53 protein-coding genes and 1 tRNA gene (2 of these 54 cut by a window edge) are annotated in these 57,671 nt (G+C 45.4%); 40 read left to right on the forward strand and 14 right to left on the reverse strand.

Features of this window, described 5'->3' with window-relative positions; translation table 11 throughout:
* The 10 genes from proB to pgpA form a co-directional block, all read left to right on the forward strand.
* A protein-coding gene (gene proB / locus DD616_RS08165; protein ID WP_038148735.1) for a glutamate 5-kinase crosses the window boundary here: on the forward strand, positions 1 to 734 show its 3' portion. 406 nt of this gene lie to the left of the window's left edge; the window shows 734 of its 1,140 coding nt (coding positions 407-1,140); the start codon falls outside the window, past its left edge; the stop codon is at positions 732 to 734.
* Positions 735 to 747: 13 nt separating this feature from the next.
* Positions 748 to 1,998 (forward strand): glutamate-5-semialdehyde dehydrogenase, encoded by a 1,251-nt coding sequence (locus DD616_RS08170; protein WP_094147261.1) that lies wholly within the window; start codon positions 748 to 750, stop codon positions 1,996 to 1,998.
* A gap of 131 nt (positions 1,999 to 2,129) precedes the next feature.
* The gene (nrdR, locus tag DD616_RS08175) at positions 2,130 to 2,579 is read left to right on the forward strand and encodes a transcriptional regulator NrdR (RefSeq protein ID WP_010320136.1); all 450 of its coding nucleotides are present in this window, start codon (positions 2,130 to 2,132) and stop codon (positions 2,577 to 2,579) included.
* A 6-nt stretch (positions 2,580 to 2,585) separates the two neighbouring features.
* On the forward strand, positions 2,586 to 3,683 hold the full coding sequence (ribD, locus tag DD616_RS08180) for a bifunctional diaminohydroxyphosphoribosylaminopyrimidine deaminase/5-amino-6-(5-phosphoribosylamino)uracil reductase RibD (RefSeq protein ID WP_094124762.1): 1,098 nt from the start codon (positions 2,586 to 2,588) through the stop codon (positions 3,681 to 3,683).
* 1 nt (position 3,684) lies between these two features.
* Positions 3,685 to 4,341: a riboflavin synthase gene (locus DD616_RS08185; RefSeq protein WP_208872164.1), complete on the forward strand. Its 657-nt coding sequence runs from the start codon at positions 3,685 to 3,687 to the stop codon at positions 4,339 to 4,341.
* A gap of 88 nt (positions 4,342 to 4,429) precedes the next feature.
* Positions 4,430 to 5,539: a bifunctional 3,4-dihydroxy-2-butanone-4-phosphate synthase/GTP cyclohydrolase II gene (gene ribBA / locus DD616_RS08190; protein WP_013856195.1), complete on the forward strand. Its 1,110-nt coding sequence runs from the start codon at positions 4,430 to 4,432 to the stop codon at positions 5,537 to 5,539.
* A gap of 208 nt (positions 5,540 to 5,747) precedes the next feature.
* Positions 5,748 to 6,218, forward strand: a complete 471-nt coding sequence (gene ribH / locus DD616_RS08195) for a 6,7-dimethyl-8-ribityllumazine synthase (protein WP_026027639.1) — start codon at positions 5,748 to 5,750, stop codon at positions 6,216 to 6,218.
* On the forward strand, positions 6,218 to 6,685 hold the full coding sequence (gene nusB / locus DD616_RS08200; protein ID WP_013856197.1) for a transcription antitermination factor NusB: 468 nt from the start codon (positions 6,218 to 6,220) through the stop codon (positions 6,683 to 6,685). Before ribH ends, nusB begins: the two co-directional genes overlap by 1 nt.
* 123 nt (positions 6,686 to 6,808) lie before the next feature.
* Entirely contained in the window at positions 6,809 to 7,783 is a 975-nt protein-coding gene (thiL, locus tag DD616_RS08205) for a thiamine-phosphate kinase (protein ID WP_208872165.1), read from the forward strand.
* Positions 7,780 to 8,283: a phosphatidylglycerophosphatase A gene (gene pgpA, locus DD616_RS08210; protein WP_047689286.1), complete on the forward strand. Its 504-nt coding sequence runs from the start codon at positions 7,780 to 7,782 to the stop codon at positions 8,281 to 8,283. Before thiL ends, pgpA begins: the two co-directional genes overlap by 4 nt.
* Positions 8,284 to 8,427: 144 nt before the next feature.
* On the opposite strand, the gene DD616_RS08215 is transcribed toward pgpA, so the two are convergent.
* The 3 genes from DD616_RS08215 to map all read right to left on the reverse strand — a co-directional run bounded on the left by DD616_RS08215 (position 8,428) and on the right by map (position 12,524).
* A complete protein-coding gene (locus DD616_RS08215; protein ID WP_026027637.1) occupies positions 8,428 to 8,811 on the reverse strand; it encodes a DUF3461 family protein in 384 nt (127 codons plus the stop codon).
* A 128-nt stretch (positions 8,812 to 8,939) separates the two neighbouring features.
* Complete coding sequence (gene glnD / locus DD616_RS08220; RefSeq protein ID WP_013856202.1) at positions 8,940 to 11,564, reverse strand: bifunctional uridylyltransferase/uridylyl-removing protein GlnD; 2,625 nt, start codon at positions 11,562 to 11,564, stop codon at positions 8,940 to 8,942.
* Positions 11,565 to 11,681: 117 nt separating this feature from the next.
* A complete protein-coding gene (gene map / locus DD616_RS08225; protein ID WP_017044011.1) occupies positions 11,682 to 12,524 on the reverse strand; it encodes a type I methionyl aminopeptidase in 843 nt (280 codons plus the stop codon).
* A gap of 384 nt (positions 12,525 to 12,908) precedes the next feature.
* Between map and rpsB the strand changes: the two genes are divergently transcribed.
* The 21 genes from rpsB to DD616_RS08330 all read left to right on the forward strand — a co-directional run bounded on the left by rpsB (position 12,909) and on the right by DD616_RS08330 (position 35,473).
* Entirely contained in the window at positions 12,909 to 13,640 is a 732-nt protein-coding gene (gene rpsB, locus DD616_RS08230; RefSeq protein ID WP_013856204.1) for a 30S ribosomal protein S2, read from the forward strand.
* 128 nt (positions 13,641 to 13,768) lie between these two features.
* A complete protein-coding gene (tsf, locus tag DD616_RS08235; RefSeq protein WP_013856205.1) occupies positions 13,769 to 14,614 on the forward strand; it encodes a translation elongation factor Ts in 846 nt (281 codons plus the stop codon).
* A gap of 153 nt (positions 14,615 to 14,767) precedes the next feature.
* Complete coding sequence (gene pyrH, locus DD616_RS08240; protein WP_010320123.1) at positions 14,768 to 15,499, forward strand: UMP kinase; 732 nt, start codon at positions 14,768 to 14,770, stop codon at positions 15,497 to 15,499.
* A gap of 35 nt (positions 15,500 to 15,534) precedes the next feature.
* Positions 15,535 to 16,092: a ribosome recycling factor gene (frr, locus tag DD616_RS08245; RefSeq protein ID WP_010320122.1), complete on the forward strand. Its 558-nt coding sequence runs from the start codon at positions 15,535 to 15,537 to the stop codon at positions 16,090 to 16,092.
* A gap of 95 nt (positions 16,093 to 16,187) precedes the next feature.
* Positions 16,188 to 16,943 carry an undecaprenyl pyrophosphate synthase gene (uppS, locus tag DD616_RS08250; protein ID WP_013856207.1) on the forward strand — a complete coding sequence of 252 codons (756 nt, stop codon included), beginning with the start codon at positions 16,188 to 16,190 and terminating at the stop codon, positions 16,941 to 16,943.
* 13 nt (positions 16,944 to 16,956) lie between these two features.
* On the forward strand, positions 16,957 to 17,799 hold the full coding sequence (locus DD616_RS08255; protein WP_013856208.1) for a phosphatidate cytidylyltransferase: 843 nt from the start codon (positions 16,957 to 16,959) through the stop codon (positions 17,797 to 17,799).
* Between the two features lie 48 nt (positions 17,800 to 17,847).
* On the forward strand, positions 17,848 to 19,056 hold the full coding sequence (gene ispC / locus DD616_RS08260; RefSeq protein WP_019282312.1) for a 1-deoxy-D-xylulose-5-phosphate reductoisomerase: 1,209 nt from the start codon (positions 17,848 to 17,850) through the stop codon (positions 19,054 to 19,056).
* The gene (gene rseP / locus DD616_RS08265; RefSeq protein WP_094163815.1) at positions 19,053 to 20,411 is read left to right on the forward strand and encodes a sigma E protease regulator RseP; all 1,359 of its coding nucleotides are present in this window, start codon (positions 19,053 to 19,055) and stop codon (positions 20,409 to 20,411) included. Before ispC ends, rseP begins: the two co-directional genes overlap by 4 nt.
* 48 nt (positions 20,412 to 20,459) lie before the next feature.
* Positions 20,460 to 22,892, forward strand: a complete 2,433-nt coding sequence (gene bamA, locus DD616_RS08270; protein WP_017046601.1) for an outer membrane protein assembly factor BamA — start codon at positions 20,460 to 20,462, stop codon at positions 22,890 to 22,892.
* 15 nt (positions 22,893 to 22,907) lie between these two features.
* On the forward strand, positions 22,908 to 23,417 hold the full coding sequence (locus tag DD616_RS08275; RefSeq protein WP_013856212.1) for an OmpH family outer membrane protein: 510 nt from the start codon (positions 22,908 to 22,910) through the stop codon (positions 23,415 to 23,417).
* Positions 23,418 to 23,424: 7 nt separating this feature from the next.
* A complete protein-coding gene (lpxD, locus tag DD616_RS08280; protein ID WP_208872166.1) occupies positions 23,425 to 24,456 on the forward strand; it encodes a UDP-3-O-(3-hydroxymyristoyl)glucosamine N-acyltransferase in 1,032 nt (343 codons plus the stop codon).
* 116 nt (positions 24,457 to 24,572) lie between these two features.
* Positions 24,573 to 25,004, forward strand: a complete 432-nt coding sequence (fabZ, locus tag DD616_RS08285; RefSeq protein ID WP_026027636.1) for a 3-hydroxyacyl-ACP dehydratase FabZ — start codon at positions 24,573 to 24,575, stop codon at positions 25,002 to 25,004.
* Position 25,005: 1 nt separating this feature from the next.
* Positions 25,006 to 25,794 carry an acyl-ACP--UDP-N-acetylglucosamine O-acyltransferase gene (gene lpxA, locus DD616_RS08290; protein ID WP_010320113.1) on the forward strand — a complete coding sequence of 263 codons (789 nt, stop codon included), beginning with the start codon at positions 25,006 to 25,008 and terminating at the stop codon, positions 25,792 to 25,794.
* Between the two features lie 105 nt (positions 25,795 to 25,899).
* Positions 25,900 to 27,048, forward strand: a complete 1,149-nt coding sequence (gene lpxB, locus DD616_RS08295) for a lipid-A-disaccharide synthase (RefSeq protein WP_088732787.1) — start codon at positions 25,900 to 25,902, stop codon at positions 27,046 to 27,048.
* A 58-nt stretch (positions 27,049 to 27,106) separates the two neighbouring features.
* Positions 27,107 to 27,718 (forward strand): ribonuclease HII, encoded by a 612-nt coding sequence (gene rnhB / locus DD616_RS08300; RefSeq protein ID WP_026027914.1) that lies wholly within the window; start codon positions 27,107 to 27,109, stop codon positions 27,716 to 27,718.
* Between the two features lie 81 nt (positions 27,719 to 27,799).
* Positions 27,800 to 31,279: a DNA polymerase III subunit alpha gene (gene dnaE / locus DD616_RS08305; RefSeq protein ID WP_208872167.1), complete on the forward strand. Its 3,480-nt coding sequence runs from the start codon at positions 27,800 to 27,802 to the stop codon at positions 31,277 to 31,279.
* A 47-nt stretch (positions 31,280 to 31,326) separates the two neighbouring features.
* Entirely contained in the window at positions 31,327 to 32,286 is a 960-nt protein-coding gene (gene accA, locus DD616_RS08310; RefSeq protein ID WP_013856219.1) for an acetyl-CoA carboxylase carboxyl transferase subunit alpha, read from the forward strand.
* A gap of 132 nt (positions 32,287 to 32,418) precedes the next feature.
* Positions 32,419 to 33,729, forward strand: a complete 1,311-nt coding sequence (tilS, locus tag DD616_RS08315; RefSeq protein WP_208872168.1) for a tRNA lysidine(34) synthetase TilS — start codon at positions 32,419 to 32,421, stop codon at positions 33,727 to 33,729.
* Between the two features lie 60 nt (positions 33,730 to 33,789).
* Entirely contained in the window at positions 33,790 to 34,101 is a 312-nt protein-coding gene (locus tag DD616_RS08320) for a c-type cytochrome (RefSeq protein WP_026027913.1), read from the forward strand.
* Positions 34,102 to 34,211: 110 nt separating this feature from the next.
* Positions 34,212 to 34,550 (forward strand): nitrogen regulatory protein P-II, encoded by a 339-nt coding sequence (glnB, locus tag DD616_RS08325; protein WP_026027912.1) that lies wholly within the window; start codon positions 34,212 to 34,214, stop codon positions 34,548 to 34,550.
* A gap of 80 nt (positions 34,551 to 34,630) precedes the next feature.
* Positions 34,631 to 35,473, forward strand: coding sequence for an endonuclease/exonuclease/phosphatase family protein (locus DD616_RS08330; protein WP_199867249.1), 843 nt, complete (start codon positions 34,631 to 34,633; stop codon positions 35,471 to 35,473).
* Between the two features lie 7 nt (positions 35,474 to 35,480).
* On the opposite strand, the gene DD616_RS08335 is transcribed toward DD616_RS08330, so the two are convergent.
* The 3 genes from DD616_RS08335 to gloB all read right to left on the reverse strand — a co-directional run bounded on the left by DD616_RS08335 (position 35,481) and on the right by gloB (position 38,566).
* Positions 35,481 to 36,167: a YIP1 family protein gene (locus DD616_RS08335; protein ID WP_013856224.1), complete on the reverse strand. Its 687-nt coding sequence runs from the start codon at positions 36,165 to 36,167 to the stop codon at positions 35,481 to 35,483.
* The gene (locus tag DD616_RS08340) at positions 36,164 to 37,735 is read right to left on the reverse strand and encodes a lytic transglycosylase (protein ID WP_208872169.1); all 1,572 of its coding nucleotides are present in this window, start codon (positions 37,733 to 37,735) and stop codon (positions 36,164 to 36,166) included. Before DD616_RS08340 ends, DD616_RS08335 begins: the two co-directional genes overlap by 4 nt.
* 72 nt (positions 37,736 to 37,807) lie before the next feature.
* On the reverse strand, positions 37,808 to 38,566 hold the full coding sequence (gene gloB, locus DD616_RS08345) for a hydroxyacylglutathione hydrolase (RefSeq protein ID WP_026028526.1): 759 nt from the start codon (positions 38,564 to 38,566) through the stop codon (positions 37,808 to 37,810).
* Between the two features lie 36 nt (positions 38,567 to 38,602).
* Here gloB and DD616_RS08350 point away from each other — a divergent pair, with 36 nt between their 5' ends.
* The gene (locus tag DD616_RS08350) at positions 38,603 to 39,367 is read left to right on the forward strand and encodes a methyltransferase domain-containing protein (protein ID WP_208872170.1); all 765 of its coding nucleotides are present in this window, start codon (positions 38,603 to 38,605) and stop codon (positions 39,365 to 39,367) included.
* On the opposite strand, the gene rnhA is transcribed toward DD616_RS08350, so the two are convergent.
* Complete coding sequence (gene rnhA, locus DD616_RS08355; RefSeq protein WP_013856228.1) at positions 39,352 to 39,819, reverse strand: ribonuclease HI; 468 nt, start codon at positions 39,817 to 39,819, stop codon at positions 39,352 to 39,354. The genes DD616_RS08350 and rnhA overlap by 16 nt on opposite strands.
* Before the next feature lie 56 nt (positions 39,820 to 39,875).
* Between rnhA and dnaQ the strand changes: the two genes are divergently transcribed.
* Positions 39,876 to 40,619 carry a DNA polymerase III subunit epsilon gene (dnaQ, locus tag DD616_RS08360; protein ID WP_013856229.1) on the forward strand — a complete coding sequence of 248 codons (744 nt, stop codon included), beginning with the start codon at positions 39,876 to 39,878 and terminating at the stop codon, positions 40,617 to 40,619.
* A gap of 8 nt (positions 40,620 to 40,627) precedes the next feature.
* The gene (locus tag DD616_RS08365; protein WP_026029156.1) at positions 40,628 to 41,878 is read left to right on the forward strand and encodes a TIGR03503 family protein; all 1,251 of its coding nucleotides are present in this window, start codon (positions 40,628 to 40,630) and stop codon (positions 41,876 to 41,878) included.
* Between the two features lie 93 nt (positions 41,879 to 41,971).
* Here DD616_RS08365 and fadE read toward each other — a convergent pair whose 3' ends face one another.
* Entirely contained in the window at positions 41,972 to 44,416 is a 2,445-nt protein-coding gene (fadE, locus tag DD616_RS08370) for an acyl-CoA dehydrogenase FadE (RefSeq protein WP_017046613.1), read from the reverse strand.
* 347 nt (positions 44,417 to 44,763) lie between these two features.
* On the opposite strand from fadE, the gene lpcA reads away from it, so the two are divergent.
* Positions 44,764 to 45,339 carry a D-sedoheptulose 7-phosphate isomerase gene (lpcA, locus tag DD616_RS08375; RefSeq protein ID WP_010320095.1) on the forward strand — a complete coding sequence of 192 codons (576 nt, stop codon included), beginning with the start codon at positions 44,764 to 44,766 and terminating at the stop codon, positions 45,337 to 45,339.
* Positions 45,340 to 45,403: 64 nt separating this feature from the next.
* Positions 45,404 to 46,237 (forward strand): class II glutamine amidotransferase, encoded by an 834-nt coding sequence (locus DD616_RS08380; protein WP_047689243.1) that lies wholly within the window; start codon positions 45,404 to 45,406, stop codon positions 46,235 to 46,237.
* A 110-nt stretch (positions 46,238 to 46,347) separates the two neighbouring features.
* On the opposite strand, the gene purN is transcribed toward DD616_RS08380, so the two are convergent.
* Together purN and purM are read right to left on the reverse strand one after the other, a co-directional pair.
* On the reverse strand, positions 46,348 to 46,989 hold the full coding sequence (gene purN, locus DD616_RS08385; protein ID WP_013856233.1) for a phosphoribosylglycinamide formyltransferase: 642 nt from the start codon (positions 46,987 to 46,989) through the stop codon (positions 46,348 to 46,350).
* A 3-nt stretch (positions 46,990 to 46,992) separates the two neighbouring features.
* On the reverse strand, positions 46,993 to 48,033 hold the full coding sequence (gene purM / locus DD616_RS08390) for a phosphoribosylformylglycinamidine cyclo-ligase (RefSeq protein ID WP_010320092.1): 1,041 nt from the start codon (positions 48,031 to 48,033) through the stop codon (positions 46,993 to 46,995).
* 168 nt (positions 48,034 to 48,201) lie between these two features.
* Between purM and upp the strand changes: the two genes are divergently transcribed.
* Positions 48,202 to 48,828 (forward strand): uracil phosphoribosyltransferase, encoded by a 627-nt coding sequence (gene upp / locus DD616_RS08395; protein WP_026027908.1) that lies wholly within the window; start codon positions 48,202 to 48,204, stop codon positions 48,826 to 48,828.
* 138 nt (positions 48,829 to 48,966) lie between these two features.
* On the opposite strand, the gene rluF is transcribed toward upp, so the two are convergent.
* Both rluF and DD616_RS08405 read right to left on the reverse strand, forming a co-directional pair.
* Positions 48,967 to 49,944 carry a 23S rRNA pseudouridine(2604) synthase RluF gene (gene rluF, locus DD616_RS08400; protein WP_094129733.1) on the reverse strand — a complete coding sequence of 326 codons (978 nt, stop codon included), beginning with the start codon at positions 49,942 to 49,944 and terminating at the stop codon, positions 48,967 to 48,969.
* Positions 49,945 to 50,334: 390 nt separating this feature from the next.
* Positions 50,335 to 50,475, reverse strand: a complete 141-nt coding sequence (locus DD616_RS08405; RefSeq protein ID WP_010319399.1) for a DUF3149 domain-containing protein — start codon at positions 50,473 to 50,475, stop codon at positions 50,335 to 50,337.
* A gap of 275 nt (positions 50,476 to 50,750) precedes the next feature.
* On the opposite strand from DD616_RS08405, the gene DD616_RS08410 reads away from it, so the two are divergent.
* Together DD616_RS08410 and DD616_RS08415 are read left to right on the forward strand one after the other, a co-directional pair.
* Positions 50,751 to 50,827: transfer RNA gene (locus DD616_RS08410), tRNA-Pro, on the forward strand.
* A gap of 578 nt (positions 50,828 to 51,405) precedes the next feature.
* Positions 51,406 to 54,057: a beta-N-acetylhexosaminidase gene (locus DD616_RS08415; RefSeq protein WP_208872171.1), complete on the forward strand. Its 2,652-nt coding sequence runs from the start codon at positions 51,406 to 51,408 to the stop codon at positions 54,055 to 54,057.
* A 65-nt stretch (positions 54,058 to 54,122) separates the two neighbouring features.
* Here DD616_RS08415 and DD616_RS08420 read toward each other — a convergent pair whose 3' ends face one another.
* Positions 54,123 to 54,572, reverse strand: coding sequence for a DUF411 domain-containing protein (locus tag DD616_RS08420; RefSeq protein WP_017049700.1), 450 nt, complete (start codon positions 54,570 to 54,572; stop codon positions 54,123 to 54,125).
* 13 nt (positions 54,573 to 54,585) lie between these two features.
* On the reverse strand, positions 54,586 to 57,111 hold the full coding sequence (locus DD616_RS08425; RefSeq protein WP_208872172.1) for a heavy metal translocating P-type ATPase: 2,526 nt from the start codon (positions 57,109 to 57,111) through the stop codon (positions 54,586 to 54,588).
* 238 nt (positions 57,112 to 57,349) lie between these two features.
* Between DD616_RS08425 and gltX the strand changes: the two genes are divergently transcribed.
* Positions 57,350 to 57,671: the 5' portion of a glutamate--tRNA ligase gene (gltX, locus tag DD616_RS08430; RefSeq protein WP_208872173.1), read on the forward strand. 1,106 nt of this gene lie beyond the right edge of the window; 322 of the gene's 1,428 nt are visible here — the first part of the coding sequence; it begins with the start codon at positions 57,350 to 57,352; its stop codon lies beyond the right edge, outside the window.

A 57,671-nucleotide genomic window follows, 5' to 3' on the forward strand; every position in this document is an offset into this window, starting at 1 on the left:
ACGATATTATTCCTGTGGTCAACGAAAATGATGCAGTGGCAACCAGTGAAATCAAAGTGGGTGACAACGACAATTTGTCAGCCTTGGTCGGTATCTTATGTGGTGCCGATAAACTATTGCTGCTGACTGACCAAAAAGGGCTATTCACCGCAGACCCGCGTAAAGATCCTAACGCTGAACTGATTAAAGAAGTCAAAACCATTGATGATACCTTGCGTAAAATCGCTGGGGGTAGTGGTACTACGCTTGGCACCGGAGGTATGGCAACTAAGCTTCAGGCCGCTGATATTGCTCGTCGTGCAGGGATTGAAGTCATTATCGCCGCAGGGCGTGCCAGCAACGTTATTTTTGATTCTTTAAGTGATGCGCCGCAAGGCACCCGTTTCTTGCCATGTACCGAAGCGTTAGAAAACCGCAAACGCTGGATTTTAGCGGGTCCTGCCGCTTCTGGTGACATTGTCATTGATGGCGGAGCCGTCAACGCTGTAGTCGCGAATGGCAGTAGCTTATTAGCGAAAGGGGTAGTGAATGTCAGTGGTACTTTTGCACGTGGTGAAGTGGCGCGAGTAACCGATAAACAAGGCGTATTAATTGCCCGTGGCATCGCCGCTTATTCCAGCCAAGACTTAGCCAAAATCGCGGGCAAACACAGCAAAGATATCGGAGGCATTTTAGGTTACGATTATGGCTCAGAAGTCATTCATCGCGATGATCTTGTTGTGATCCAAGAATAGTAAGGAAAAGAAAGTGGATTTAACCATAATGGGTAAAGCCGCCAAACAGGCCGCTTTCCAGCTCGCTACCGTTTCAACGACACAAAAAAACAATGCATTAGCGATCATTGCCGATGAACTGGAGGCGCAGAGCGTCGCGATTTTAAAAGCGAATGCTCAAGATATCGAACTGGCCCGCCAAGCCGGGTTGAACGATGCCATGCTTGATCGCCTATTGCTCAATGAATCACGCCTGCAAGCCATTGCTAATGACGTGCGTAATGTGATTAATCTCAATGACCCTGTCGGTAGTGAAATCGATAGCCGAGTGCTTGAAAACGGATTGTCATTGTCTCGCCGCCGAGTACCGTTAGGTGTGGTGGGCGTTATTTATGAAGCGCGTCCGAATGTAACCATTGATATTGCTGCATTGTGTTTAAAAACGGGTAACGCCAGTATTTTACGGGGAGGGAAAGAGACCTTTTTCTCCAATATGGCGCTAGTCAACGTTATTCAATCGGCGCTAGAAAAAGCGCAACTTCCAGCCGCTGCGGTGCAGTATATTGAGAAACCGGATCGCGAACTGGTTTCACAGCTGCTCAAGCTTGATGAATATGTTGATATGATCATTCCGCGCGGCGGCGCTAGCCTACATAAAATGTGCAAAGAAAACAGCACCATTCCGGTGATTATTGGTGGTTTTGGCATTAGCCATATTTTTGTTGATCAGTCTGCGGATCTAGATAAATCAGTCGAGGTGATTGAAAACGCAAAAATTCAGCGCCCTTCAGCGTGCAACGCACTGGATACTTTGCTGGTTCATCAAGCGATTTCGAGTGAATTTTTGGCAAAACTGGTGCTACGACTTAATGATCAAGTGACCTTCGTTGTAGAGCCAAAAGCCCAAGCCTGCATGAGTCATGCAAAACAGTTGAGAGAGGCCGTTGAGGGCGATTTTGACACCGAATGGCTAAGTTACACTTTGGGCGTCAAAGTGGTCGATGACGTGCAGCAAGCGATTGAACATATGCGTGAACACAATGCAAGCCATTCGGATGCGATCATGACAAATGACCTATTTAATGCAGAGCTGTTTATTAATTCAGCGGGCTCTGCTGCAGTGTATGTCAATGCTTCGACGCGTTTTACTGATGGAGCTCAATTTGGTTTAGGCGCTGAAGTGGCCGTTTCGACCCAAAAATTGCACGCTCGCGGGCCGATGGGCTTAGAAGAGTTGACCAGTTACAAGTGGGTTGGCAAAGCCAATTACTTATCACGTCGTTGAGTTCTTTTCGTTATGGATAACGCAAAGTGTGGTTGTTAACAAAATAGAGATTGAAAAGGGGCTGATGCCCCTTTTGCGTTCAACTTGCGTACTAATTCCGGTACACTGATGCTCATTGCTATGGAGGTGATATGCATTGTCCTTTTTGTTCAGAGAACGACACCAAAGTGATTGATTCTCGTCTTGTCGCTGATGGCCATCAAGTGCGCCGTCGCCGTCAATGTTTGGCATGTAATGAACGTTTTACCACGTTTGAATCGGCCGAGCTCTTGATGCCAAGAGTCATCAAATCAAATGGAAATCGTGAACCGTTTAACGAAGATAAAATGGTCGGTGGTATACAGCGAGCATTAGAAAAACGCCCCGTCAGCGCCGATGCGATTGAGCTTGCAATCAGTATGATTAAATCTCAGTTGCGAGCTACTGGTGAGCGAGAAGTCCCAAGTAAAATGATTGGTAACTTGGTGATGGAGCAGCTCAAAGTACTCGATAAAGTCGCTTACATCCGCTTTGCCTCCGTGTATCGCAGTTTTGAAGATATTCGTGAGTTTGGTGAAGAAATCGCGAAGCTGGAAGATTAATCGCTTATGTTTACTCCTTTTGATTATCAAATGATGTCGCGAGCCATTGAGCTTGCCAAAGGTGGCGTTTTTACCACTCAACCTAACCCCAATGTCGGCTGCGTGATCACTCAAGGAGAGCAGATTGTTGGTGAAGGTTTTCATGCGCGTGCTGGTGAGCCGCATGCCGAAGTGCACGCCTTACGCATGGCAAAAGAGCAAGCGCAAGGCGCTACCGCTTATGTCACTTTAGAGCCTTGCTCGCATCATGGCCGTACACCGCCTTGCGCTGAAGGCTTGATTAACGCCAAAGTGGCGAAAGTGATTTGCGCAATGCAAGATCCGAATCCTCAAGTCGCTGGGCGTGGTATTCAAATGCTGCATGACGCTGGGATTGAAGTCGAAGTCGGTTTGTTAGAAGCGGATGCCATCGCGCTCAATCCGGGTTTTATTAAACGCATGACAAGTGGGATGCCCTTTGTCCAATTGAAAATGGCCGCAAGTCTTGATGGACAAACGGCACTCAATAATGGTCAGAGTCAATGGATCACTTCAGCGGCCGCGCGGCGAGATGTGCAAAAATTTCGCGCCAAAGCGGGTGGGATTTTATCGACCAGCAAAACAGTGATTGAAGATGATGCTTCATTGACTGTGCGTTGGGATGAACTGCCTCCATCAGTGCAAGTGAACTACCCACAACATCAGTTACGCCAACCAGTGCGAGTCATTCTTGACAGGCAAAACCAACTCCATGATGGTCTAAAGCTGTATCAACATTCCGGTGAAGTATTGGTGCTTGGCACTGAACATACGTCATTGCTCAATAGCAACCAGACACAATTTGAGTTAGCGGATACCTTAGCTTATTTAGCTGAGCAGTCACAAATGAATCATCTCTGGGTAGAAGCTGGTGCCACACTGGCTCGTTCACTGATCCAAGCCCAATTGGTCGATGAGATCATTTTGTACTTAGCGCCTAAAATCATGGGTAGTGATGGTCGGGGGCTATTTGGTGCTTTGGGGCTATCTTCCATGGCGGATACGCTAGAGTTAATCATCAAAGATGTACGACAAGTTGGGCCGGATATTCGGATCATTGCCGTACCTAAAATAAAAGATAAATAGCATGTTTACAGGAATTATCGAGGCGGTAGGTACACTTGCCGCGATTACGCCCAAAGGTGAAGACATCAGCGTGACCGTGAAAGTCGGTCATCTTGATATGAGCGATGTCAAACTTGGTGACAGTATTGCCACAAATGGTGTCTGTTTGACCGTGGTAGATTATAACAGCACTCAATATACAGCGGATCTCTCACTAGAAACGCTCAACAAAACCGGGTTTGCTCACTATCAAGTTGGTGACAAGGTCAACCTAGAAAAAGCCATGTTGCCGACCACTCGTTTTGGTGGACACATTGTTTCTGGGCACGTTGACGGTGTTGGTGAAATCATTGAACGAAATCCTGTTGGTCGTTCGATAGAGTTTTGGGTAGCGATCCCACCGGCATTGAATAAATACGTGGCTGAAAAAGGCTCAATTACAGTAGATGGTATCAGCCTCACTGTGAATGATTTAAGAAAGAATGCCTTTAAGCTGACCATAGTGCCTCACACTTCTGCCGAAACGACCATTGATGCATTTCATGTTGGGCGTAAAGTGAATTTGGAAGTGGATGTGCTCGCGCGTTATATGGAGCGTTTGCTGCAAAACCAGAAAGATGAAGAGACACCAGAGTCAAAAATTAGCTTAGCATTTTTACAACAAAATGGTTTTGCGTAAACCGCGCATTGTCCCATGCCACCACGGTCGTGGATAAATCTAAGTCAGGGACTGTACGGAAAATAGTTCAGCGATAGGAAAATAGAGTATGCCAATAAGTACCCCGCAAGAGATCATTGAAGATATTCGCCTTGGGAAAATGGTCATCTTAATGGATGACGAAGATCGTGAGAACGAAGGTGACTTGATCATGGCCGCCGAGCACGTTACTCCTGAAGCGATTAATTTTATGGCTAAATTTGGTCGTGGCCTGATCTGCTTAACCATGACTAAAGCTCGTTGTCAGCGTTTAGGCTTGGCTCCTATGGTGCAGGATAATAATGCTCAATACACCACCAATTTTACCGTCTCGATTGAAGCGGCCGAAGGCGTAACCACCGGCATTTCAGCGGCCGATCGCGCCGTGACGGTACAAGCTGCGGTGGCGAAAGAGGCGAAAGCTTCAGACTTAGTGCAACCTGGGCACATTTTCCCACTGGCTGCGCAAGAGGGGGGCGTTTTAACTCGCGCTGGACACACGGAAGCCGGTTGTGATTTAGCGCGCCTTGCGGGATTAGAGCCCGCCTCTGTGATCGTCGAAATTTTAAATGATGATGGCACCATGGCGCGTCGCCCTGATCTTGAAGTGTTTGCCGAGCAACATGGTTTAAAACTCGGTACGATTGCTGATCTGATTGAATACCGTAACAATACTGAGACGACCATTGAGCGTGTTGCACAGTGCAAGTTGCCGACAGAATACGGTGAATTTGAACTGATCACTTACCGCGACGTGATTGATAATCAGATCCACTACGCATTGCAAAAAGGCACATTGGATGGTCAAGCGCCATTGGTGCGAGTTCATCTGCACGATACCTTTACCGATTTGCTGCGCAGTGATCGCAATGCTGAACGCAGTTGGACTTTAGATAAAGCGATGCAGCGTATCGGCCAAGAGGGCGGCGTATTGGTCATTTTAGGTAATGAAGAGTCGAGCGACTTATTGATCCATCGCGTTAAAATGTTTGAGCAACAAGACAAAGGCCAAGCGCCTACTTTAGCGAAAAAACAAGGTACTTCACGCCGTGTGGGGATTGGTTCACAAATTCTGGCGGATTTAGGTGTTCGTGATATGCGTTTACTCTCTTCAGCCAATAAAAAGTATCACGCTTTAGGCGGTTTCGGCTTGAATGTGACTGAGTATGTCTGCCAATAATGTCATCTCGTTTTAGCGCTTAAAACCTAAGGTCACATTTAAAAATACACCGTAATAAAACCAATAAAGGAAGCCCAACGCTTCCTTTATTATTTCGCTGATTAGCCGCTTGGTTTGCCGTCTAAGCCGAATTTCCATTAGATATTGCTCACAAAATTGTGCTAGAATCCGGCGATTCTCACTTGTGTATATAGTTAAAGGAAGGCTTATGAAAGTGATCGAGGGTGGTTTCCCCGCACCAAATGCAAAAATTGCTATCGTTATTTCTCGTTTCAACAGTTTTATTAACGAAAGCCTGCTTTCTGGTGCAATCGATACTTTAAAGCGTCACGGACAAGTTAGCGATGACAATATTACTGTTGTTCGCTGCCCTGGTGCTGTCGAATTACCTCTTACTGCTCAACGCGTAGCAAAAACGGGTAAATACGACGCTATCGTGTCTCTTGGCACTGTGATTCGTGGTGGTACGCCACACTTTGATTATGTGTGCAGTGAATGCAATAAAGGTTTGGCGCAAGTGTCTCTGGAATACAGCCTTCCAGTGGCATTTGGTGTTCTAACTGTTGATACCATCGATCAAGCCATTGAACGCGCGGGAACCAAGGCTGGTAACAAAGGTGCAGAAGCTGCACTAAGCGCGCTTGAGATGATTAACGTTCTTTCAGAAATCGATTCCTAATGGGGGCCAGTGTGAAACCAGCCGCACGTCGTAATGCACGTCAATTTGCGCTACAAGCAATTTATTCTTGGCAAATTACAAAAGAAAATGTTGCCACTATCGAAGAGCAATTCCTCTCGGGTGGTAAGTATGATGAAGAAGAGCATCATGCTGCTGAGCCAGCGTTAGCGGCTCCAGAAACCGACGTTGCATATTTCCGTGATCTACTCACGGGTGTAGTGCTAAGCCACACAGAGCTAGATAGCAAATTGCGTCCTTTCGTGTCTCGTCCAATGCAAGACTTAGACATGATGGAATTGGCGTTACTTCGTTTAGCCATGTACGAAATGACTCGTCGCGATGATGTGCCATATAAAGTGGTCATCAATGAGGCGATTGAGTTAGCAAAGGTATTTGCTGCTGAAGATAGCCATAAATTTGTGAATGGCGTGCTTGATAAAGCCGCCCCACATGTACGCAAAAAATAATAAGTCGTTTTAAAATAAAAGGTCAGCATTCGCTGACCTTTTTTATGACGGATCTTTCTCCGCGAAAGCCCTAAGCGATGAGAAATGATGTACATAATAAAAACTCAGGGCAGGGAATTTTTTATGTTCGGTGAATTCAATTTAATCGATACCTATTTCTCTAACCGTCAGTCACAACGTAAAGATGTCTCTCTTGCTCTAGGAGATGATTGTGCATTGGTCAAAGCACCAGAAAATGTTCGGATCGCCATCAGTACCGACACCTTAGTCGCAGGCACTCATTTTTTAACCGATGCGAATCCGGCTTGGGTGGCTCATAAAGCATTGTCATCTAACATCAGTGATTTGGCTGCGATGGGGGCAACGCCTGCTTGGGTATCGCTCGCACTCACTCTACCTAGTGTCGATGAAGCATGGCTAAAACCCTTTTGTGATGCTTTTTTCGAACTTGCGAATTACTACAATATTCAGCTAATTGGTGGGGATACAACCAAAGGACCACTGAGCATTACCTTGACAGTACAAGGTTTTGTGCCACAAGAATTGGCGCTGCTGCGCAGTGGAGCCAAAGTGGGAGATTGGGTTTATGTCACTGGCGAGCTTGGTGATAGCCAAGCAGGGCTCGATGTGATTCTTGACCCAAGCTTACGCAATAAACCTTTTGCCCAAGAGCTTGAAAAGCGTCACTATCTCTCAACGCCAAGAATTCTTGCTGGCCAAGCATTGCTTCATTTGGCTTCTTCTGCAATTGATATTTCCGATGGTTTAGTGTCTGATCTCAAACATATTTTGCATCGTTCAAATGTTGGGGTGAGTTTAGATGTCGGTGCGTTGCCTATCTCGCAAGAGCTGTTGCAGTTTGTGGGCGAGAGACAAATAGCACAGCAATATGCACTAACCAGCGGTGAAGAGTATGAGTTGTGTTTCACTGTTCCAGAGCATAACCGAGGTTCCATCGAAAGTGCGCTTGCTCATTGTGGTTGTAAGGTGAGTTGCATTGGCCAAATTCGCCCGCAGGGTATTTTCGAGCTCCAGCATCAAGGCAAAAAACTCAATTGGCAGTTAAGCGGCTATGATCATTTTAAGGTGAACGGATGACAAACCCTATCGCATTAATCTCATTAAAGAACCCTTGGCATCTTTTGGCCACGGGTTTTGGCAGTGGCCTATCGCCTATCGTGCCCGGCACAATGGGAACGCTTGCCTCAGTGCCTTTTTATTTGCTGTTAGTACAGCTACCTATCACTGTGTATTGTGCCGTGGTTGTGCTGGCTTGCTTGGTGGGCGTGAAAATTTGCCAAGTGACTTCTGACGACATGAAAGTGCATGACCACGGTTCGATTGTGTGGGATGAATTTGCCGGTTTTTGGATAACAATGCTAGTCGTGCCACTGTTTGAATTGCCCAGTTTAGATTGGAAATGGCTGGTGGCTGGATTCGTGCTGTTTCGCTTTTTCGATATGCTCAAACCGTGGCCGATCAGTTGGTTAGATAAACGAGTGCATGGTGGTTTGGGGATTATGCTCGATGATATCGTGGCAGGTGTTGTATCCGCGATTGCGCTGTATTGGGTCGGCTTTTGGGCGGGTTGGTTATAACATTGTCAGCGTTCAATATTGATTGACGGCTTAGACTTAGCAACAAAAAAGGTTCCTTTGGGAACCTTTTTTGTCAGTGAAGAGTTATCTGAAACAGGGTTATTCGATGCTCTGGGTATCTAAAGTTACTTTACTGTCTTGAGACTATTTTAGCTTCTCTAAGTCAGCTTCAATTTCAGCGATTTTGCTCGTGACCACTTTTTCCAAATGGCGCAAGTCAGTCAATATTTTTTGCTTCAGATCGAGATCACTCATAGGAACCGGCTTAGTGATTTTATTTAGTTCATCAATCACCAAGGTTAAATTACGGTTGATCTCCGTCACCTCTTTGTATTGATGGCTGCCGCTATCGACCAATACATTTTTTACTTGTCGAGGGTATTTAAATTTCACGCTTTTAGCGAACAGCTCGCCTTTCTGCTTATGAAAGTAAATCTTCAACACATCTTTATGGGCTTCTTGACGAAGTGAATAGCGCTCAATCTGTTTAGGATCTTGAATGCCTAAACCGGTGAGGTAGGGATACATAGGCAACCTCTATTGTATTTTGTGACACATCAATGAACCATTTCAATGTAGCAGTCCATGCTCGCCCGAGATAGTTCATCGTGATATCAATGGTTCAAGTTGTGGACCAGATCGCTTTCCTTTTCCGTTTAATTTGGCGCGAGTTCAGAAACATTTTTAATCAGCATTTCACGTAACGTGCACTCTTCTTCTTCACTCAATTTTCCGCCTTGCGAACCGGTGAGAATAAACAAATCTTCTGCTCGTTCGCCAATGGTGGTGATTTTTGCACCATGCAGGTTAATGTTTAAGTCAGCAAATGTGGCTCCGACCGTTGCCAGCAGTCCCGGAGTATCAAGTGCGACTAATTCCATTAAGGTTCGTTTATTGCTTTTGGTGGGTAAAAAATCGACTTTAGTTTTGACTTTAAAATGTTGCAAGTTACGTGGCGTGCGGCGCAATTTCAGTTTGTTCTGCCAACCCGTTTCTAGCCCACTGAGTAGGTGTTTGATCAACGATGGGTGACACTCTTCGTCAATTGCATGGCCGTTTTGATCCAGTACCATGAAGGTATCAAGGACGTAGCCATCTTTACTTGACATGATCTGCGCATCATGAACATTGAGATTTCGACGGTCCAGTTCAGCAACCACAGTCGCAAAGAGGGCGGGTTGATCTTTAGTGTAAACAAACAATTCAGTGCCGCCACGAGTGGCTTTTTTGCTCATTAGGATCAGCGGTTGGCTTGGGTCGCTATGTTTGAGTAGGTGCTCACAATGCCAAGCGATCTGCTTGTGAGTGTGACGCAAAAAGTAATCCGCTTTAAAGCGTTGCCAAAGCACTTCAATTTCGCGTGCGCTGTAGCCTTCTTTACGAAGCAATGCGGATGCCATTTGTTGGTTGTGGCGAATGCGATCGCGCACATCTACTGGGTTTTCAAGCCCACGCCTAAGTGCCCGCTGTGTTGAGTGATATAGCTCTGCCAGCAAGGTGCGTTTCCAACTGTTCCAAAGCTCAGGGTTAGTAGCGCAGATGTCCGCGACAGTCAGGCAAACAAGATGTTCGAGATACTCTTCATCGCGCACTTTTTTGGCAAATTCGGTAATGACATCTGGGTCGTAAATGTCGCGTCTTTGCGCCGTTACCGACATCAAGAGGTGGTTTTGTACCAGCCAAGAGACTAATTTTGCTTCAGGTTTTGATAAACCGTGTTCAATACAAAAATCATAGGCTTCTACCGCACCGATTTCAGAGTGATCGCCGCCACGCCCTTTGGCAATGTCGTGAAAAATAGCGGCCAGAATCAGCATCTCCTTTTTCTGGAGACGTGGGTAGACTTCGCAACAGATGGGGTGTTTATCGTGATTTTGTGCGTAGCTAAAGGTATTGATGTGTTTGAGAAGACGAATGCTGTGTTCATCGACCGTATAAACATGGAATAGGTCGAACTGCATTTGTCCAACAATTTGGCTCCATTGGGGAAGATAAGCGGCGAGCACGCCTAATTTATGCATCAGGCTGAACGCACGATGTAGTGCGTTAGGGTGACGTACCAATGCCATGAATTTTTCACGCGCTTCGGGAATGGTGTGCAGGAATTTATTGAGCCGCCTTCTGGCTGTACGCAACTGGCGCATGGTTGTGGGCGCGACGCTTTCGATGCTGGAATCATTGGCGATATGAATAAACATATCTAAGATCGTTTCAGGGCGAGCTTGGAAAAGCGCTGGTTTACGAGCTTCTATTAAGTTGCCACGACGTTGAAAATCATCATCTAAAATTTCTGCCACGGCTTCTTCGCCGTTATTGAGTATGGCTTGATCAAACAGACGCAGGAGCATTTTGTTGAGTTCCGCAACACGACGTAGCGTACGGTAGAACTCTTTCATCATCATCTCGACTGCGCGATTCCCTTCACCAGTAAAGCCCAGATGTTCTGCCACTTGAGCTTGATGAGCAAAAATAAGCCGATTGTCATAGCGTTTTAATTCAATGTGCAGCGCAAAGCGCACGCGCCATAAAAAGTCTTGGCACTCTACTAGCTCACGATATTCAGCATCAGTTAAAAAACCAAAACGACTCATTTCAAGCAGTGATGTTGCACCAAAGTGGCGTCTAGCCACCCAGCTTAAAGTATGAATGTCCCTTAAGCCTCCAGGAGTCGATTTGATATCGGGTTCAAGGTTATAAGTGGTGTCATGGTAACGAGCGTGTCGGTCGCGCTGCTCTTGAATTTTGGCGCGGTAAAAGGTTTCGCTTGGCCAAAACGATTCGGAATGAATCAACATCTTGAGTTTATAAAATGTCTCTTCGCTACCACATAATAGCCGAGCTTCTTGTAAGTTTGTTGCGACGGTTAAATCTTCACGGCCAATTTCAGCGCACTGCTGCACGGTACGCACGGCATGGCCCACTTCTAAACGCAAATCCCACAGCAGGGTAATAAATTCACTAATTTTACTGCCGAGTTCAGCGGGTAAAGTATGATTGGAGACGACCAGAATATCGATATCCGAAAGAGGATGAAGTTCACCGCGGCCATAGCCTCCGACGGCCACTAAACTGATGTCTGGAACCTGCGAAAATGAATAATGTTCCCATAACCTGTAGAGCAGTTGGTCCATATATTCAGAGCGGCCTAATACCAGGTCGTTGACCGGATGGTGGTGCAAAAATTGATGTTTCTGATACTGAGTGAACTGTTCAAGTTGTTGTTTAAGCTCGCCGATAGTGAGTTGTGCGTCAGTAAAGGTGAGGGGAGACTGAAAAGGCATAACGGCAATCCATGCTGGTGATATGTCACAACGTAGACTGACTGTATCAAATCACTGCAGATAAAAAAATATCCCTGCAAGAGGGATATTGATTGATAAGGTTTTGGTTCGATGTAATTAGGCGTTATGCATCAGACGCGGAATGGTTTCTTCTTCACGCAGCGTCAGCACTTCACAGCCAGTGGCGGTAACCAAAATGGTGTGTTCCCACTGTGCTGAGTTTTTGCCATCGGCGGTGTAAACCGTCCAATTGTCTTCATCATCAAGGCGGCAACCAAATTTACCCGCATTAATCATTGGCTCGATAGTGAAAATCATCCCTTCACGCAGTACGGTTCTGTCGCCGTTTTTATAGTGAACCACTTGTGGTTCTTCATGAAATTGAGCGCCAATACCGTGGCCGCAATAATCTTTCACAATCGAAAATTTAAGACGTGGGTTATTTTTATTATTGGTTTTAATGTGTTTTTCGATCGCAGTACCAATCTCACCCAATTGAACACCGGGCTTGACCTTCTTCATGCCGATATAAAGACACTCTTGCGCAACAAGACATAGGCGCTTATCTGCTGGCGACACTTCACCGACAAAGAACATCTTTGAGGTATCACCGTGGTAGCCATCTTTAATAACCGTGATATCAATGTTCAGAATATCACCCTCTTTCAGTACCGCTGGACGCTGTAATTGCCCATACTGCGTATCTTGAGTTGCCGGAATGCCGTGACAAACAATGTGATTGATAGAGGTACAGATCGATTTAGGAAAACCGTGGTAATTCAATGGTGCTGGAATAGCTTGCTGTACTTCAGTGATGTACTTGTGGCAGATCTGGTCAAGTTCTTCAGTGGTGATGCCCACTTTTACATGCGGTTCAATCATCTCAAGGACATCGGCAGCCAGTTTACCCGCGACGCGCATTTTGGCTATTTCTTCAGCAGTTTTGATTTTTACAGACATCGGCTTTCTCTATGCATTAATTCTTAAGCACTTAACTGTGCGAATGGGCGTTATTCTAGCAGTGCATGGATGAATCGCAAGGGATCCCTGTCGGTAAGTAAGAATTGTTTGCATAACTACAGCTTACCTAGGCCATGATGTGTCGTATTTTTTTCTAGCCAGAGAAGGGCTAAATATGGTATAAAGCGCGCCGGAATCGAAGTGCGTTTTCTTCTGAAATGACGAAGCCCACCTTCCTTTCTAAACACATTATCTTTAAATCACACACATTCCGACACGTGTTCCGGGGTGCTCCAACAATAAAACTATCGGCAACAACCGAATAGATGTTAGGGGTCGGATACATGGGGAATGTGGAGGCCTAACCCCATAGAGGATTTTTAAATGGCAACTGTATCAATGCGCGACATGCTAAAAGCTGGTGTTCACTTCGGTCACCAGACTCGTTACTGGAACCCAAAAATGAAGCCATTCATTTTTGGTGCTCGTAGCCGTGTTCACATCATCAACTTAGAAAAAACTGTTCCTATGTTCAACGAAGCTCTAGCTGAGCTACAAAAAGTTGGCGAGAAAAAAGGTAAAGTTCTTTTCGTTGGTACTAAACGCGCAGCATCTGAAGCTGTTAAAGAAGCGGCTATCGCAAGCAACCAATTCTACGTTAACAACCGCTGGTTGGGCGGCATGCTAACTAACTGGAAAACTGTTCGTCAGTCAATCAAGCGTCTAAAAGAGCTTGAAATTCAAGCAACAGATGGCACTTTTGATAAGCTAACTAAGAAAGAAGCTCTAATGCGTACTCGTGAAATGGAGAAGCTAGAGAAATCTCTTGGTGGTATCAAAGATATGGGCGGTCTACCTGACGCACTATTCGTTATCGATGCAGATCACGAGCACATTGCAGTTAAAGAAGCAAACAACCTAGGTATCCCAGTTTACGCTGTTGTTGATACTAACTCTAACCCAGATGGCGTTGACTACATTATCCCTGGTAACGACGACGCAATCCGTGCAATCCAGCTTTACCTAAATGCTGTTGCAGAAACGGTTAACGAAGGTCGTAACAAAGATGCAGCTGCACTTGCTGCTGCAAAAGACGGTTTCGTAGAAGCAGAATAATAGCGGCTCTGAGTCACACTTGATTATATGTGTCACACGATTGATGCATTGAACAAGTTATAGTTAGCATCAGGGGCCAAACAATCGGCCCCTGATTTTTACCACCAGAATCAACTGAGGAATAGAGAATGGCAACTGTAACTGCTGCTCTAGTAAAAGAACTGCGCGAGCGTACTGGCGCAGGTATGATGGAATGTAAAAAAGCGCTTGTAGAAGCAAACGCTGACATCGAACTAGCAATTGAAAACATGCGCAAAAGCGGCGCAGCTAAAGCAGCGAAAAAAGCAGGTAACATCGCAGCTGAAGGTACTATCCTAATTAAAGAAGCTGATGGTTTTGCAGCACTTCTAGAAGTGAACTGCCAAACTGACTTCGTAGCAAAAGATTCAAGCTTCCTAGCGTTTGCTAACGAAGTTCTAGCGGTTGCACTTGCTGAGCGTCTAGATATCGCAGCACTTCAAGCTAAATTTGAAGAAGCACGTATTGCTCTTGTTGCTAAAATTGGTGAAAACATCACTATCCGTCGCGTTCATTACATCGAAGGCGCTAAAGTAGGTTCATACCGCCATGGCGACCGTATCGGTGTTGTGGTTGCTGGTGAAGCGGATGAAGAGACCATCAAACACGTAGCAATGCACGTTGCTGCTGCAAAACCTGAGTACGTGAACCCTGAAGATGTACCAGCAGAAGTTGTGGCTAAAGAGCGTGAAATCCAAATCGAAATCGCAATGCAATCTGGTAAGCCAGCAGCAATTGCTGAGAAAATGGTTGAAGGCCGCATGACTAAGTTCACAGGTGAAGTATCACTTACTGGTCAAGCGTTCATCATGGATCCTTCTCAAACTGTTGGCGCAATGCTGAAAGCTAAAGGCGCAACCGTTACTAACTTCGTACGTCTAGAAGTTGGTGAAGGTATTGAGAAAGCTCAAGAACTTAGCTTCGCTGAAGAAGTTGCAATGGTTCAAAAAGGTTAATCCTAGCGATTTTGCCTAAGAAAGAGACCGTAGCCAAGGCTGCGGTCTTTTTACGAATGGCATATTGAGACTAATTGTGATGATTTAGAATTCAGTATTCAGTTTTAAATCATGACTGTTAATTAACAACTCTCTATTTGGAAGGTAAGCTCCATGACTACGAACCCTAAACCAGCCTATCAACGTATCCTGTTAAAACTTAGCGGTGAAGCGCTACAAGGCGAAGAAGGTTTTGGTATTGATCCTGCGGTGTTAGATCGCATGGCACAGGAAGTAAAAGAACTGGTTGAACTGGGTGTTCAAGTGGGTGTTGTCATCGGCGGCGGTAACTTATTCCGTGGCGCAGGTCTTGCTGAAGCGGGCATGAACCGTGTTGTGGGCGACCACATGGGAATGCTGGCAACCGTAATGAATGGTTTGGCGATGCGTGATGCTTTGCACCGTGCTTATGTGAATGCGCGCGTGATGTCTGCCATTCCTCTTAAAGGTGTGTGTGACGATTACAATTGGGCCGATGCTATCAGCCAACTACGTCAAGGCCGTGTTGTGATCTTCTCTGCGGGTACTGGTAACCCATTCTTTACAACTGATTCTGCTGCCTGTTTGCGCGGTATTGAAATTGAAGCGGATGTGGTTCTAAAAGCGACAAAAGTAGATGGCGTATTTAGTGCAGACCCAGTGGCAAACCCAGACGCAGAACTGTATGATAAGCTGTCTTATACAACCGTGCTTGAAAAAGAGCTAAAAGTGATGGACTTGGCCGCGTTTACGCTAGCGCGTGACCATAAAATGCCAATCCGCGTATTTAATATGAACAAACCGGGCGCACTACGTCGCGTGGTAATGGGTGAAGCGGAAGGTACACTAATTAGCACCGCTGACTAATCACTCCAAAACAAAAAAACAAGTAGGTGATATTTGTGATTAACGAAATCAAGAAAGACGCTCAAGAGCGTATGGATAAGAGCGTAGATGCCCTGAAAAACAACCTTTCTAAGGTACGTACTGGTCGCGCTCACCCAAGTTTACTCTCCGGCATTTCTGTCGATTACTATGGTGCTTCGACACCGCTGAATCAAATCGCTAACGTTGTAGCTGAAGATGCACGTACTCTCGCGATCACTGTTTTTGATAAAGAGTTGACGCCAAAAGTTGAAAAAGCGATTTTGATGTCTGATTTGGGTCTAAACCCAATGTCTGCAGGTACGGTTATTCGTGTACCACTGCCACCACTGACCGAAGAACGTCGTCGTAATTTGGTGAAAATTGTTCGTGGTGAAGCTGAAGGTGGTCGCGTTGCAGTTCGCAACATTCGTCGTGATGCCAATGGCGACTTAAAAGCTCTACTGAAAGATAAAGAAATCTCTGAAGACGAAGATCATAAAGCGCAAGAAGAGATTCAAAAACTTACCGATGTAGCGATTAAGAGAATTGATGAAGTTCTTGCTGCAAAAGAAAAAGAGTTAATGGAAGTTTAATTCGCTCTTTTTAGCCTTTCTAAAACGCTGTGCTCACAGTGCAGCGTTTTTTTATGCTATTTTGCCCTATCAGTTTGGTAATCAATTAATTTCTTATGCAAAACTCATCCCTCTCATCTGATGTATTACCCCAACACATCGCAATCATTATGGACGGAAATGGCCGTTGGGCTAAAGCACAAGGTAAACCTCGTGTATTTGGTCATAAGAATGGTGTAGCAGCGGTCCGAAGAACGATTTCTACTGCAGCGAAATTGGGTATTAAAGCCGTTACTTTGTTTGCCTTTAGCAGTGAAAATTGGCGACGTCCGGAAGCTGAAGTAGGCGTGTTGATGGAGTTATTTATTACTGTGCTATCCACAGAAGTAAAAAAGCTGCATAAGAACAATCTGCGTCTTAGGGTCATTGGTGATAAAACACGTTTTAGCTCACGCTTACAAACAAAAATCGCTCAGGCAGAAGAGTTAACCTCATCAAACAGTGGCATGGTCGTTAATATCGCCGCAAACTATGGCGGAAAATGGGATATCACAGAAGCAATGCGCTCTATCGCGGTCAAAGTGGCGAGCGGTGAGCTTTCTCCTGATCAGATTGACGAGACGCTGATTACACAGTCGCTAACGATGTCTGATATTCCTGAAGTGGATTTGCTCATTCGTACCAGCGGTGAATGTCGTATTAGTAATTTTATGTTGTGGCAATTGGCCTATGCAGAGATGTACTTTACGCCGATTTACTGGCCTGAGTTTGGTGAAGAAAGTTTAATTGAAGCAGTGACTTGGTTTGTTAACCGTGAACGCCGTTTTGGCTGCACAGGGGAACAGGTTAAGGCATTGATGGAACAGAAATAAAGGATCCATTAGTTTGAAGCAACGAATTATCACGGCGCTCATATTAGCTCCACTGGTGATGCTGGGCATTTTTGAACTGCCACTCCCCCTATTTATGGCCGTTTTGGCCCTTGTGGCGCTCGTCGGTGTATGGGAATGGACGCAGTTTATCGATTCGACATCTAGGTATCTGGCGCTGTTGCCAGCCATTATTATTGGTGGAGCAAGTTACCTATTGATTTCCCCTGATGCCGTTAGCCTAGCCAGCATGAACTCGAATCACTATGTGATATTAAGTATTGGGGTGGCTTGGTGGCTGTTTTCTAGCTTTTTAGCCATTACCTATCCTAAATCCCGCCCATGGTGGGAAAAATCCAATCTACTTAGGCACCTCTTTGGTGTGCTTACGCTACTTCCTTTTTTCTGGAGCGTACTTTTTTTACGCGCAGAAGCCTTTTTGAGTGAGCCATACCACGGTGCTAAGTTGGTGCTATTTGTCTGCTTAATTGTTTGGGCTGCAGACAGTGGTGCTTATTTTGCGGGCAAAAGTTTTGGTAAGCACAAAATGGCGCCAGCAGTCAGTCCAAATAAAACCATTGAAGGGTTGATTGGTGGCATTATTACGGCATTGATTGTGGCGTGGTTTACTGCTGATTGGTTTGATATTCGGTTTACAAATACGTTGTCGATGGTCGGTATTACATTAGCGACTGTGATTATCTCTGTGCTCGGTGATCTGGTCGAAAGTATGTTTAAGCGCGTTTCAGGAATTAAAGACAGCAGTAATATTATTCCTGGGCATGGTGGTGTTTTGGATCGTATCGATAGCCTGACGGCTGCATTTCCTGTTTTTGCTCTACTGTATTTCATTTTCTAATGCTTGGGTTAAGCTGTCTTACCCCAATCTTAATTCACGGTTGTTGCTATGCGTAAGTTAACGATTCTCGGGGCCACAGGTTCAATTGGGGCAAGCACATTAAAAGTCGTGGCTCAAAATCCCGAACACTTTTCCGTTGTGGCTTTAGCCGCGGGAAATAATGTCAATAAAATGCGTGAGCTATGTCAGCGTTGGCAGCCAGTTTATGCGGTAATGGCAAACCAAAAGGCGGCGGATGAGCTTTTAGCTCAATTGCAGTCACTGAACTTAAAAACAACCGTATTATTTGGTGAAGACGCCATGTGCCACGTCGCCGCATTAGATGAGGTGGATACGGTGATGGCGGCGATTGTTGGTGCAGCAGGTTTGTTACCAACCATGGCCGCGGTAAAGGCGGGCAAGCGTGTTTTGTTGGCAAACAAAGAAGCCTTGGTGATGTCTGGCCAATTGTTTATTGATGCGGTCGAAAAACACGGTGCGGAATTGCTCCCTGTCGATAGCGAACATAACGCGATTTTTCAATGCTTACCCCCTGAAATACAAGGCTCTTTGGGTCGCTGTGATTTACAAGAACATGGTGTGCAACATATTCTGCTCACGGGTTCTGGCGGCCCTTTTCGCTATAGTGATTTATCCACGTTAGCTGATGTTTCACCACAGCAAGCGATTGCTCATCCTAACTGGTCGATGGGGCCGAAAATTTCGGTTGATTCCGCTACCATGATGAACAAAGGTTTGGAATATATTGAAGCTAAGTGGTTGTTTAATGCATCGAAACAGCAATTAAAAGTGTTAATCCACCCACAGTCGGTGATTCACTCTATGGTGCAGTACCGCGATGGTTCGGTGCTTGCGCAAATGGGGGAACCCGATATGTCCACGCCAATTGCTTTAACTCTCTCTTATCCAGAACGCATTACTGCGGGTGTTCCGGCACTGGATTTTACCAAATTAAGTAATTTGAGTTTTATGGATGTGGACTACGAGCGTTATCCTTGTTTGGGATTGGCGATTGATGCTTGCTATCAAGGGCAACATGCCACCACCTCTTTAAATGCAGCCAACGAAATAGCCGTTGAAGCTTTTTTAAATAAGCAAATTCGTTTTACCGATATCGCACAAGTTAATGAACGTGTATTGTCAAAAGTGTGTGCAGCACATACTCAGTTACATTGCTATGACTTGGAAAGCTTGTTAGAGCTCGATAGAATGGCGCGCACTATTGCCCAGCAAATCATACAAGAGCATTTATTATGAGTGGTATTTTGTGGAATTTCGTCTCTTTCATCATTGCGTTAGGTATATTGGTTGCTGTGCATGAATTTGGTCATTTTTGGGTAGCACGTCGCTGCGGAATTAAAGTCGAAAAATTTTCCATTGGCTTTGGTAAATCACTTTGGAGCCGAGTAGCCAAAGATGGCACCGAGTACAACCTCTCAATGATTCCTCTCGGCGGCTACGTTAAAATGCTCGATAGCCGTGTTGATGATGTTCCAGCTGAATTAAAACCCTTAGCTTTTGACCAAAAACCATTGTGGAAACGTGTCGCTGTCGTGAGTGCTGGGCCTGCTTTTAACTTTTTCTTCGCCATTTTTGCCTATTGGCTCGTGTTCTTAATTGGCGTCCCAGCGGTAAAACCTGTGATTGGCGAAATTGCTCCGCAATCGATCGCCGCTCAAGCGGGTTTAGAGCCAGGAATGCAGATCAAAGCAGTCTCAGGAGTGAATACCTTAGATTGGGAATCGGTCAATATGGGGCTGATTAGCCATATTGGTGATGAACAATTAACGCTCACCGTCGGAACCAATAATGAAATTGGTGTGGATGAAATCAAAACATTAGATATCCGTTCTTGGAACTTTAACCCAGAAACAGAGTCTGCTATGGGAGCGTTGGGTTTTAAACCATTTGTCCCTGAAATATCGCTGACGCTAACCAATGTTTCTCAAGGCAGCGCCGGAGAGAAGGCCGGGTTAGAAGTTGGGGACACCTTGATCGAAGCCAACGGTGCGAAGATAAACCATTGGCAGCAAGTTGTGGAGTTGATACAAAGCCATCCCAATCAGCCAGTTTCATTGGTTGTTGTGCGTGATGAACAACGCTTGACTATCGAGCTTACGCCTGACGTTCGTGAGTTACCGCAAGGCAAAACGATAGGTTTTGCGGGAATCGCTCCTAAAGTCGCAGAATGGCCGGAAAGTTATCGATTTGAGCTGCAATATGGTGTATTTGAATCAGTCGGAAAAGCGGTTGAAAAAACACAGCAAGTGATCAACTTAACCGTCAGCATGTTGAAAAAACTGGTGGTCGGTGATGTGGGGTTGAATAATCTGAGTGGGCCGATTTCGATTGCCAAAGGAGCTGGAACTACCGCTGACTACGGTTTGGTCTATTTCTTGGGTTTTCTGGCTCTGATTAGTGTCAACTTAGGCATTATCAATCTAGTACCACTGCCAATGTTAGATGGCGGACACTTACTGTTTTTTGCAATTGAAGCCGTTATTCGTCGTCCTGTCCCAGAGAAGATTCAAGAAATGGGATACCGAATTGGTGGGGCGATCATCTTTTCTTTGATGGCTGTGGCAATATTTAATGATTTTAGTCGCCTGTGATTTGTAACCATTAGGCAGAAGTTGTAGCAAGGAATAACAAGAATAAATATGGCAATGAAACAGATCCTTTTCGCGACACTATTGGCAACCAGCCTCTCAGCACATAGTGCCGAGAATTTCGTAGTGCAGGATATTCAAATTGAAGGGCTTCAACGCGTTGCGCTCGGCGCTGCATTGCTTAAAATGCCCGTTCGAATTGGCGATACCGTTGATGCACAAGATGTCGCGGATATTATCAAAGCACTTTACACTTCGGGCAACTTTGAAGACATCAAAGTATTACGAGACAACAACGTTCTGATCGTTCAGGTGAAAGAACGTCCAACCATTGCAAGTGTTTCCTTCTCTGGAAATAAAGCGATCAAAGAAGAGCAGTTGCAGCAGAATCTTGATGCATCCAATATCCGCATCGGTGAGGCGCTTGATCGTACGACCTTGAGCAACATTGAAAAGGGGTTGGAAGATTTTTACTACAGCGTGGGTAAGTACAACGCGACCGTAAAAGCGGTGGTGACACCTTTACCTCGCAACCGTGCTGACCTTAAATTTGTGTTCAGTGAAGGGGTTTCTGCGAAAATCCAGCAAATCAACTTTATTGGCAATGAAGTGTTTAGTGACCAAGATTTACTGTCACGCTTCAATTTAAATGTCGATGTGGCGTGGTGGAATTTCCTCTCTGATGATAAATACCAAAAGCAGGTCTTAGCCGCTGATATTGAAGCTTTGCGCTCTTTCTACCTCGACCGTGGCTACTTAAAGTTTCAAGTCGATTCCACGCAAGTTGCTATTTCTCCTGATAAAAAAGGCGTTTATATCACTTTAGGCATTAGCGAAGGTCAGCCTTATAAAATCAAAGACGTTAAATTCCGCGGAGAGCTGATTGGCAAAGAGGCTGAATTTACCGCTTTGATCCCGTTTGAAGCCGAGGAAACCTATAACGGCTCACTGGTGACCAAGCTTGAAGAAGATGTAAAACGAGTATTGGGTGAAGCTGGCTATGCTTATCCTCAAGTTCGAACCATCCCAGAATTTAATGATGAAACGCAAGAAGTTTCCTTGGTTGTTCATGTGGAAGCGGGTAAGCGTATCTATGTCCGTGATATTCGCTTTGTCGGTAATAACTCAACCAAAGATGAAGTTTTGCGCCGCGAAATGCGTCAAATGGAAGGCAGTTGGCTGAGCTCTAAAGCGATTGATACAGGTAAGAGCCGTTTGAACCGTCTTGGCTTCTTTGAAACAGTGGATGTGCAAACCGTACGTGTACCTGGTAGTGAAGACCAAGTCGATCTGGTGTACAACGTGAAAGAGGCCAACTCAGGTAGTGTTAACTTTGGTGTCGGTTATGGTACAGAATCAGGCGTGAGTTTTCAGGTTGGTTTACAACAAGACAACTTCATTGGTTCAGGTAATCGAGTTGGCATCAATGCCATGATGAACGACTATCAAAAGAACATCAGTTTAGATTACCGTGATCCCTACTGGAACCTTGATGGTGTCAGTTTGGGTGGTAAGATTTTCTATAACCAATTTGAGGCTTCTGAAGCTGGTATTGTTGATTATACCAATGAAAGCTACGGCACAAGTTTAACGTGGGGTTTCCCATTTGACGAATTAAACCGTTTTGACCTCGGTATCGGTTACACGCACAACAAGATCGGTAATATCGATGAGTATGTGCAAGTTAGTCAATTCTTACAGTCTCAAGCGAGTAATCGTAGCGATGATGGCAGTTTGATCACCAATGACTTTGACGTCAACATCTCATGGACGCGCAATAATTTAAACCGAACCATTTTCCCAACGGCGGGGAATCACCAACGCGCTTTCTACAAGATGACCGTGCCGGGTTCAGACGTAAAGTATTTCAAAGCGCAGTACGATGTTCGCCAGTATTTCCCATTAACCAAAAAACATGAGTTTTCACTCTTGCTAAGAGGACGCTTAGGGTATGGTAATGGTTACGGGAAAACGGATGGTAACGATAACTTGTTCCCATTCTATGAAAACTATTATGCAGGTGGCTTTACCACTTTGCGTGGTTTTGGATCTAACTCGGCTGGACCGAAAGCGATTTATAACGATGCGACAGGCTGTAATGGCAATAATGGTGGCAACAACCGCTGCTATAGTGCAACAGATGACTCTGTCGGTGGTAACGCGGTCGCGCTGGCCAGCGTAGAGCTGATTGTACCGACGCCATTTGCCTCTGATGAAACTCGTAGCCAAATTCGCACCAGCATTTTCTTCGATATGGCCAGCGTTTGGGATACAGAGTTCGATTACAAAGATGGGAAACTCGGTTATGGTGATCAGTATTATTACGATTACTCAGATCCAATGAATTACCGTTCCTCTTATGGTGCGGCACTACAGTGGATGTCACCTATGGGGCCATTGGTATTTTCAATTGCCAAACCTATTAAAATTTATGAAGGTGATAATGAAGAGTTCTTCACTTTCACGATCGGCAGAACATTCTAATTAGAGGAAAGTATTTTGAAAAAAGCGATTCAAGCGGCAGGATTGGGCCTAGTTGTACTGAGTTCATCATTTTTTGCGCAAGCCGCTGAGGCGGCGCAGAAAGTAGGTTACATTAATACCGCGCAAGTATTCCAAGCATTACCTCAACGAGAAGTTGTGCTGCAAAAATTACAAGAAGAGTTTAAAGATAAAGGGGCAGAGCTACAGTCAATTCAAGCTGAAGCAAAAACCAAAATTGAAAAACTTAAACGTGATGGCGAACTGCTAGGTCAAGATGAGATCGAGAAGCTGCGTATTGAAATTGGTCAATTAGACAGCAAGTACAAAATCAAAGCGCAAGCGTTAGAGCAAGCCTCAGCGCGTCGTGAGAGTGAAGAGAAGCAAAAACTCTTCATGGTGATTCAAGACGCTGTGAAGAAAGTTGCGGAAAAAGAAGGTTATGACATCGTTGTTGACGTGCAAGCTATGCAATATGGTAAGCCGGACTACAACCTATCAGAGAAAGTAATTAAACAACTAAAATAATATTATTATGGCAAAACTGACTTTAGCCGAATTGGCAACCATCACCGGGGGAGAGCTGTTTGGTGATGGCTCTGCGACAGTTTCCGCTGTCGCACCTATGGATAAGGCGCAGGAAGGTTACGTAACTTTCCTCTCTAATCCCAAATATAACAAACACCTTGGTCAATGCCGCGCAACGGTGATTATGGTCAAGGCTAGTGAACGTGAATTGTGTACAACCAATGTATTGGTCGTCGCTGATCCATACGTTGCTTTTGCAAAGGTGGCGCAAGCGCTGGACACGACACCGCGACCTGCGAGTGATATCAGCTCTTCTGCTGTTGTGGCACCGGATGCCCAGCTAGGGCAGAACGTTTCTATTGGTGCAAACGCGGTCATTGAGACGGGCGTGCAACTGGGCGATAACGTCGCCATTGGTGCCGGCTGTTTCATCGGTAAAAACGCCAAAATTGGCGCTAACACCCAGTTGTGGGCAAATGTCAGCGTTTACCACGAAGTGGAAATTGGCTCGGCGTGCCTTATTCAGTCAGGTGCCGTGATTGGTTCTGATGGTTTTGGCTATGCCAATGAGAAAGGTGAGTGGATTAAAATTCCGCAAATTGGCACAGTCCGGATCGGTAATCGAGTTGAAATCGGTGCCTGCACGACAATTGATCGTGGCGCATTAGATGACACGATTATTGAAGATAACGTCATTCTCGATAACCAATTACAGATTGCACATAACGTCTGTATTGGCTATGGCACTGCAATTGCTGGCGGTACCATCATTGCTGGCAGCACCCACATAGGCAAATATTGCATTATTGGTGGCGGTGCGGTGATCAATGGCCATATCGAGATTGTCGATGGGGTCACTATTACTGGCATGGGGATGGTGATGCGCAGCATCACCGAGAAAGGCATGTTCTCTTCTGGTATTCCGTTGCAACCGAACAAAGAATGGCGTAAAACTGCCGCTCGCGTTCACCGTATCGAAGATATGCACAAGCGACTTAAAGCACTTGAAAAGTACTTAGAGCAGGAAGTGGAATCCTAATTCTACTTTTTCCCGATTAGGCTCGCCAATTGCGAGTCTTTTTCGTCTATAATGCCAAATAATTTTTGAAAGTTTTACTGTATAGGAATATGACTTTGACGACTGAAACGAAAACGATGCACATCACTGAAATTCAGAGGCTGCTTCCTCACCGTTACCCATTTCTGTTGATTGACCGTGTAATTGACTTTGAAGAAGGCAAATACCTTGTTGGCTTGAAAAATGTGTCAGTTAATGAACCTCAGTTCACTGGTCATTTTCCGCAGTTACCTATTTTTCCAGGTGTGCTGATTTTAGAAGCAATGGCACAAGCAACGGGCCTACTAGCATTCAAAACCTTTGGGGCACCGAAAGATAACGAATTGTATTACTTTGCTAGTATTGATAATGCGAAGTTTCGTAAGCCTGTAGGTCCTGGCGACCAACTGATCATCGAAGTGCAGTTCATTAAAGAGCGTCGTGGTATTGCGTTGTTTAATGGCGTAGCGAAAGTTGATGGTGAGGTTGTGTGTTCAGCTGAAATGAAATGTGCTCGTAGAGAGTTTTAATATGATTCATGAAACTGCACAAATCCACCCAAGTGCGGTGGTTGAAGATGGCGCTATCATCGGAGCTAACGTCACTGTTGGTCCATTTACTTACATCACCTCTGGGGTAAGCATTGGCCAAGGTACGGAAGTGATGTCGCATGTGGTCATCAAAGGAAACACCGTCATTGGTGAAGAGAACCGTATTTTCCCTCACGCCGTCATTGGCGAAGAGAACCAAGATAAGAAGTATGGTGGTGAAGATACGCGAGTTGTCATTGGTGATCGCAATGTTATTCGTGAAGCGGTGCAAATTCACCGTGGTACGATGCAAGATAAAACGCAAACAGTTGTTGGCAACGACAACCTATTGTGTGTGAATGCCCATATTGCGCACGATGTGATTGTTGGTAATCATACGCACATTGGTAACAACGCAATTCTTGGCGGCCATGTGACGGTCGGTGACTATGCTGGTGTTATGGCGTTGTCGGCGATTCATCCTTTCTGTAGTGTTGGTGCTTATGCCTATATCGGTGGTTGTTCTGCTGTTGTGCAAGATGTCCCTGCTTACGTGTTAGCACAAGGTAACCATGCTTCACCATTTGGCCTTAACCTTGTTGGTTTGAAGCGAAATGGTTTTGAAAAAGCCGAAATTCGCGCGCTACAAAAAGCGTATAAAGAAATTTACCGATCAGGTAAAACGCAAGCAGAAGTCTTACCTATATTGGTTGAGATGGCGAAAGAGTACCCATCGATTCAGCGTTTTACTGATTTACTAGAAAAAACTGAGCGTGGCATTATTCGTTAGTTCGCCACTGAGTTTTGATTAATATCCGAAGATCGCTACTTGTTTAGCGATCTTTTGTCTTTTTGACGCCGCATAACGGCTGAGCGGATTCTGTTAGGAAACGATATGCACTCACATGAAAATCCCCTAAGAATCGGTATTGTTGCCGGAGAGCTTTCTGGCGATACATTAGGAGAAGGCTTCATTCAAGCCATCAAGCAGCAATACCCCAATGCACAATTTGTCGGTATTGGCGGCCCTAAAATGATTGCTCAAGGTTGTGAATCTTTATTTGATATGGAAGAGCTAGCCGTGATGGGGCTGGTTGAGGTGCTTGGCCGCTTACCGCGTTTACTGAAAGTTAAAGCGCAGTTGGTGAAGTATTTTAAAGCCAATCCGCCGGATGTGTTTGTTGGTATTGATGCACCAGATTTTAATTTACGACTAGAGCTTGATCTCAAAAAAGCGGGCATCAAAACCGTCCACTACGTGAGCCCATCTGTATGGGCATGGCGTCCCAAACGTATTTTTAAAATCGATGCGGCGACCGATCTAGTGTTGGCATTTCTCCCGTTTGAAAAAGCGTTTTACGACAAGTATCAGGTTGCGTGCGAATTTGTCGGCCATACACTGGCCGATGCCATTCCACTGCAACCCGATAAAATTGCCGCTCGTGAACTGTTGAAATTAGAGACAGATAAACAGTGGCTGGCTGTGCTACCCGGTAGCCGAGGGGGAGAAGTCGGTTTAATTGCCAAGCCATTTATTGAAACATGTCGACAAATCAAACAGAAATACCCTGATATTGGTTTTGTGGTAGCCGCCGTCAATCCTAAACGTAAACAGCAGTTTGAAACCATTTGGCAGGAGATCGCCCCAGAGCTCGATTTTGCTATTATTGAAGACACCGCGCGCAATGTCATCACGGCCGCAGATGCTGTGCTACTTGCCTCTGGCACCGTCGCACTGGAATGCATGTTGCTCAAACGGCCGATGGTGGTGGGATACAAAGTGAACTGGCTCACCGGATGGTTGGTTCAGAAGCTTGCGATAACCGAATTTGTTTCACTGCCCAATATTTTAGCTGGAGAAGAACTGGTTCCTGAGTTCATTCTTGATGAATGCGACCCGCAACATCTGTTTCCTGCGGTCGATAGCATGCTCAGCCGTGATAATTCCTCTTTAATTGAACGTTTTACTGAAATGCATCACTGGATCCGCAAAGGTGCCGATCAACAAGCCGCCAAAGCGGTTTTAAGCTTGATTAACCATTAACCAAACCATTAACGATTAAAAAGAGCGATTGAAAAATAACGAGAGGAAAATAGACAAGATGGCAGAACAAACACTGACTCCTTTTGAATACCCTAAGGGCTATGTTTTGATTGCAGGAGTGGATGAAGTTGGTCGAGGTCCATTAGTGGGCGACGTAGTGACTGCCGCAGTAATCTTGGATCCGAATAATCCGATTGAAGGTTTAGCAGACTCGAAAAAGTTATCAGAAAAAAAACGCCTAGCGCTTTTTCCTGAAATTCAACAAAAGGCGCTCGCTTGGTCTGTTGGCCGCTGTTCACCAGCTGAAATTGATGAGCTTAATATTCTTCAAGCGACGATGGTGGCGATGCAACGCGCGATTGCAGGTCTAGCGATTCAACCTGATTTGGCTTTAATTGATGGCAACCGTGTCCCACAATTACCGATGCATGGTATCGCAGTCGTCAAGGGTGATATGCGTGTGGCGCAAATCAGCGCCGCCTCAATCATTGCCAAAGTGGTACGCGATAAAGAGATGGAAGCGCTCGATAAATTGTACCCACAATTTGGCTTTGCTCAACATAAGGGCTATCCAACTAAAGCGCATTTTGCCGCGATCGAACAGCATGGCGTCATCGCAGAGCACCGTAAAAGCTTTAAGCCAGTGAAACGCGTGCTGGGAATTGACTAATTGCGGGTGTCAGCCACGAGCAGATTCGCGTAGAATAACCGCCAAATCTTGTACCAAACCTAGCATCTAGGATTTTATTGCATGCCAGAACCAAAGTTTGTCCACCTTCGTGTCCACAGCGACTTTTCTATGATCGATGGCTTGTCCAAAGTGCCACCGCTTGTGAAAAAAGTGGCCGAGATGGGGATGCCTGCCGTAGCGTTGACCGACTTCACGAACTTATGTGGTTTGGTCAAATTTTATGGTACCGCTCATAACTGTGGGGTAAAGCCGATTATCGGTGCAGATTTTGTCATGCAATCCGAGGAGTTTGGTGATGAGCTCACCAAGCTGACGGTTCTAGCGAGTGATAATGTTGGTTATAAAAATCTGACCTTACTGATCTCCGATGCTTATCTACGCGGTCATGTGCAACACCTACCTGTGATTGATAAAGCGTGGCTAGTGAAATATGCCGAAGGCTTGATTGTGCTTTCGGGTGGAAAAAGTGGTGAAATAGGCAAAGCACTGCTTAAAGGTAATCAGGCGTTAGTCGATAAATGTGCCGAGTTTTATCAAACTCATTTTGTCGATCGTTTTTACCTTGAATTGACTCGCACAGGGCGAGCCGACGAAGAGAGCTATCTGCACTTTGCTCTAGAATTAGCTGAAAATAACGATCTGCCCGTCGTTGCAACCAATGAAGTGGTGTTTCTCAGCGAAGAGTTTTTTGAAGCGCATGAAATTCGAGTAGCGATTCATGATGGCTACACCATGGAAGATCCTCGTCGGCCAAAAAATTACAGCCCACAGCAATATTTGCGCTCCGAAGCGGAAATGTGTGAGCTGTTTGCCGACATTCCTGAAGCGCTGCAAAACAGTGTTGAGATTGCCAAACGGTGTAATGTTACCGTCCGTTTGGGGGAATATTTCTTGCCCGCCTTCCCAACGGAAGGAATGAAAGAAACCGAATACTTGGTGATGAAATCACAAGAAGGCCTTGAAGAGCGTCTTGAATTTCTGTTCCCCGATCCTGATGTTCGCGCACAACGTCGCCCTGAATATGATGAACGGCTGCAAATTGAGCTCGAAGTAATTAATAACATGGGATTCCCCGGTTATTTCTTGATTGTGATGGAGTTCATCCAGTGGTCAAAAGATAACGATATTCCGGTGGGACCGGGGCGCGGATCGGGTGCGGGTTCATTGGTGGCTTACGCGCTCAAAATTACCGATTTAGATCCACTACAATATGATTTACTTTTCGAACGTTTCTTGAACCCAGAACGGGTCTCAATGCCCGATTTTGACGTCGATTTCTGTATGGATAAACGTGACCAAGTTATTGATCACGTTGCTGAAATGTATGGTCGTGATGCGGTATCACAGATCATCACCTTTGGTACTATGGCTGCCAAAGCGGTCATTCGTGACGTGGGACGCGTGCTTGGTCATCCGTTTGGATTTGTCGACCGCATTTCAAAGCTTATTCCACTAGATCCAGGAATGACACTAGAAAAGGCGTTTAAGGCTGAACCCGCGTTACCTGAGCTGTACAACAATGACGAAGACGTCAAAGAGCTGATTGATAAGTGCCGAATTCTAGAAGGTTGCACGCGTAACGCCGGTAAGCATGCGGGTGGGGTGGTGATCTCCCCAACCACCATTACCGACTTTTCGCCGATTTATGCGGATGCTGAAGGGCATTTCCCCGTCACTCAATTTGATAAGAACGATGTTGAAACCGCAGGCTTAGTCAAGTTTGACTTCTTAGGTCTACGTACCTTAACCATTATCGATTGGGCACTAGGGCTGATTAACCCGCGCTTACAACGAGAAGGCAAAGAGCCCGTTCGTATTGAAGCCATCCCGTTAGAAGACCCAGTTTCATTTCGTGTATTGCAAAATTCTGAAACCACCGCGGTATTCCAGTTAGAATCGCGCGGCATGAAAGATCTGATCAAACGTCTCCAGCCAGACTGCTTCGAAGATATCATTGCACTAGTGGCCCTGTTTCGCCCAGGGCCTTTGCAATCGGGTATGGTGGATAACTTTATCGACCGTAAACATGGCCGAGAGGCGATCTCCTACCCAGATGAAAAATGGCAACATGAGTCATTAAAAGAAATTCTAGACCCAACCTACGGCATCATCTTGTACCAAGAGCAAGTGATGCAGATCGCCCAAGTCCTAGCCGGATACACACTAGGCGGCGCGGATATGCTGCGCCGTGCGATGGGTAAGAAAAAGCCAGAAGAGATGGCCAAGCAGCGGGCGATTTTTGAAGAGGGTTCGATAAAAAACGGCGTGGATGGCGAATTGTCGATGAAAATCTTCGACTTAGTAGAAAAATTCGCCGGTTACGGGTTTAACAAATCGCACTCTGCGGCTTATGCTCTGGTTTCTTATCAAACCTTATGGTTAAAAACCCACTACCCAGCCGAATTTATGGCGGCCGTAATGACGGCCGACATGGACAACACCGAAAAGGTGGTTGGCTTAGTGGATGAATGTTTACGCATGAATCTTAAAGTGTTACCACCGGATATTAACGCCGGCTTGTACCGCTTTAACGTCGATGAAAATGGCGCGATTGTCTATGGTATTGGCGCGATCAAAGGTGTGGGTGAAGGGCCGATTGAAGCGATTTTAGAAGCGCGCACAGCAGGCGGCTATTTTAAAGATTTGTTTGATTTTTGCGCCAGAATTGATCTGAAAAAAGTCAATAAGCGTGTGATTGAAAAGCTTATTTATGCGGGTGCTTTGGATCGTTTAGGCCCACACCGTGCAGCAATGATGGCCTCATTAAATGATGCTGTGAAAGCGGCCAGCCAATTCCACCAAGCTGAAGCCTTTGGTCAGGTTGATATGTTTGGTGTATTGACTGATGCGCCAGAAGAAGTAGAACATAAATATACGCAAGTCCCCGAGTGGCCAGAGAAAGTTTGGCTTGAAGGTGAGCGCGATACATTGGGCCTTTATTTGACCGGGCATCCAATAAACGCACATATTAAGGAACTTGCGAAGTACACCAGTTGTCGACTAAAAGATGCCACGCCAACGCGACGCGATCAATCCGTCACTTTAGCGGGGTTAGTGATTGCTGCTAAAGTCATGACCACCAAGCGTGGCACGCGGATTGGCATCATGACGTTAGATGATCGTTCAGGACGTATGGAAGTGATGTTATTCTCTGATGCGTTAGAGCGGTATGCAGAGCTGTTAGAAAAAGATAGAATTTTAGTGATTTCTGGACAGGTCAGCTTTGATGACTTCAATGGTGGCCTTAAAATGTCGGCGCGCGAAGTCATGGACTTGGGCAGTGCGCGTGAAAAATATGCCCGTGGCTTGTCGATATCGATTGAACAATCACAGATAGACAGCCAGTTTTTTGAGCGCTTTAGTCAGATCTTAGAGCCTCACCGAGCAGGGACTATACCTGTCAATGTATACTACCAACGCGCAGAGGCGAGAGTGCGACTCACTCTTGGTACGCAGTGGCGTGTAACCCCAAGTGATACATTGTTAGACGAATTGAAACAGCTACTTGGCAAAGATCAGGTAGAACTCGAATTTAACTAAAATTTGGCGTCAAATATGTTGAACGCTGAGTATAAAAGGATCGGTAGATGAGCCTAAATTTTCTAGAATTTGAAAAACCAATTGCTGAACTTGAGGCTAAAATTCAGGCGCTACGCGACGTGTCTCGCCATGGTGGTGATAAGTCCGTTGATCTCGACAAAGAGATCGAACAGCTAGAAAAGAAAAGCTTAGAGCTTAAGAAGAAAATCTTTGGTGATTTAGGGGCATGGCAAGTAGCTCAATTGGCACGCCATCCACAACGCCCTTACACGCTTGATTACATCAACCATGTCTTCACTGAGTTTGACGAGTTGGCGGGTGATCGCGCTTTTGCTGATGACAAAGCGATTGTCGGCGGCATTGCTCGTTTAGAGGGACGTCCGGTGATGGTGATTGGTCACCAAAAAGGACGTGAAACGAGAGAGAAAGTAAGACGTAACTTCGGAATGCCAAAACCAGAAGGCTATCGCAAAGCGCTACGTTTGATGAAAATGGCTGAACGTTTTGGCATGCCTATTATTACCTTCATTGATACCGCAGGTGCTTATCCTGGTGTTGGCGCTGAAGAACGTGGCCAATCTGAAGCGATTGCTACAAACCTAAAAGTGATGTCAGGCTTGAAAGTGCCTGTAATTTGTAATGTTGTTGGTGAAGGTGGCTCTGGTGGTGCTTTGGCGATTGGCGTGGGTGACTACGTGAACATGCTGCAATATTCCACTTACGCGGTAATTTCGCCAGAAGGGTGTGCTTCAATCTTGTGGCGAGATTCAGATAAAGCGCCGCAAGCGGCTGAAGCGATGGGCTTAGTCGCTCCTCGCTTAAAAGAGCTTGAGCTGATTGATGAAATTATCGAAGAACCATTAGGTGGCGCGCATCGCGATCCAATACAAATGGCCGCCAACATGAAAGCAACACTGCTAAAACAGCTTGCTGATTTAGAGCCGCTGAATGAAGAAGCATTATTGGCTCGTCGTTATCAACGTTTGATGAACTACGGCTACTGCTAAACAGCAGAGCGGACAATAAATAAAAAGGGTTGGATTCTGTCCAGCCCTTTTTTATTAGCCCGATTTCAGGACTGGTTTGCTTGGCGCGTTTCAAGGTAAACTGGCATCAATTCCTCTTAGCACTGAAAACCCATGCCTGAACTTTATTCGCTATTTTCACACGTTATCAATCGTCATCGCTTAGCAAGCAGCCAATTAGTCTTGGGTTTTAGTGGTGGCATGGACTCGCGGGTGATGCTTGAACTACTGGCGCAATATCGTGACGAAACCTCCTGTGAGTGCTGCGCTGTTTATGTTCATCATGGATTAAGTCAACATGCCGATGAGTGGGCCAAACAGTGCCGGCGCTGGGCCCAACACGCCGCGATCCCTTTTTTTATTGAACGGGTGCAACTCGATACCGCTAGCGGTGAAAGTTTGGAGTCATTGGCGCGTACGGCGCGTTACCAAGTTTTAGCGAAATACATTAACACTGACGATTTGTTGCTAACTGGACAGCATAGCGATGATCAGATCGAGACATTTTTGCTCGCGTTAAAGCGTGGTAGTGGACCCAAAGGACTCTCTTCGATGGCACAAGCGATGCCATTTGGCGCGGGGAAAATCGTCCGTCCTTTGCTTGCGGCGACTCGCGTACAGATCGAAAGCTTTGCCGTAACCCAGAATTTGGATTGGGTCGAGGACGAAAGCAACCAAGATACCCGTTTTGATCGTAATTTTATCCGCCATCACATCACGCCAGTTCTTACGCAGCGCTGGCCGCATATTCACCAAGCGGTTGCTCGTAGTGCGACATTGTGTGCTCAGCAGCAGGTGTTGCTTGAAGAGCTGCTACAAGAGGCAATGCAAGAGGCAAAAATGCCTGATGGTAGTTTATCAATTACCGCGCTTTCTCATCGCAGCGAATTAGCACGCTATCAATTGCTAAGAATGTGGCTTGCTCAATTGGGGGAGCCAATGCCGACTCAAGAACATTTAGCGATGATTTGGCAACAAGTGGCGTCTGCGCGTATTGGTGCGAATCCTCGGCTTAAACTAGGGCAAAGTGAGATCCGCCGCTTTGACCAAAAGCTATATTGCATCCAAACTTATCAAGACATTTCAGATTGGCAGGCGATGATCGTGCCCGATCAATCATTAACCTTGCCTGATGGACTAGGTAATCTGAGGTTATCGTCTCATGGTGGTAGCAAGGGAATAGCCTTGCCTGATGATTGCCATCAATTAAGCGTTACGTTTAATCCTGAAGGGCTTGCAGCATGCCCCGTCGGACGAGTGGGAAGTCGAAAGCTAAAAAAATTGTTCCAAGAGTATGGCGTGCCGAGTTGGCTACGACGAAGAACGCCAATATTGATGCATCGGAATCAAGTGGTTGCGATTGCAAATTTATTTGTTGATCGTGACTTCAGTGGGCAAGATTGTGAACTCATCTGGGACAAATGAACGCTTTTCATGCAAAATTCGTATAAAACATACAATGAATATGGACATAAAGGTGGAGCAATGAAAAAAGTCGCGATTGGAATAGTTATGGGTTTTACGTTGTTAGCGGGAAGCGCGTTTGCTGGAGACCCAGCCGCAGGGCAAGCCAAAGCGGCTATCTGCGCGGCGTGTCACGGCGCAGACGGGATTGCCCTTATTCCGGGATATCCAAATCTAAAAGGGCAAAATGAGCAATACCTTATCTCATCAGTTAAAGCCTACAAGAATAAAGAGCGTAATGGTGGTTTAGCCGTCGTAATGCAAGCGCAAGCGGCAATGCTCAGTGATGCCGATATTGAAAACTTAGCGGCCTATTTCGCAAGTCTTAAGTAAATGACAGTGAACGGGTTTCAATCAGCCCAAGCGTTGCTTGGGCTTTTTATTGATTGTTTTTTTTTGCTAGCAGATAATGCCACCAATTGACGAAAGTGTAAGGGATGAACATGAAAAAAATCGAAGCCATTATTAAGCCATTTAAACTTGATGACGTCCGCGAAGCGTTAGCTGAAGTCGGGATCACGGGTATGACTGTTTCTGAAGTAAAAGGATTTGGTCGTCAGAAAGGGCATACTGAATTGTACCGTGGCGCTGAGTACATGGTGGATTTCTTACCTAAAGTGAAGCTTGAAATTGTGGTGACTGACGATGTCGCTGATCGCTGCGTTGACACCATTATTGATACGGCGCAAACGGGAAAAATTGGTGATGGTAAAATTTTCATTACCAATATTGAACGAGTGGTACGAATTCGTACCGGTGAAGAAGACGAAGACGCTATTTAGCCGTACACCGAGAAGAAGGGAGCCAATGGCTCCTTTTTTGTCTCTTTATTAATACATCCCTACCAATTTTGTTGAACGTTATGAAAAGAAAATATCTGCTTGTTTTGCCGCTGTTGCTGATTACCGCGGCTGTGATTAGTTTTTTCTCTATTTTTACTATTCCTTCAACGCCGCAATTGTTGACTATTGATGGGAAAAACGCTTCATCTCCACTGATTTGTTACGATAATCCAAACGCTCGCGCAATTGATGTGCGTGGTCAGCTTAATGTACTGGTTTGGAATATCTATAAACAAAATAGAGCAACATGGCAAAGTGAGCTGGATAAATTCAGCCAAGATGCTCAATTGGTGTTGCTACAAGAAGCGAGCATGACCTTGTCATTGAAAGAGTGGATCAGCCAAAAGCAGTGGGGGGGGACGCAAGCGGATGCTTTTCGTGTTTTTGGTGAATCAGCCGGAGTGTTAAATCTTGGCAGGCAGATGCCAGTATTAGCGTGTGCTTACACCGAATTAGAGCCTTGGTTGCGCTTACCCAAATCGGCGATTTACGCCCTGTATCGTTTAAGTGATGGTCAGACTCTGGCGGTTGTAAACCTGCATGCAGTGAACTTTACCTATGGAACGCAAGAGTATACCAATCAGCTGGAAGCGTTACTCGTTCAATTAAAAACACATCAAGGGCCGGTGATTGTCGGTGGCGATTTTAATAGCTGGAGTCAAGCAAGAATGGACACATTAACCGCTGCATTAAATCGTGTGGGTTTAAAGGAAGTGTTGTTCGAACCCGATCACCGTGTTCAGTTTGTGACGGGCTTGGTGCTTGATCATCTTTTTTATCGTGGTTTAACACTGCTCAATGCAAAAGCGCCCGTAACGGACGCTTCTGATCATAACCCACTATTGGCGAGTTTTAGTTTATAACCACTTTCTAACTGATGGCGATGTACAGCGCCCAAATCAGGTAATAGCCAATCCAAGGCAGCGCCGAAATCACCAGAGCTTGGCCGCGTTCCAGCTCTGTCCATGCGCCCACCGCCGCGTAGCCAAGTACGATGTACCAAGGCAAAAGCAGTGGGAAGGAGCTGGCAAATTGAGACCAATCATTAGTCAGTGGCAACTTAATTAGGCCATTTAAACTGTTAAGGTCAGCAGCGTAAGTCATCACGTGGCCATGTTTGAGTAATAAGCTCGCGTAACTGGCGAGATCGCCCAACACGGCTGGGAAAGTGATGACAGCACTTGCGGCAAACCAACGCCAGAAACCGTGCTGATGTTGGCTCTGCTTGGTCGCCAAATTGAACCACAATGCCAACATGAAAATCGTTAGCGTGCGGCCTACCACATCACTGATAATTTCGCTTGCCATCAAGGTGTTGGCATCTAACATTTCAAGCTGAGCGGGGTTGATCATAGCCAACTGCGCCGAGAGCCCAGCTTTTAACCATTCAAGGTTAACCACGTCAAAATAAGCCCCCCAAAATAGAAAGGGACTCAGGATTAAAAAGAGATAAGGTTGCCAACCCCACATGCCGCGTTGATAAAGGGCTAAAAAACAAGACGTGGGGGAACGGAAAATATCCACCAACATGATTAACGGGTTACTGGAAGGATTCATACACTGACCTTAGTGACATCGACGTAGAGCTTGAGTTTTTGACCCGGCTTTAAGTACTTTTGGTTTGCAAGCTCGTTCCATTTTACAATGTCGAGGCTTTTGACTTTAAACTTATTAGCGATGGTGCTGAGTGTATCGCCGCTACGCACTTGATAAAAGACGGTGCGAATGATGGCACCCTCACTGCTATTTTTCCAAATGACCAGTTTTTGGCCAATCTTCAACGTGTCTCTTGGCCCCATACCGTTCCATTTTGCTAAGGACTGATGGGAAACATTGTGCTGTTTGGCAATGCTCCATAAGCTATCACCTTTGGCTACCGTATGAGACAGCTTATACTGACCACGGGCCATCGCTTGCGTTTTTGCTAAGCGGTTACTGGCACTGAGTGCGTATGCTTTTTCGTCTTTTACGGATGTTGGGATCATTAAATACTGCCCAACGCGAATGACATTGCCATTGAGATTGTTGGCCGTCTGAATCACTTTGCTGGTGGTATTGTGCTGTTGAGCAATCACACTCAAGCTATCGCCGGATTTTACCTTGTAGCGTACTAACTTCATCCCCTTACCGCGATTCTCTTCAACTTTCTGAGCAAAGCGTTCCACTTTATCTACTGGGATAAGCAGTTGATGAGGTCCCGTCGGCGAGGTCGCCCATTGATTGTAAGCTGGGTTGTAACTTTGCAACTCTTTCACGCTCATTCCGGCGTAATTGGCGGCAATGGCAAGATCAAGCTGTTCTTGAGGGTCGACTAACATTAACACTGGTTTGTTAGCGATCGCTGGGATTTCAATGCCATATTTTTCTTGATTGGCAACAATATCGGCCAGTGCGAGTAATTTAGGGACGTAGCCTGTGGTTTCATCGGGTAAGTCGAGTGAGAAAAAGTCGGTTGGTTTACCAGCCTTGTGATTTTTACGAATCGCGCTAGAGATCCGCCCACCACCGCTGTTATAGGCGGCAATCGCATGGCTCCAATCACCATCAAAACGCTTATTTAATGCAGTGAGATAATCCAAAGCCGCATCGGTGGCGGCGTCTACATCTCGTCTGCCGTCATACCAAAAATTTTGCTCTAGGCCATACATCTCTCCCGTACTCGGCACAAATTGCCACAGCCCCGCTGCGCTACCGTGTGAGTAGGCAAAGGCATCAAACGAGCTTTCAACAATGGGTAAGAGTGCTAACTCAAGTGGTAAGCCGCGCTGCTCAATTTTCTCAGTGATAAGGTAAAGAAATGGCTTTGCTCGCTCGGCAACAGTTTGTAGGTGATTAGGGTGTTTAAGATACCAAGTTCGATAATAATTCACTGATTTATGATCTGGGATATCCATCGACAACTGCATTGCGATGCGCTGCCATACGTCCGCTTGCTCTTGTGGCGTGATCACTTTCGGCGTTGTGTTTTTTGCAGATGACGACTTTTGTTTAGCCATCTTTTTTTGTGTCTGAATCTGAGGGCTATTTGCCTCTTTGGCATTTGGCGCTGTTGTTTGGTCTGTTGGCTGAGTGATTTGGCACCCCGCTAACAAGAGCACCATCACCCAGCTAAATTGAAATCGCATCTATCTCAGCCCTTTGACTTAATGGCTGCTGATAATACTTGGCACTTTATTGCTATGACAAGCAGCAAATCGTCAAAATTCGTTCTTCCACTCACGTAACGCGGTAAAAATTGATAGAGGATCGGTTTGTTGAGTACGATTCGCGACGGATTTCATCACACTCTCTTGCTGGGTCCGCAAAAATGGATTAATCCATTTTTCTTGGCGGATCGTGGTCGGTAATGTCGATTTCTGCTGGGCTCGGAGCCGGTTGACGGTATCTCGATACTGTTGAAGTTGGTCATTATCGGGCTCAACGGCTAAAGCAAATGCGACGTTACTTGCGGTATATTCGTGCGCGCAATAGACCTCAGTCTCTTCTGGCAATGCGGCAAGTTTACACAGTGACGTAAACATTTGCTCCATTGTGCCCTCAAAAACACGGCCACACCCTGCGGAGAACAGTACATCGCCACAAAACAGTTTATTGTCACCGACATAGCCAATGTGACCTTTTGTGTGTCCTGCGAGATCAAGCACCATAAAGATTTCATTGAACAGTTCTAGCTGATCGCCAGCTTCAACCGCGTGCGTTAAGGTAGGAATAGGTTCATGAGCGGGACCAACAACGTTAATGCTGGGAAACTGGCGAACCAGTTCTGCAACACCACCAATGTGATCATGGTGATGGTGGGTAATTAATATTGCTTCGAGCGTTAATTGATGCTTCGAGAGGTACTCAAGCACTGGTGCTGCATCACCGGGATCGACCACAGCACAACGCTGATCGCTATTTTGGATCAGCCAGATGTAATTATCATTAAATGCGGGTATGCTTTTGATCTGTAACATGAGTATCTCCAATCACCGAGGTGAAATAGGTTATCGATGAAGCCAGCGCGTAGCGAAAAAAAATTAGATAAGCCTCATTCTTGGTCCCAACTTAAAAATGGCCAGTGGGTTAGTGATTCTATTCAGACTCGGCTTGATGAATGGTGCTCTAAATTATTTGGCTATCATATGCTTAAGCTCGGTGGTTTGAGCTGTGAGCTTGCCAGTTGCAACTGCAATATTCAACACCAAGTTCATCTTGATATTGAAAACCCACTCCATACGGTGATTGCCGATAGCTACGAACTGCCTTTTCTCGAAAAGAGTTTTGATGTGGCTATTTTAGCGCACCAACTGGATTATTGTGGCGATCCGCACCGTATCTTACGCGAAGTTGATCGCGTGATGATGGATGATGGCTACATCATTATTACGGGGTTTAATCCAATCAGTTTTACGGGGATCGCAAGTTTGATGCCTTGGCGAAAACATAACTTACCTTGGAGCGGTCGTATGTTTACCGCTAACCGGATTAAGGATTGGCTGAGTGTCTTGAACTATCAAGTGATTGACAGTGACCAATATGCCCTTTTCCCGATGCAAAAATATCAACCCATGTGGGCGTGGTTGGAAAATGGTATTGGCGACTGGGCCGCTCCATTTGGTAGCCTGTATTTCATCGTAGCGCGCAAACGTACTTATCCCTTGAAACCGATTAAACCTCATTGGCGTTTTAAACGGCGTCTTTCGCCAGTTAGCCTGAACTACCGTTTATCAACTCAGAACCAAGATAAGGCCTGTGACCCTTATTCGGATGCTTGATACCCAATATCGTCTTCGGTTGGGTTTTCTGCTGCATTGCGTGCTAATTCATCGCACATTTCATTTTCACGATGACCCGCATGGCCTTTCACCCAGCGCCAGTCAATGGTGTGGCGGGCGCTTTCTTTATCAAGTGCTTGCCATAAATCGGCATTCTTCACTGGTTTTTTATCCGATGTTTTCCAACCGCGTTTTTTCCAGTTGTGGATCCACTGAGTAATACCTTGACGGACGTATTGGCTGTCTGTGGTGAGAATAACATTACATGGCTCTTTCAGTGTTTGCAGTGCAACCACTGCCGCTAACATTTCCATTCGGTTGTTAGTGGTGAGTCGGTAGCCTTTGGCTAACGTTTTTTCGGTTTCTTTGTAACGAAGGACAACCCCATAACCACCCGGGCCAGGATTACCTAAGCAAGATCCATCAGTGAAAATTTCCACCTGTTTTGTCATGATTTGATACTATTAGGTTACGCACATTATTGGCATAGTCTGACATACATATCCTTATGAATACTAGCAGCAATTCCCAATCCCAACGTATCGTCGTTCTCGATACGGAAACCACGGGTATGAACCGTGAAGGCGGCCCTCACTATGAAGGACACCGCATTGTTGAAATCGGTGCCGTTGAAATTATCAACCGCAAGCTGACAGGCCGCCACTTCCATGTCTACCTGAAACCCGATCGTGAGATTCAGTTAGAAGCGATCGAAATCCACGGTATTACCGATGAGTTTTTGATGGACAAACCGCAATATCGCGATGTGCATCAAGAGTTTTTAGATTTCATCAAGGGGGCTGAGCTGGTGGCGCACAACGCTCCCTTCGACGTCGGTTTTATGGATTACGAGTTTCGCAAGCTCGACGCTAAAATCGGTAAGACGGAGCAGTATTGCAAAGTGACCGATACGCTTGCTATGGCAAAGCGTATTTTCCCCGGCAAACGCAACAATTTGGATATACTTTGTGATCGTTATGGTATCGATAACTCACATCGTACCTTGCACGGTGCATTGCTCGATGCGGAGATATTAGCGGACGTTTATCTGCTGATGACTGGCGGGCAAACCTCGTTACAGTTCAGTGCCGGAACGCGCAGTGATGGCAGTGTGGGAGGAGAGTCAATAAAACGAGCTGTCGCAGGTCGGAAAAAGCTAAAGGTTTTGCAGGCTTGTGCCGATGAATTACAAGCACACCAAGAAAGATTGGATCTAGTCGAAAAGAGCGGAAGCTGCCTTTGGCGTCAGTAGGAGAAAATATGTTGAGGATAATGGCAGCAGTGATTGCGCTGATGTGGAGTACAGGCGTTTTTGCGGTGAATTCCTCCTCGATGTCGCTGCTCGACAATCGTTTCCGTGTGGATCCAACCATTTCACAAATTACTTTTGTTGTGTATCGCGAAAAGTCATCCCAACCCGTGGTGCTTGTGCGGCCTGATGGTAAGAAATATTACGCTTGGCAACATAGCGATAATGTGCGTTGGTATCAAGAACCCACAATGGATATCATTTCAATTGATAAGCCAATGCCTGGCCCTTGGCAGGCCATAGGCAAGGTTTCCTCACAAAATAGCATCAAGCTTATTTCTCATCTGCAACTTGATACTGATTTGTTTCCTACGCGCTTATACCTTGGTGAAGTGATAAAATTTACCGCGCGATTAACCTCCGACGGTAAGCCTTTATTGTTGAGAGACTTTCTCGATAGAGTCAACTTAAAAGTAACCTTTACTAAATACGTTGAAAATGAAGAAGATCTGATTAAAGAAGCGCGTCCATTACCGGAAGTGATTGGTGAATTTGCCGATGATGGACGTGGTTTAGATGAACAGCCAGGTGATGGCATTTTCACTGTAGCGCTGCCTATCACTCCAATGCCGGGTAAGTATCGCGTTAGGATCACCTCTGGCAACGGCGTGTTTTTACGCGCCCAAGAGCAAGAGGTGCTGGTTTACCCAGCTCCAGTATCAACCACCTTTATCCAATCTCGTGTTGATGGTGCGCCACATCAAATTGTTTTTTCGGGTGAGCAAGGAATGATAGCCCCAGGCTCCATCGTTGCCCATGTCGAACATGCGAATATTTATGATGATATCTTTATTACTGAGGGGCAGTCAGAAAAAGAGGCGCTAAAGTTAAGTTTAGAAATTCCATACAATGGAGACAACGGTAACTATCGTTGGTCTGGAAAGTTGTATGCGACAGAGCTTGCCAGCCAGCGTCCACTTTACTTCCCGCTTGCTGAGCATACTTACAGCGTGGTTGATGATGTCAACATTGAGGAGACTCGCCGCTTACAGATTGAAGAAGAAATCCAGCAGCGTAAGCTTGAACAAGAGCAGTTGATTATTCAGATGAGAGAGGAAGCAACGAGCCGCAGTATTATGTTCATCGTGATTGGTAATATTGGTGCGATATTGATTGGGCTTTTGGCGTGGTTTGTGATGCGTAAGATTAAAGCGAAAAAGGCGTTGCAACCCGAATTACAGTTGAATATGCCGAAGAAATAACAAGGGATGTTGCCGAGTTGGCAACCTCTTGATTCTGTATTCCAGTCATAAAAAAGGGCGTTTAAAACGCCCTTTGACATTCAATAGATTGACTTACGCAACATCATTCATTGCCGGATATTGAGGCTTTGCGGCCAGTTCCTGTGGCGCAAAATCATCGACATTAATGGTATACAAACGATGAGCCTCAGCTTCCGTTAATAGCTGTGCTTCTTGTTCGGTTAGAATTTTTTGTTGCAAGCCAATGGCGGCCACTTCATCTAAACGCAAGAATGGACGGCGTTGATTGGTGACGCTGCACACTTTATCGAACAAAGGCTCTGCACGTAAAATGATTTCCAGTGCTTGTTCAATCTTACCCGCCGCATTATGCGCCGTTGGGGCGAGATATTGGTTGCGACCAATGCGTGAACGAGTTTCACTCGGTGTTTGCAGGATCTGCGCAACTTGGCTATCTAATTTATCACTAGGTGCTTTGCGTACTCGACCAATCGGCATCAACAATATACGAAGTACCTTACCAATCGCTTTATTCGGGAAGTTGGCTAAGAATTCATCAATGGCGACTTCCGTCTGCTTCAAACTGTCTTGCAGACCCCAATGAACCAAAGGAAGATCCTCCACGGGACGACCATCATTTTCAAAACGCTTAAGTGTGGCAGAACTGAGGTAGAGTTGGCTCAAAATATCGCCAAGGCGTGCTGACAAGCGCTCTTTACGTTTGAGAGAGCCTCCCAATACAGCCATCGAAATATCAGAAAGCAGTGCTAAGTTAGCGCTGTAACGGTTTAGTTGTTGATAGTAGCGTTTGGTTGCATCATTAGTCGGTGCAGATGAACCCAAACCATCGGTGACACCAAACCAAATACTGCGCACAAGATTACTCATGGTGAAGCTGACGTGACCTGCAAGAGCGGCGTCAAATTTCTCAACGGCATCAGAATCTTGTGAATAAGCGGCGTTCATTTCTTCTAAAACATAAGGATGACAACGGATCGCGCCTTGACCAAAGATGATCATTGAGCGAGTCAGAATATTGGCCCCTTCGACGGTTACGGCAATCGGTGCACCTTGGTAGCTGCGAGCTAAAAAGTTAGCAGGACCAATACAAATGCCTTTCCCGCCCACGATGTCCATTGCATCAATAATGCTGCGTTGACCACGGTGGGTACAGTGGTATTTGACTATAGCGGAAATGACCGAGGGTTTTTCGCCCAGATCAATACCAGCTACGGTTAAATTGCTCGCCGCATCCATCACATAAGCGTTACCACCTAAACGTGCTAATGGCTCTTCGACACCTTCCATATGGCCAATTGGTTGCTTAAATTGACGACGAATCCGAGCGTAAGCTCCTGTTGCTAGCGCCGCAGTTTTAATTCCGCCCGTCGAGTTAGAAGGTAACGTAATGCCACGTCCAACCGATAAACACTCTACAAGCATACGCCAGCCTTGTCCTGCCATGCTTGGTCCGCCAATAATGAAATCAAGCGGCACAAATAAGTCGTTAGCACGTGTCGGACCATTTTGGAATGGAACGTTCAATGGCATGTGGCGATTGCCAATTTCAACTCCTTTTAAGTGGGTTGGGATGAGCGCACAAGTGATGCCAAGCTCTGTTTTATCCCCAAGTAAGCCGTCAGGATCGCGCAGTTTGAATGCTAGGCCTAATACGGTTGCAACCGGGGCGAGCGTGATGTAGCGCTTGTTCCACGTTAGGCGCATCCCTAACACTTCTTTTCCTTCCCATTTCCCTTTACATACCACGCCAAAATCAGGAATTGAACCGGCATCGGAACCCGCTTCTGGGCTGGTTAATGCAAAGCAGGGAATCTCTTTACCTTCCGCTAAACGTGGCAGGTAATGGTTTTTCTGATCTTCAGTACCATAATGTTGTAAAAGTTCGCCCGGGCCTAAAGAGTTCGGTACACCAACAGTGGATGAAAGCACTCCAGATACACCCGTTAGCTTTTGTAGCACAATGGATTGTGCATAAGCTGAAAACTCCAAGCCGCCGTATTGTTTTTTAATGATCATGGCGAAGAATTTATGATCTTTTAAATATTGCCAAACCTCAGGAGGTAAGTCGGCTAATTCATGCGTAACTTGATAATCGCTAACCATGGCACACACTTCGTTGACTGGTCCATCAATAAAGGCTTGCTCTTGTGCACTTAATGTAGGCGCTGCAATTTTGTGTAGTTTGTTCCAGTTCGGTTTGCCTTTAAACAGTTCAGCTTCCCACCAAACGGTTCCTGCATCTAATGCCTCTTTTTCGGTTTGTGACATTGCAGGCAGCACTTTTTTGAACAGTGTTAATGCTTTTTCGCTAATCACGCTTTGACGGATAGAGGGAACGGCTAATAAAGCGATAGCCGCTAAATATAGCAACCATCCAATCACCCCGGTGTAATCCAGCAGGGTAAGAACCACCATGGTTACCGTTAGCGCAACTAATGCGCTAAAAAGTGACATTCGGTGGTAGAGGCACACACCGAACACGGTGAGAAAACCAAGTATAGAGAGCAAGATGTCCATAATTTCATTCCTTTGAGACTGTATTCACGCCATTGCGGCTGATTTTTCTCAGTGCATTGGAAAGTGTTGTTAGTCGTCTCGTTTGTGTAAGTGGTCTAACCAGTGCTAAGTGTAATCAAATTATTAACGAAATGTAAAACCTTGTATTGTTCAAAAAGTGATCCATGTAGGGCAAAACCTCAAAATAAATAACCCATAGAGGGCTTTCTGGAGTGGGAAGCGGGAGAAAACAACAATTCTTGAAGTCGAACTATCGACAGAAAGGATGGTTTGGGTAAACTCAAGCCTGTTACTGGCTCTTGATTGATGGAGCCTATCGGTAAACAGATTAAAAAGAGAATATATCTATGTACCAGGATTTAATTAAAAGTGAATTGACCGAAGCGGCTGACGTGCTAAACAAATTTCTTAATGATGAGCATAACATCGCTCAAATTGAGGCCGCCGCAAAACTGATTGCCGACTCATTTAAGCAAGGCGGAAAAGTGCTCTCTTGCGGCAATGGCGGTTCCCACTGTGATGCAATGCACTTTGCTGAAGAGCTAACGGGGCGCTATCGCGAGAATCGTCCGGGTTATCCTGGTATTGCTATTTCAGATCCAAGCCATTTGTCTTGCGTTAGCAATGATTTTGGTTACGATTTTGTATTCTCTCGCTATGTGGAAGCTGTGGGCTCAAAAGGCGATGTCCTGTTTGGCCTATCGACTTCTGGTAACTCGGGGAACATTTTGAAAGCGATTGAAGCGGCCCAAGCCAAAGGGATGAAGACCATTGCACTGACCGGTAAAGATGGTGGGAAAATGGCAGGTTTAGCGGATATCGAGATTCGTGTCCCGCACTTCGGCTACGCTGATCGTATCCAAGAAATCCATATCAAGATCATCCACATTGTTATCCAACTGATTGAAAAAGAGATGGCGTAAGAAAGTTCAACACCGTTCTTTTCTTTTAATGTGTTTGTGGTTGCAAAAGGGAGTGCATTAAACCATGTGTGAATTGCTCGGTATGAGTGCCAATGTGCCGACTGATATTTGCTTTAGTTTTACTGGGTTGATTCAGCGTGGCGGCAACACGGGGCCGCATCGTGATGGTTGGGGAATCACTTTCTATGAAGGGAAGGGGTTTCGTACCTTTAAAGATCCTAACCCTAGCTTTCAGTCAAAAATTGCAGAGCTTGTGCAGAGTTACCCTATAAAAAGTCGGGCAGTGGTTAGCCATATTCGTCAAGCAAATCGGGGTGGGGTGAATTTGGAAAATACTCACCCATTCACTCGAGAATTGTGGGGGAGATATTGGACGTTCGCTCACAATGGACAATTGACGGATCACCAGCAGCTAGAAACTGGGCGCTATCGCCCTGTTGGTGAAACGGATAGCGAGCAAGCTTTCTGTTGGTTGTTAAAGCAGTTAGAAGCGCGTTATCCTGAACCGCCTCAAGATATGCTCAGCATGTTTCAATTCGTTGCGAAGTGTTGCGATCAACTTAAGCAGCAAGGTGTGTTTAATATGCTACTTTCTGACGGTGAGTTTGTGGTGACCTATTGCACGAATCATCTGTACTGGATTACTCGACGAGCTCCCTTTGGGAAAGCAAGTTTACTTGATGAAGATGTCGAGATTAACTTCCAAGAAGAAACAACGCCTGATGATGTTGTGTCAGTGATTGCGACTCAGCCACTGACGGGAAATGAAACTTGGCAACGAATGAAGCCAGGCGAATATGCGATTTTCCATTATGGCGAATACGTTGATGGCAATGCGCAGTCCTTAGCTGACATTCCGTTTGCCGCGGCAAAGCCAGGCTGCCAAGCACCTATTTAAGGTTTTTATTCTTAAGCTTGTCTATTTACTGCTGTTTGAATTGTATTTGAGATGACAATAAAAAAGGTTGCTGTTGAGGCAACCTTTTTCGCACTATTTAGAGATACGATTTATTCATCGAAAGCATAACCATGCATGCCAAGTAATTGGCCATCTAAATAGGCTTTACCTTCACGCATTTCCAAGCGCCCTTCAACGAACCATTGTGCCACTAGTGGGTAAATTCGATACTCTTGAGCTTGGACACGTTGAGTCAAAATCTCAACGGTATCTTCATCAAAAATAGGCACTTTTGCTTGTAGAATGACTGGGCCACCATCAAGTTGTTCAGTCACAAAATGCACACTGGTGCCATGTTCTTCATCACCCGCGTGAATCGCGCGTTGGTAGGTATTCAACCCAGGATATTTAGGAAGTAAAGAAGGATGAATATTGAGCATCCGTCCTAAATAGTGACGCACAAACTCACCACTCAGAATACGCATGTAGCCAGCAAGAATGATTAAGTCAGGCGCGTATTGGTCAATTTGCTCCATCAATACCGCATCAAACGCATCTCGCGTGTCAAAGGCATTTGGGTCAATATGCACCGCCGCCGCACCTGCTTTTTTAGCTCGTTCTAAGCCATAAGCAGTTGCTTTGTTTGAAAAAACAGCCGTTACTTTGCCATCTTTAATTTTCGTTTCACACGCATCAAGGATAGCCTGTAAGTTGGTGCCATTTCCTGAAACTAAAACAACAATACTTTTCATCAGTTATTTGATCTCTACTTGCTCTTCATCGAGTTGAGCTTCAGCAATATGACCGATAACCCACGCATTTTCGCCTTCCGCTTGCAGTAATTGAACGGCCGCTTGTGCTTGATCCATTGGAAGCGCAACAATCAGTCCTACACCACAGTTAAATGTGCGGTACATTTCGTGAGTGGTTACATTCCCTTTTTCTTGCAGCCATTGGAAAATAATTGGCCATTCCCAGCTATTGCCGTCAATCACCGCTTTCGTCCCTTGCGGAAGAACGCGAGGAATATTTTCCCAGAAACCACCGCCAGTAATGTGTGAAATGGCGTGAATATCGTGCTCGGCGATCATTTTAAGCGCTGATTTGATGTAAATTTTGGTTGGTGTCAGTAAGTGCTCACCAATCGTTTTGCCAGCCAAGTCTTCATTTTTGTCGGCACCTGATACTTCGAGGATCTTGCGAACTAATGAATAGCCGTTTGAGTGAGGGCCGCTAGAGCCAACCGCAATCAGAGCATCACCTGCTGCTACTTTTGAGCCATCGATGATCTCTTCTTTTTCAACCACACCGACACAAAAGCCAGCGACATCGTAATCTTCACCTTCGTACATACCCGGCATTTCAGCAGTTTCACCACCGATCAAAGCGCAACCTGCTTGCACACAACCATCGGCAATACCCGACACCACATCAGCAGCTGTATCTACATCCAATTTGCCCGTGGCGTAGTAGTCCAGAAAGAAAAGCGGTTCAGCACCTTGAACAATCAAATCGTTAACACACATTGCAACCAAGTCAATGCCAATGGTGTCGTGCTTATTCATATCCAATGCGAGGCGAAGTTTTGTGCCAACTCCATCGGTGCCAGAGACTAAAACAGGATGTTTATATTTGGTTGGTAGCTCGCAAAGCGCGCCAAAACCACCAATGCCACCCATAACTTCAGGGCGACGAGTGCGTTTGACGGCGCCTTTAATTCGTTCAACAAGTGCATTGCCTGCATCAATATCTACGCCAGCATCTTTGTAACTAAGAGAAGTGTTATTACCGCTCACGGGGAAGTCCTCGGTCATAAGTTGGATATGAAAACGGCGCTATTCTAACAGGGCTTAAAACAAAAAGGAAAACGTTTGCGTCAGTTTTTTTGTTTATAATTGGCACTGAAATTAGCATAAAAAGTGTGTACAATTCGAAGGTTTGTTTAAATGTCGTCGGAGATGAAAATGAAAGTTGTTGAAGTTAAACACCCTCTAGTTAAGCATAAACTTGGGTTAATGAGGGAAGGGGATATCAGCACTAAGCGTTTTCGTGAGTTAGCTACAGAAGTGGGTAGCCTACTAACTTATGAAGCAACCTCAGACTTTGAAACAGAAAAAGTGACGATTGAAGGCTGGAATGGCCCAGTTGAAATTGATCAAGTCAAAGGTAAAAAAGTAACGGTAGTACCTATTTTGCGTGCTGGTCTTGGCATGATGGACGGCGTTTTGGAGCACATTCCAAGTGCGCGGATTAGTGTTGTTGGCATCTATCGTGATGAAGAAACGCTTGAGCCTGTCCCTTATTTCAACAAACTCGCTTCTAATATTGAGGAGCGAATTGCGCTTGTGGTTGACCCAATGCTGGCAACTGGCGGTTCCATGATTGCGACGATCGATTTGCTCAAGGAGCGCGGCTGTAACCAATTTAAAATTCTCGTTTTAGTTGCAGCGCCTGAAGGCATCGCGGCGTTAGAAAAAGCGCACCCTGATGTTGAGCTCTATACGGCGGCAATTGATGAGAAATTGAATGATAAAGGTTATATCGTTCCTGGTCTTGGCGATGCTGGCGATAAGATTTTTGGTACGAAATAAGCGTTAATTTTATACTGTCTTAAAGGAGAAACGAAAGTTTCTCCTTTTTTATAGTTGCTTCGGTTTTTTATCGTTGCTTCAGTGATGCGTCATTACGGTCATTTTATTGCTCAACAGAATTAACGCATTGTTCGATGATTATTTTTTAAGGCTTAACGTACTGCTTTTTCTGTGGCCATTAGCTGGCGCACCTTGTGATGAATTTGTGGGTCGGCGCGGTGCTCTTTTTGTATTTGGAGCATGGCGAAATTCATCGGCATTGCGCCCTTGGAACGTTTTGGGCTTTTGATTTCTGCGTGCCGTCGAGGTTTGATTTTGCTCACGACTATCAAATAGTTTTGCATCGGTAGCTTTGCGAATACGCTTACCCGTCACATCAAGCTTGGACGCGCCTTCCGTACCGCAAGAACTCTCACACATTGCTAATATTTCAGCGACTTCCTCGTCGCTTAAATAACGCCATTCACCATTAGGGATGCCGTCTAGGCTGATGTTCATAATACGAACTCGGCGTAGTTTAAACACTTCGTAACCTAAGGCCTCACACATACGACGAATTTGACGGTTTAACCCTTGTGTTAACACAATTCTAAAGGAGAACTTCGTTTCTTGGGTTACTTTGCAAGGCAGTGTCACCGTATCAAGAATTTCCACGCCAGAGGCCATCTTATGTAAAAATTCGTCGGTGATGGGTCTATCTACTCGGACGACGTACTCTTTTTCATGGTTATTACCAGCACGTAATATCTTATTGACTATGTCACCATCGTTAGTCAGAAAGATCAGCCCATCAGATGGTTTATCTAATCGACCTATCGGGAAAATACGTTTGTGGTGGCCAATAAAATCAACAATGTTACCTGGAATATCGCGCTCTGTTGTGCAGGTGATTCCAGTCGGTTTGTTAAGGGCAATGTATATCGGTTTTTCTTTTGATTTTAATGGATTACCATCAATACACACCTCATCGTTCGGCGTGACTTTAGTGCCCATTTCCGGCAATAGTCCATTGATGGTTACTCGGCCTTGTTCAATTAACTTATCGGCCTCTCGACGAGAACAGAAACCAGTTTCACTGATGTATTTGTTTAAACGGATGGTAGCTTGTTGTGACATAGGTTGCTCTTACGTTTCCCAACGGCGGTGAATAAAAAGAAAGCAACACTCTGAGTGTTGCTTATTAACGTTGCGATATTTTAGCAGTTAATATTAATTAACCAAGGCGTTTTTAATGACACTCATGGTTTCCAGCCTTTCCCCATCACTTTTCCTCAACAAGATATAGACGGCATTGACGTCTTTATTTATGCGCTGAGGGAATACTCTTATTTGCATGAAAAAATGGAAACTATTTTGAGACAGGTGTTCTTATCGAACCGTTCTTGAGTAGCGAATGATGCCATTCATCAAGAATATAGAGTTATTAACGCGATAAAAAACCGGAGCAGACAGATAATCCACCCCGGTGCATAGCGTCACACTATTTTTCAATAGGTGCTAAGCGATCTAGTGAGGAGATTTGTCATTCATCACTTTATAAATGAAGAAACCGCCATAAAACAGCATAAGACCAAAAGCACCAAAGATTACTATCATTGAAGACAGTCCCACAGCATTACCAAATAGGAGATCAAGCCAAAAGTCCATGTTTCCTCCAAAGTTTCGAAGACACAGCCAAGTTAAAGTTTGCTCTGTTTGTTGACACTGATCTGGATCAATTATGTTGCATAGGTTAACTTGATGTTTCTATTGGTGTGTAATTAGTCACGTTTTTATGTGTATTTGATGGTGATTTAGCCAATGAGTTTGTTATTTGATGGAAATAAGATTAAAGGCTTGCGTCTTAATTTTAGATGAGTAATATACGCATCCGTTCTAGGCAAAAAGCTCGGAACTGCTCGCTAAGTGCAGAGCAAAAATTTCGGTGAATAGCGCAGCTTGGTAGCGCATCTGGTTTGGGACCAGAGGGTCGGGGGTTCGAATCCCTCTTCACCGACCATACTTAAAAGCCTCGCAGTAATGCGGGGCTTTGTTGCATCTGGATGTGATCACTTTCATTACCAAAGATAAAGGATCTTCCACTGTCCACCCTTCACCGAGAAAATTCAACTATTGAAAATAGCAGTCAATATTCCACGATAATAAATAGCATTAGGATGTGTAAAAAACGTCACTTTAGCGCATTTTGACGTTTGATGAGTCATTACAATTTATGACCTATATCACGATTTAACCTGCCAAATCCCTTTAATGAACTTCTCGCCTTGTAGTGAGTAGTGATCTCTATTCATAAATTCATTTTTGTTATGCATTTTTATGTGATCTTTCTCAAGTTAAACTCGTCAAATAATAAATTACGGTTTTGACGTCAAATTTAATCTATTGATTTTAAATGGTTTTGTTTTGATTGTATTTTAGAGGATTTGAACTGGATCACTTCGTGTAGCTAATTATTTTACGCTTAGAAATAACTCCTTGTATGGTGAATGCCTTAGGTCACAAGCCTTTATGCTTGTTGCTGTTTTGAGTCCTTTTAACAGGATATTGGGTTTTTATTTTAAAGGTAGGGTGAGTCAAATGTTGAAACCTAGTTTGATTGCTGTTTCGGTTATCGCCACATTATCAGGTTGCTCTTTGTTGCAATCACCAGAGCAGAAAGTAGTCGATGCGCTGGCGGAAAATTTGGATATTCATTACACCGTATTAACGAATCACGGGGCAGATGAAGGATTGGCATGTCAGGCTCTCGAAGCGGAATGGGCATCGTGTAATAAAGTGAACATGACCTTGGTTAACCAAGGTGAAGCCGTGAATTCAAAGCAGTGGGCTATCTATTTCCACAGTATTCGACTGATTCTGGATGTTGAAAATGATCAATTCAAAATTACTCGTTTAACGGGTGATTTACATAAGCTTGAACCTACTGATAAATTTGATGGTTTTGCTGCGGGCGAAGAGGTTGTTTTGCCTCTGGTCGCTGAATATTGGCAGTTGTTTGAAACGGACTTTATGCCGCGTGCATTCGTTGCGGCGCCCAATACAGAGCCTAAACTTATTGTATCTCTCAATACAGAGGACACGTCGTCATTTGTGCGTGGGCTTGAGGGCGACAATATAAAACGCACCACCAGCGATAATAATGTGTTTGCCACGGCCATCAGCCGATTTGAGAGAAATAGCGATGTATCACTGCAAGATGTATCAACGGCTCTGTTACCAACGCCTCTAAAAACAACGCTCGGTCAAGGTGTTGTTGACATTAATCGCGGCCTTAAGCTTGATGTGAAGGACTTTGCGACGGATCAGTTTTCAGCATTGCAAGCGCGTGCTAAAACGATTGGGCTGAAGCTTGATGGAGAGTTGGCGGTTGGTGTTGCGATTACACCGAGCGAATTTTCTGACCAGATGGCGACATCGGGTGCTTATGAGTTGGAGATTGCACCGAATGCTATCTCTATTCGTGCATTTGATGAGGCAGGAGCTTTCTACGCCGTTCAATCTATTTTCGGTTTAGTGGATAGCCAGAATGTCACAGCGCTGCCAGCGATCCGCATCGAAGATGCTCCACGTTTTGATTACCGTGGTGTGATGGTGGATGTCGCACGTAACTTCCATTCTAAGCAAGCGATTTTGGCCACGTTAGATCAAATGGCGGCTTATAAGATGAATAAATTACATCTTCATTTGACCGATGATGAAGGTTGGCGTTTAGAAATTCCGGGCTTACCTGAATTGACCGACATTGGTGGGCAGCGCTGCTTTGATTTAGATGAGAAAAACTGCTTGCTGCCACAGCTTGGCTCCGGTCCAAATTCTGATAACTTTGGCTCAGGTTATTTTAGTCGAGCCGATTACATTGAAATCCTCAAGCACGCTAAAGCGCGCAATATTGAAGTGATTCCTGAAATTGATATGCCAGCCCATGCTCGCTCTGCGGTTGTTTCAATGGAGGCTCGTTTTGATCGTTTGAGCCAAGAGGGGAAAACCGAACAGGCTAGCCAGTATCGCTTGATGGATCCTCAAGACAGCTCCAATGTTACGACGGTTCAGTTTTATGATAAGCAGAGTTTTATTAACCCTTGTTTAGACTCGTCTAAACGCTTTGTGGACAAGGTGATCACTGAAGTGGCCTTGATGCACAGTGAGGCGGGCATGCCTTTATTGACTTGGCATTTTGGTGGCGATGAGGCGAAAAACATCAAATTAGGCGCGGGTTTCCAAGATATTAATGCGACGGAAAAAGTCAGTTGGAAAGGTAACTTAGATCTTTCACAACAAGATAAACCATTTGCGAAATCGCCACAGTGCCAAGCATTAGTCAGCCAAGGAGTAGTAAGTGACTTTGCTCATTTACCGAGTTATTTTGCTGAGCAAGTGTCGGAAATTGTCGCCGATAAAGGGATTGAGAATTTCCAAGCATGGCAAGATGGCTTGAAATACAGCGAGGGAGAATCCTCTTTTGCCACGCGCAATACACGTGTGAACTTTTGGGATGTCCTCTATTGGGGCGGTACAAGCTCTGTTTATGAATGGGCAAAACAAGGTTACGACGTAATTGTTTCTAACCCTGATTATGTCTACATGGATATGCCTTATGAGGCGGATCCTAAAGAGCGCGGTTATTACTGGGCCACCCGTGCGACCGATACGCGCAAAATGTTTGGTTTTGCACCGGAAAATATGCCGCAAAACGCTGAAACTTCATTAGATCGTGATGGTAATGGTTTTGTCGGTAAAGGAGAGGTGACGTCGAAACCATTCTACGGCTTGTCAGCTCAATTGTGGTCAGAAACGGTTCGTAATGATGAGCAGTATGAATATATGGTTTTCCCTCGAGTGTTGGCTGCCGCTGAACGTGCTTGGCATAAAGCGGAGTGGGAAAACGACTATAAAGTAGGGGTTGAATATTCTCAGCAAACCAACTTAGTCAATAAGTCTGCACTGAATCAAGATTGGACTCGTTTTGCTAATATTGTTGGGCAACGTGAGCTGGCGAAACTGGAAAAAGCTGGCATTGATTATCGCCTGCCAATTCCCGGAGCTAAGATTGAAGCGGGTAAATTGTCGATGAATTCGTCATTCCCAGGTGTTGAGCTGCAATACTCATTAGATGGTCAACAATGGCTTACTTACTTGAGCATTGAACAACCGAAGGTGTCCGGTGAGGTCTGGATCCGTTCTATCTCTGCTTCAGGCGAGCGAGTCAGCCGAGTAACTAGCGTTAAATAACTGTAGCCATATCAAGGCACCCCAATGAAAGCCTCCGCATCTGTCGGAGGCTTTATTACATAAAATCAATTACCTTCGTGGTGAGCAAACTCAAACACCTGACCTTGCTCGTTAAAAGCAAAAACCGAATAGGCTTCTTTCTTATCACCAGATTCCATACCTGGAGAACCGATTGGCATGCCGGGCGCGGCTAACCCTTTGGCATTTTTCGGTGGATTAGCGAGAAAGGCTTGAATGTCTGTGGCTGGAATGTGACCTTCGAAAACATAGCCGTCGATAACGGCTGTATGGCAAGAGGCGAGCTTGGGTGTAATGCCCAATTGTTGTTTTATCGCCGTCATATCTTCTTGCAATTGCTCGTTAACCTTAAATCCTGCTTGTTGCATGTGAGTGGACCACTCAGTACAGCAGCCACAATAAGGGGATTTGTAATTGGTCACCTCGGTCACCGTGGCGAATGCGGAGTAGCTCATAAGAGACAAGGTGCTAAGCATAGCGGCTGTGATCATTTTCATTTTTATCTAACCTCTAAGAGTGAAAAGGGGATTTAAATAGACGTAAGCGGTTAGCGTTGCTCACGACTGTGATTGAGGACAAAGCCATTGCCGCTCCTGCAACTACAGGGCTGAGTAAAAAGCCAAAAGCGGGATAAAGCACGCCAGCGGCAATGGGAATGCCGAAGGTGTTATAAATAAACGCGCCCAATAGGTTCTGCTTCATGTTTTTTACCGTTGCTTTAGAAAGAGCGATAGCATTGACTACGGCAAGCGGTGAGGAGTTGAGCAATGTCATTTGCGCACTCTCTATTGCGACATCACTGCCACTGCCCATTGCGATACCAATATCGGCTTGCGCAAGGGCTGGCGCATCATTAATACCATCACCGACCATGGCGACGATTTGGCCTTTCTCTTGTAACTGCACGATTTTTTGTGCTTTTTGATCCGGAAGTACTTGAGCCATCACTTGCTGTATGCCCAGTTGTTTTGCTATTGCAGTGGCCACGCTTTGGTTATCTCCAGTTAGCATCACGGTACGAATGTTCATTTTGTTCAGTGTGCTGATAGCTTGTGCAGCATTAGGTTTGATTGGATCAGCAATAGCGATGAGACCTTTGAGTTCACCGTTAATGGCAACCGCGACTGGCGTCCAAGCTTGTTCTGCGTAGTGTTCAATGGCCGTTTGTGCTTGAGTAAGAGGAACGCCCAGTGATTCAAGGTGCGATAAAGAGGCAACGACGACGGAATCACCGCCAATATTTGCCATTAGCCCTTTGCCTCTTAGGTTGGTAAATTGCTCGACTTCGGCGCTGGTTGATACCAGCGGTTGCGCATAATGGCAGATAGCCTTGCCAAGAGGATGTTCAGAGCGCAGTTCCAAAGCGTAAACAAGGGTTAACAATTTGCTATCTTCAATTCCCCACGTGACTAAGTTCTGAACGGTTGGCTTGCCTTGAGTGAGCGTACCTGTCTTATCAAATACTACAGTGGTGATTTTGCTTGCCGATTGCAATACATTGGCATCTCTGATCAAAATACCCATTTCAGCGGCTTTGCCAACTCCTACTGTAACCGAGAGTGGAGTAGCTAGACCCAAGGCACAAGGGCAGGCAATGATCAATACTGTTGTCGCAACCACTAGCATATAACTGGCCTTAGGTTCAGGGCCTACAAAGTACCAAATCAGAGCGGAAAACAGGGCAATCATAACCACTGTCGGTACAAAAATAGCGGATATCTGATCTGCCAGTTTGGCGATGGCTGGTTTACTGCTTTGCGCCTGACGCACCATTTGGATGATGCGCGAGAGCATGGTTTGCGCCCCTACGCCGGTGGCTTCGATGACTAAGCTGCCATCATGATTGATGGTACCTGCCGCAATGGCATCGCCTGCCACTTTTAGGACGGGGATCGGCTCGCCAGTGAGCATGGATTCATCAACATAAGATTCACCGCTGAGGACTTTGCCGTCTATCGGCACTTTTTCTCCCGGTTTTATGCGTAGTTGCATGCCAAGTTGTACTAATTCAACTGCAATCTGTTGATCGCCTTGCGCCGTGATGCGTGTTGCTTGTTGTGGCTGCAAGTTAATTAGGGCTTGCAAGGATTGGGTTGTCTTCGCTTTGGCTTTCGCCTCAATGTAGTGGCCCAGTGAAATCAAACCGATAATCATCGCGCTGGCTTCAAAATAAACATGACGCGAGGCTACGGGAAACCAAGTTGGGTAAATCACTACCAACATTGAATAGGCCCAAGCCGCTCCGGTTCCTAGGGCGACTAAGCTATCCATAGTGGCGCGCTTATGGGTTAACGCAAGCCAAGCATGGCTAAAAAAGTGGCGGCCAGCGGTGGCTAATAGAGCCAAACACACAATGCCGATACCGCCCCAGTATATTTGCTGTTGAGTGGTCACAATAATCATGCTGCCACCAAGAAGGCCCCAAAGCATTAACGGAATACCCATCATTAAACCTAGTAATGCATTGGTTTTATGCTGCTTTTGTAAATCACGTGATTGTTGTTTTTGTTTTTCTTGCTGTTGAGCTGGGTCATCGACTCGCTCTGCACGGTAGCCTGCATGAGTAATGGCATTGAGCAATTGCAGTTCAAGGTCAGCGATATCCGCTTGCGAGAGCACTAAGGCGCTTTGTTCCGCTAAATTGATTTGCGCTTTTTGTACGCCGTTAACGCTTAGAAGTGCTTTTTCCACCGAAGAAACACAGCTTGCGCAAGTCATTCCTTGGATCAGTAAGTGGATACTAACCAAACCCGTTGTTGAGACTTCTGTCTCTTGTGCGAGTAGCTGTGTATCGCTAACCAAGGTTGTGGGTTGCGATGAGGGCAGAGGATCGCTGTTCGTGCTGAGCAAGGCTTGATAGCCTAAGGATTCGATAGCGGCGATGAGTTCACTTAAAGAGGCCGAAGTGCTCAGTTCGATGAATGTGGGTGACAGCTGGTGGATTTGTACCTCAAATTCTTGCTTGAGATGCTGCTCAAGTTTCTTCGCGCAACCCATGCATTTCAGCCCTGATAAAGGCAATTGAAAGCGTTTCATTGATAAATTCCCCGTAAACCAACTCAATAGCTAGAAGCATAAACCTTACCTTTAGGGCAAGGTCAAGTTCCACTAAAGGAAAGTTAAGCGAATTTTAAGCGTTATTCTTGAGCGCAGAAAAACGAAAGGCAATCGAGGATTGTAGATTTAGCCGTCAGTGGTAAAATGTCGCCACTTTTTATCCTGGTACTTGCAGTGGACATGTTCTCCGCTGTCTTTTTATCCCTAAGGAAATCAAATGACGGTTAAAACTCGTTTTGCTCCTAGCCCGACAGGCTATCTTCACGTTGGTGGTGCGCGTACTGCACTTTACTCTTGGCTTTATGCAAAAAGCCAAGGTGGTGAGTTTGTTTTGCGTATTGAAGACACCGACCTAGAGCGCTCGACGCAAGAAGCCGTAGACGCGATTCTTGAAGGTATGACTTGGCTAGGTTTGAATTGGGATGAAGGCCCATATTTCCAAACTAAACATTTTGATCGTTATAACGAAGTTGTCGATAAGCTGCTTGCTGAAGATAAAGCCTACAAATGTTACGCCTCTAAAGAGCTGTTAGATGAAG

It is taken from the genome of Vibrio anguillarum, from assembly GCF_003390515.1.
In the GTDB taxonomy this organism is placed as follows: domain Bacteria; phylum Pseudomonadota; class Gammaproteobacteria; order Enterobacterales; family Vibrionaceae; genus Vibrio; species Vibrio anguillarum.

Bases quoted from the DNA above. Each gene is read 5' to 3' on its own strand.
- nrdR (WP_010320136.1), top strand. From the start codon at position 2,130: ATGCATTGTCCTTTTTGTTCAGAGAACGACACCAAAGTGATTGATTCT.
- ribD (WP_094124762.1), top strand. From the start codon at position 2,586: ATGTTTACTCCTTTTGATTATCAAATGATGTCGCGAGCCATTGAGCTT.
- DD616_RS08185 (WP_208872164.1), top strand. From the start codon at position 3,685: ATGTTTACAGGAATTATCGAGGCGGTAGGTACACTTGCCGCGATTACG.
- ribBA (WP_013856195.1), top strand. From the start codon at position 4,430: ATGCCAATAAGTACCCCGCAAGAGATCATTGAAGATATTCGCCTTGGG.
- ribH (WP_026027639.1), top strand. From the start codon at position 5,748: ATGAAAGTGATCGAGGGTGGTTTCCCCGCACCAAATGCAAAAATTGCT.
- nusB (WP_013856197.1), top strand. From the start codon at position 6,218: ATGGGGGCCAGTGTGAAACCAGCCGCACGTCGTAATGCACGTCAATTT.
- thiL (WP_208872165.1), top strand. From the start codon at position 6,809: ATGTTCGGTGAATTCAATTTAATCGATACCTATTTCTCTAACCGTCAG.
- pgpA (WP_047689286.1), top strand. From the start codon at position 7,780: ATGACAAACCCTATCGCATTAATCTCATTAAAGAACCCTTGGCATCTT.
- DD616_RS08215 (WP_026027637.1), bottom strand. From the start codon at position 8,811: ATGTATCCCTACCTCACCGGTTTAGGCATTCAAGATCCTAAACAGATT.
- glnD (WP_013856202.1), bottom strand. From the start codon at position 11,564: ATGCCTTTTCAGTCTCCCCTCACCTTTACTGACGCACAACTCACTATC.
- map (WP_017044011.1), bottom strand. From the start codon at position 12,524: ATGTCTGTAAAAATCAAAACTGCTGAAGAAATAGCCAAAATGCGCGTC.
- rpsB (WP_013856204.1), top strand. From the start codon at position 12,909: ATGGCAACTGTATCAATGCGCGACATGCTAAAAGCTGGTGTTCACTTC.
- tsf (WP_013856205.1), top strand. From the start codon at position 13,769: ATGGCAACTGTAACTGCTGCTCTAGTAAAAGAACTGCGCGAGCGTACT.
- pyrH (WP_010320123.1), top strand. From the start codon at position 14,768: ATGACTACGAACCCTAAACCAGCCTATCAACGTATCCTGTTAAAACTT.
- uppS (WP_013856207.1), top strand. From the start codon at position 16,188: ATGCAAAACTCATCCCTCTCATCTGATGTATTACCCCAACACATCGCA.
- ispC (WP_019282312.1), top strand. From the start codon at position 17,848: ATGCGTAAGTTAACGATTCTCGGGGCCACAGGTTCAATTGGGGCAAGC.
- rseP (WP_094163815.1), top strand. From the start codon at position 19,053: ATGAGTGGTATTTTGTGGAATTTCGTCTCTTTCATCATTGCGTTAGGT.
- bamA (WP_017046601.1), top strand. From the start codon at position 20,460: ATGGCAATGAAACAGATCCTTTTCGCGACACTATTGGCAACCAGCCTC.
- lpxD (WP_208872166.1), top strand. From the start codon at position 23,425: ATGGCAAAACTGACTTTAGCCGAATTGGCAACCATCACCGGGGGAGAG.
- fabZ (WP_026027636.1), top strand. From the start codon at position 24,573: ATGCACATCACTGAAATTCAGAGGCTGCTTCCTCACCGTTACCCATTT.
- lpxA (WP_010320113.1), top strand. From the start codon at position 25,006: ATGATTCATGAAACTGCACAAATCCACCCAAGTGCGGTGGTTGAAGAT.
- lpxB (WP_088732787.1), top strand. From the start codon at position 25,900: ATGCACTCACATGAAAATCCCCTAAGAATCGGTATTGTTGCCGGAGAG.
- rnhB (WP_026027914.1), top strand. From the start codon at position 27,107: ATGGCAGAACAAACACTGACTCCTTTTGAATACCCTAAGGGCTATGTT.
- dnaE (WP_208872167.1), top strand. From the start codon at position 27,800: ATGCCAGAACCAAAGTTTGTCCACCTTCGTGTCCACAGCGACTTTTCT.
- accA (WP_013856219.1), top strand. From the start codon at position 31,327: ATGAGCCTAAATTTTCTAGAATTTGAAAAACCAATTGCTGAACTTGAG.
- tilS (WP_208872168.1), top strand. From the start codon at position 32,419: ATGCCTGAACTTTATTCGCTATTTTCACACGTTATCAATCGTCATCGC.
- DD616_RS08320 (WP_026027913.1), top strand. From the start codon at position 33,790: ATGAAAAAAGTCGCGATTGGAATAGTTATGGGTTTTACGTTGTTAGCG.
- glnB (WP_026027912.1), top strand. From the start codon at position 34,212: ATGAAAAAAATCGAAGCCATTATTAAGCCATTTAAACTTGATGACGTC.
- DD616_RS08330 (WP_199867249.1), top strand. From the start codon at position 34,631: ATGAAAAGAAAATATCTGCTTGTTTTGCCGCTGTTGCTGATTACCGCG.
- DD616_RS08335 (WP_013856224.1), bottom strand. From the start codon at position 36,167: ATGAATCCTTCCAGTAACCCGTTAATCATGTTGGTGGATATTTTCCGT.
- DD616_RS08340 (WP_208872169.1), bottom strand. From the start codon at position 37,735: ATGCGATTTCAATTTAGCTGGGTGATGGTGCTCTTGTTAGCGGGGTGC.
- gloB (WP_026028526.1), bottom strand. From the start codon at position 38,566: ATGTTACAGATCAAAAGCATACCCGCATTTAATGATAATTACATCTGG.
- DD616_RS08350 (WP_208872170.1), top strand. From the start codon at position 38,603: ATGAAGCCAGCGCGTAGCGAAAAAAAATTAGATAAGCCTCATTCTTGG.
- rnhA (WP_013856228.1), bottom strand. From the start codon at position 39,819: ATGACAAAACAGGTGGAAATTTTCACTGATGGATCTTGCTTAGGTAAT.
- dnaQ (WP_013856229.1), top strand. From the start codon at position 39,876: ATGAATACTAGCAGCAATTCCCAATCCCAACGTATCGTCGTTCTCGAT.
- DD616_RS08365 (WP_026029156.1), top strand. From the start codon at position 40,628: ATGTTGAGGATAATGGCAGCAGTGATTGCGCTGATGTGGAGTACAGGC.
- fadE (WP_017046613.1), bottom strand. From the start codon at position 44,416: ATGGACATCTTGCTCTCTATACTTGGTTTTCTCACCGTGTTCGGTGTG.
- lpcA (WP_010320095.1), top strand. From the start codon at position 44,764: ATGTACCAGGATTTAATTAAAAGTGAATTGACCGAAGCGGCTGACGTG.
- DD616_RS08380 (WP_047689243.1), top strand. From the start codon at position 45,404: ATGTGTGAATTGCTCGGTATGAGTGCCAATGTGCCGACTGATATTTGC.
- purN (WP_013856233.1), bottom strand. From the start codon at position 46,989: ATGAAAAGTATTGTTGTTTTAGTTTCAGGAAATGGCACCAACTTACAG.
- upp (WP_026027908.1), top strand. From the start codon at position 48,202: ATGAAAGTTGTTGAAGTTAAACACCCTCTAGTTAAGCATAAACTTGGG.
- rluF (WP_094129733.1), bottom strand. From the start codon at position 49,944: ATGTCACAACAAGCTACCATCCGTTTAAACAAATACATCAGTGAAACT.
- DD616_RS08405 (WP_010319399.1), bottom strand. From the start codon at position 50,475: ATGGACTTTTGGCTTGATCTCCTATTTGGTAATGCTGTGGGACTGTCT.
- DD616_RS08415 (WP_208872171.1), top strand. From the start codon at position 51,406: ATGTTGAAACCTAGTTTGATTGCTGTTTCGGTTATCGCCACATTATCA.
- DD616_RS08420 (WP_017049700.1), bottom strand. From the start codon at position 54,572: ATGAAAATGATCACAGCCGCTATGCTTAGCACCTTGTCTCTTATGAGC.
- DD616_RS08425 (WP_208872172.1), bottom strand. From the start codon at position 57,111: ATGAAACGCTTTCAATTGCCTTTATCAGGGCTGAAATGCATGGGTTGC.